The sequence below is a fragment of the Vibrio sp. RC586 genome (assembly GCF_000176715.1).
In the GTDB taxonomy this organism is placed as follows: Bacteria; Pseudomonadota; Gammaproteobacteria; order Enterobacterales; family Vibrionaceae; genus Vibrio.
Genome location: NZ_ADBD01000010.1, coordinates 115,344 through 173,014, shown reverse-complemented (window position 1 = coordinate 173,014; position 57,671 = coordinate 115,344). Strand labels below are relative to the sequence as shown.

Below are 57,671 nucleotides of genomic sequence, written 5' to 3'. Positions count from 1 at the left end.
GGCATTTAGTGGTGCCTTGTTACTGCTGCCAGTATTACTTAAATATCTGAATTGGCAAACGTTTATCTCCGATCTAAAGCATCCCATCTCTGGGAGTTTAATGGCTCCTATGAGTATGGCACTACTGATTTTGTGTGATTATCTTGCCATCCTTTCTCCTTTTATTGCCTACCCGATCTGGGCTGCCGCATTGTTACTGCATTTGACTATGATGATACTGTTCTTCTATTTTCAGCTTCGTCAGTTCAAACTTGCCAATATTGTCCCTAGCTGGTTTTTGTATCCGGTAGGGGTAATTAGTAGCTCATTGGCGGGAACCCAATTTGGTCACACACTCTTTTCTGAAACCCTAGTGAATGTTTGCATTGCGATCTACTTTGTGATGCTACCTGTCGTGCTCTATCGGTTGGTATTTGCAGGGACCCTGCCCAAACGAGCACGCCCAACTTTGGCTATCATGGCCGCACCAATCAACTTAACACTCGCGACTTATCTGGTTAACTTCCATCAGCCAGACCCCATTTTAACGGGAGCACTCGCCGGCATCGCCATCACCATGACGCTGCTGATCTATCTTTGTTATTTACGCCTGTTACGGTTGCAATTTCAGCCTTCAATTGCCGCTGTAACTTTTCCTTCTGTGATAAGCGCTGTAGCGATGCAACGTTTAACGGAATTTTTTTCAACTCAGCATCCCCAATGGTACTGGTTACACTATTTTGGTTTTTTAGAGATCACGATTGCGACTATTTTGGTCGCTTGGGTTTCTTGGGGTTACCTAAAAATGTATTGGCCTGAGCTATTTAAAAATAATTTAGCAAGCTCTTAATTTATTTTTAATGTCAGGATATTCTTCGGGGTAGAGCCCCTACCCCTAATGATTATTTCTAACCTCACCATGGTAGATTATCAATTATTCTACGTTGTTAACTAAATTGATTTTTACCAGATGACAGCCTTTTTTAAATAAGCAATATATCACTCGTCAGCTGGCATTAAATAATTTAGAACTAGGATATATTGTAATGAATAGACCACATCTTCCTGATTTTATTCAGGATAAGATTAATCACTATATTGAAAATTTTATTGCTATAAACAAAAATGGGAAACATTTAGTATTAGGCAAACATGCCAGCAAAGAGGATATTATTTTACAAAGTAATGATTACCTTGCTTTAGCTAACCATCCATTAATTAAAGCTCACTTAGCGAAATCACTACTTGAAAATCAGCAAAGCCTATTTATGTCTGCGATATTCTTACAAAATGATGATGATAAGCCCGCAATCGAAAATCGGTTGGCAAATTTTACGGGGTTTAAAGAATGTCTATTATCCCAATCAGGTTGGTGTGCTAACGTTGGTCTATTGCAGACAATTTGCCAACCGAATACAAATGTATATATCGATTTCTTTGCTCACATGTCCCTATGGGAAGGCGCACGCTACGCGAATGCCAAAATACACCCTTTTATGCATAACAACTGCGAACATCTACGTACTTTAATCCGGCGTCATGGGCCTGGTATCATTGCTGTCGACTCTATCTATAGCACAATAGGCACCTTGGCACCGTTAGCTGAGTTAGTCAAAATCAGCCAAGAATTTGGTTGTGCTTTGCTCGTTGATGAATCTCATTCGTTAGGCACGCATGGGCCGAAAGGTTCAGGGTTACTCGCAGAGTTGAATCTTACTCATGAAGTCCATTTTATGACCGCAAGTTTAGCCAAAACGTTTTCATATCGGGCAGGAGCGATTTGGTGTAACAATGAAGTGAATCGCTGCGTGCCTTTTATCAGTTACCCTGCAATTTTTAGTTCCACCTTGCTTCCTTATGAGGCTGTAGGGCTGGAAAGTACGTTAGATATTATTGAATATGCGGATGATAGAAGACTGCATTTAGAACGGATGGCAAGAAAATTACGAATTGGTCTAACCCAACTTGGTTTGACCATTCGTAGTGAAAGCCAAATTATTAGCCTAGAAACTGGAGATGAAAGAAATACCGAAAAAGTACGTGATTTTTTGGAGAATAATGGATTGTTCGGATCTGTATTTTGTCGCCCTGCCACCACAAAAAACAAGAATATCATTCGCTTTTCGGTTAATAGTGATATTACTGATGAAAAAATAAGGCGAATAATTCAAATATGCTCTGAGGCTGTGAAGTGTACAGAGTTTTACATTCGATAGCTAAAAAACATCTTTTCGATAAGATGATGATTTAAAACCATTTATAATAAGTTCAAAGTGGGAGAATTCTCCCACTTTATACCCACGCAGCCACTTTGTTTAGCAAAGCATCGCGATCGGCGGGTTTAACAATAAAATCATTCATCCCTGATGTTTGTATTAATGCCAATGTTTTCGGGCTGTTATCTCCGGTATAACCGATGATTGGAATGTATTTGTAGTCACGATCTGAACTGCGGATCAAGTGAGTAGCTTCCAATCCTCCCACCTTGGGCATTTCAATATCCATCAAGACTAAATCGATGACCTGATTATCCATGTGGTTTAACACTTCACAGCCATCATTAGCTTGCAATACTTCATAGCCTTGCTGTTCAAGCAAAATAGCGGTAAAGGTACGAATTGATTGATTATCATCAACCACTAAGATGCGTCGTTCATGACGGCACTTCTGGATCGGGATGATGTTTCGGTTCATCAAGACTGAATCTTGCTCAAACAGCAGTCGGTCAATAACTCGCTTCGTTTTTTTGAGTATGGAATGAATGCTAATAGGCTGAATGTGTAAATAGCGGTTTATATTAACTGCGTATTCTTTACTTGGGTCAAAGAGATAACCAATACACCCTTCTGAGAAACTCAACGTCCCTTCAATTTTAGGAAGCAGTTCACCTTGCGATGTCGCGTCATCCAAATCCAATAAAATCAGATCGAATTCAAACTCATAGTCTTGCCGTTTCACGGCTTGCTGAGCAGAAAGTGCGGTAAAAGCAAATCCGTCCTCTACCGCGAGACGATTCAGCTCACGGACTACCTCTTGATTTGAGCCAAGGTAGATCACCGATTTCGATTTCAGCAAATCCGCTTTAATCTCTTTGACCGTATCTGAATCATAGCGAGGAAATTTAAGTATGAATTCCGTCCATTCACCTTGCTTCGAATGGCAGCGAATCGTGCCACCAAAGGCGGTCATCACTTTACGGCAAAAAGGCAAACCCAAGCCATAACTGCCGTTTTTCCCAAAGGTATAAAAGTCACGGAAAATATCTTCAAGCATTTCAGGGGCAATCCCAACCCCATTGTCACGAACCTTGACAATATTATGCTCCGCAGATTGTTCTATTTGCACCTGTACAACAAACTGTTCTTTTTGATAATAAAAAGCGTTTTTCAGCAGATTGAACAGTGCATAAGTCAGTAAAGTATCGTTCCCAAAAAACTCAAACGGTTGCTTGACTTCAAGCTTAACCGCATGTCGGTCGGCTACATTTTTATAAGGAAAGGTTTTGAGTGCCTTCTCAATCACGTCTATAACGGAATATTTTTTAAAGCTTGTCGTAGAAACACGGTTCTCATCAATGGAAGTCAACAGCAGATCTATGGCGTTATTGCCAGAGTAAATAACCTCATCTGCTTCATTCAACATTTGATGCAAAAGATCCAATTCTTGTACATCTAGAGGAGGGACGGATTGAGTTCCTGTCTGTGACTTGGGGAGTATAGTGCGAATCACATCAATTGATGTTTTGAGCGCACTGAGTGGATTACGCATTTCATGTGCGATCCCAGCCCCGAACGTTTTGGCAATAGAAACTTTGCTTTCATGAGAAATCTGGTTTCGGAAAAAAAACAAATTTCCAAAGACATAGGTAAACAAAAATATCGGCATAAATGGCCATTCGAGCAATGTCGAAGGTTGAAAATCGGCGATGCAATACACCACGAAGTAGGACAAGGCAATAGAGGACAAGGCTTGTATAGCCATCACTCGTGTATCATGCACTAAGAGGATGTGCAGAAAAATAGACGCCATAAACGACATAGCCCAAATCGTCGACCAATCATTCATCAACATCATGAAAGAAAAGAAGAAAGGCAAGCAAAAACCTATCGTCAGCAAGTAATAGTACGGCATGTAACACTGCAATTTTTTTGGCAAGAAATCCCGAAATGCAAGCAGCGAAAACAAGGCAGAGCCAACAAGGCGTAACCCTAGGTTCTCATAGGGCTGTGGAAACCAATACTCCCAAATGATGTAATAAGCTGGGAAACCAAGCATTCCCATCCATCCCACCAAAGAAAGGTTGGGTTCGGCAAACTGGTATACTTTTTTTATTACATCTATGCTCACAGCCACTGACTCTTTATTCTTTTCATACTCATCAAAATGCGCATAGTCTATCGATGATTATCACTGAGGTCAGTGATAATCATCAAAGCCCATCGTTTTACTCTAGGAAACCAGACGCAATGTACTACCCATTCTTGTCGCCAACACATCCAATCTTTGCCCGATCTGCTCTTTTAGCTCGGAAACATGAGAAATAATACCTATTGTTCTACCTCCCTGCTGTAGATCTACTAGAGTTTGAATCGCGAGATCGAGCGATTCAGGATCTAAGCTGCCAAAGCCTTCATCAATAAATAGCGTATCAAGACGGATGCCTCCACTGTATGACTGCACAACATCGGACAACCCAAGTGCTAATGCGAGTGCCGCCATAAATGACTCACCGCCCGACAAGGTCGCCACATCACGCCATTTACCGCTATAGCTGTCTTCAACCATCAGATCTAAACCAGACCCTACATTACCTTTGGCTCTTTCTTCTTTGCGCTTGAGTAAATAGCGGCCTCGGCTCATTTTGAGTAGCCGTTGCGAGGCTTGCAGTAAAACGTCATCCAGCAACACCCCTAACACAAAACGGTGCAAGCTCACTTTAGCGTCCGTTTTACCGTTGGCAATATCACTGAGTGTGCCCACTACTTGATATTCAGCTTCAAGCACTTGGTTTTTTTGATAAAGCTCCGTGAGTTGTTTAGACACTCGCTGCAAACCATCCATGCGCGATTGATGCTGTGTAAACTGTTGTAACGCGCTGGAAACGCGCACTTCATACTCTTGCACCATGGCTAACATCGGTTCAAGTTCCGGTGGCGTTTTATCCACAAGCTTGCGTGTCAAAGCCTGTTGCTCACCATTGAGCATGGCTCCCCGCTCTTCATACTGAGCAATTTGTGTTTCGATTTGGAGCATGGCTTCATCTGTTAAGCGTGATTGCAAATAGTGCTGCTCATCATGCATGCCGTAATATTTCAATCCTTCTTGCCACGCTTGTGCAGCCTGTTGGGCTTGTTGCTGGCTTTCCTTATGTTGCTCAACGGTGGCTTGATATGCCGCCTGAACACTGGCCAGGTGCTTTTGCGCTTGAATCCATTGCTCTCGAGCCACTTGTTCGTTTTTTTGCAATGAGTCAATTTGAGTTTGCACTCGCTGAATTTCACTGCGTAGCTGAGTGAGATCAGAAAGTGCTTCTGGTATCTCTTGTTGCAAACTTGCAAGCTCGGCTTGTGCTTGAGTCAACACCTGCCATGCTTGCTGTTTATTATGATTTTGTTTTTCGAGTGCCGCTTTACTTTGTACTAAACGTTGCTCGCACTCTTCAATTTGTCGCTGCAAAAGAGCAGGATTGAGTTGTTGTAACGCATTGATTTCATTGCGTAGAGCTCGTTGCTGCTCGATTAGCTCTGCAAGAGATGCAATATTTTGCGTTTTTAATTCAACAACGAGCGTGTTCAATCCTTGCTCTAGCTGTTGCAACTGAAAGCACTGCTGCTGCCATGCACTGAGCGCGGCTTGTTCTTGTTCAAGCCATTGCTGTTGGTATTGTCGGGCCTGCTTAACCTGAACTTTGGTGACAACGTCACCATAAAACTGTGCTTTATGGGGGTGCTCAAAACTGCCGCACACAGGGCAAGGTTGATTGGGCATCAACTCCTGCGCCAACTCTGCGGCACGTTGAGTATGCCATGACAGTTCCAGTTCATCAGCCACTTGCTTCGCTTGTTGCGCTTGCGTCTGTATTTGTCGATATTGCTGTTCAAAACGCTGGGATTCTTGCAGAGCACGCTGTCGTTCATTGCTGAGCGTTTGTTCCCGTTCTCGATCTTGGATCTGTGGTGTAAGCAAGTTGAGCTGCGCTTTTTGAGCTTCCAGACGAGTCAGCTGGCGCTGTTGCTGCTCCCATTCCAAACGTTTATTTTGGATCTCTTGAACTAGCTGCTCACTGGCACTTTGTAAATTGAGCGTATTTTGAGTAGTGAGCTGTAAATCACGTTCAGCTTTGGCAACCCGTTGCTGCACACTCTCTTGCGCTAAAAGTTTTTGTTCAGCACGCTGCCACTGTATACGTTGCTCGTTTAACTCAGGTAATACTTCACAAGCTAAACTAGCCTGTTGGCTGGCCCACTGAGCTTGCTGCTGTTGCTGTTCGCTCTGTTGTAGCAGTAGATTTTGCTGTTCAACTCTCTGCGCAGCATGGATTTGCGTTTTATGGGTTTGATGCCACTGCTGATGCACCGCCGTTAGGTGTATCGCCTTTTGGGCTTGTTGACGCTGTTCACGTAACACATCAATTTGCATTTTCTGTTGCTGATGCAAGGCTATTTCTGTGAGTAATTGCTGCTGACGAGCAAACTGCTGATTGAGTTCAAGAGCCGATTGATACTGGGCTTTGCTTTGATCCAGAACCTGTTGCTCATTTTTTAATGCCTGCTGTGCTTGCACAACTAATGGTGCAATTTGCGCAAGCTCAAGGTGCAGCTGCTGTTCATTCTCCAAGCCCACTACATGCAAAGTACCTTTGATTTGCTGATCAAATTCTTCTTTCTCTTTGCGAATGCCTGCTGCGCGTTCAAATAGCGTACGCTCAATCTGGCTATAGAGTTGAGTTTGAAAAAGCTGACCAAAAATCTGCTCGCGCTCTTTAGAGTTGGCCGTCAGCAATTCACGAAACTTGCCCTGTGGCAACACCATCACTTGGCGGAATTGTTTTACATCCAGCCCAATTAATTCAATCACCGCTTTAGCCACCGGTGTTGGGCGATTGGCGATCAGTTCATCAGTGCCCTGCTTTAAAGCAAGCAAAGTGGCGGAATGGGCTTTCTTAGTCATACCTTCGCCACGTTTTTTCGGGATTTCCTGATCCGGCTGCCGAGTGATTTGGTAATGCGATCCACCCAGTTCAAACTCAAAGCAAACTTCGGTCAACGTGTCTGGATCGGCGAAATCACAGCGCATTTGGTCGCCAGTTCGCTCACTACCAGTAGTTTCACCGTACAAGGCATAACAAATTGCATCAAGAATCGAGCTTTTCCCCGCCCCAGTTGCACCATTAATCAAAAACAGTGGAGCATCACCAAGTTCTGTGAAATCAATGACTTCTCTGCCAGCGAAAGGACCAAAGGCTTGCAAGGTTAGCATTATCGGACGCATGTTATTGCCCCTCTGTTTTTAAACGTTGGATCACCTCGACCACCACTTGCTCTTGTTGCTCCGTTAGCGGTTCACGTTTAGCCTCTAAGAAGAAGTCACGAAACATATCAAGCTCTCCACGAGCTAATCGCGCCTTGCCCATCTCTTGATCGATTCCAATCAGCATGCCGGGCTTTTCGATATGCAGCACATTTGGATAGACCTGACGTAATTTTTCCATTGGGTCAAGAATGGCATGCTTATCTAAGAGTCGAACCAAGAGATAATCCTCAGCCTGCGGATCGGTTGCACCTGCCGCGAGAATCGCTTCCAGTTCTCCTTCAATGATTCGCATCTGATGTGGGGCTTGCAGAGGTATTGCTGTAGCTCGGACAAAACCTTGGCGATCTAACTCCACTAAGGTTGCTCCTTTACTTTGGTGCTGCTCCCCAAAACTGTATTTCATTAAAGAACCCGAATAACGGATGTATTCAACCCCTTTCATTTGTGGCTGATGCAGGTGCCCTAATGCGACATAATCAAACGGCAAAAAATGGCGATGATCAACGCGATCGGATCCCCCAATGGATAACGGACGCTCAGATTCTGACTCCATCGCTCCATCGACAAAACAGTGACTGATCAAAACATTGCGTTGTGAAGATGCCGCTTTAGCGAGGATTTTTTCACACAGCAGTTGATGTGCAACATCATGGCTGTTGATTTCATTTTGATAATAGTGGCGCACCAATTCGGGATCGTTGTATGGCATGCCCCAAAATGCCACTTCACCCGCTTGCTCAGAGTGGAGCACCAAAGGCTCCATCATCTGCTCAAAATCCGCGAAAATGTGTAAGCCGGATTTTTTCATCTGTTTGGCCGCAAAACCTAAACGCTTTGCACCATCATGGTTACCGGGGATCATCAGCAAAGGCGTGTTTAGTTCTCCGCATATCACACTCACGACTTCATCAAGCAGATCAATCGCCGCAGTAGGTGGCACTGAGCGATCATAAATATCACCGGCTACGATCACCGCATCAACAGGATTGTCGCGCAGAAAGTGGATCAACTGCTCGAGTACGGCGCGCTGATCGGCCAAGAGGGAAACTTGATGAAATTGGCGGCCAAGATGCCAGTCAGAGGTATGCAGAAATTTCATGCCTTTCCTGTCGAGGAAACAAAAACTGGCGCACATCATACCTTTATTTCACGCAATTTCGATGCGTGACTGCGATAAGTTGGGCTTAAGCCCATCCTTTTCGATGAAAACATAACCATGAATGCCATCGCTTGGCCACAAAGACGGCCAACAAGTGAACAGAACCATTCATCGGCATCACCTTGCTATCAGCGCAATTTTAGCTTCTTACCTTCAATTGACGTGGAATGAGCTCAACCCCAGTTTGATACCGTTTTGCCGAAGCATTTAGTGCTAAAGCCAATGCGCTATCCGCGATTAGCTCAAACTGTTGAGGCAGCGAATTCACACGCATCGGTAAAAAATCCAGTAGCCTGTTGTCACCAAACGTGGCTAAACGTACTTTTTGCATCAATTCTGGCTGCTCAAGCAAGACATCCAAAATACCCTCCAATAAAGTGTAGGAGGTAGCCACTACCGCATCCGGCAGTTGTTGTTTTTCCACCCATTTGGCAAATACTTTACGTCCTTCTTCACGGTTAAAGTGTTCGCCATATCCAATCCGCGTAGATAGCCCCCACTCTTTTGCTGCCATAACAAATCCTTGCTCACGCTCTCGAGACACGCTCAACTCAGGCAAGGCTCCTACTAAGCCGATGCTATGAACATGCTTGCTTAATACCGATCGAGTGAGCTCAAAAGCGGCGCCAAAATCTTCGCTGATCACGCAAGAAAAATACTCATCGTCCAACGCTCGGTCTATCGCAATCACAGGGGTTCCTGATTGCTGCAGCTTGAGATAGAAATCACTGGCATTAGGAATACTGCTGGCAACAAACAAAGCATCGATCCGCCGAGAGACCAGAGCCTCAGCCGCGGCCACTTCAATCTCAGGATCATCATCCGAACAAGCGATCAAGATTTGGTAACCGGCTTGTCGAGAATTTTGCTCCAGTAGTTTGGCTAATCGCGCATAGCTGGTGTTCTCTAAATCAGGAATGATCAAACCAAAGGAGCGGCTGTTACCCGCACGCAGCGCAGAGGCTGCATGATCCGGCCGGAAATTGTATTGATCAACCACCGCCATCACTTTTTGCTGAGTTTTCTCACTGATCCGGTATTTTTGTGCTTTGCCATTGATCACATAACTGGCGGTGGTTTTCGATACCCCAGCCAATTTCGCAATTTCATCCAGTGTCATAATCCCTACTCGTTTTATGTGCGTCTGATCATAGAACGCGATTTTTGATCTCTGCTCAGAGTTGAATTATATGCTGAATCGATTCAGTATTAAAGCTGAAAGGATTCAGCAAAAGCATAGAGACTTCACACTCTCACCAACAATCGGTGAATGAGTGAGAATAGGAACAAGCAGCATCATCGTGATTATTCGGGGTTTTGCTGAATTTTTTTGCCCTTAAAGCTGAACCGATTCAGCTTAAGAAAATAGAGAGCGGATCGCATCCGTTAAACATATCCAAAGCCACCTACACTTCATAGGTCAGTGGTATGGATGCATCCCGCCAAAATAGGCAGGCAACAAGGGGTTAAGTATGTTGGAACTCACCACACAAGATATTCAATTGCAGCAGCAGTTCGACAATAAGCAAGCTGCAATCCAAGGACTCGCGAACGCACTGATCACAAAAGGTTTCGTTGCTGAAGGTTACGCGCAAGGTATGCTCAATCGCGAAGCGCAGCACTCGACTTATTTGGGGAATGGTATTGCAATTCCTCATGGCACAACGGATACCCGAGAACTGGTACAGCAAACGGGTGTAACCGCCATGCACTTTCCACAAGGTTTAGATTGGGGAGATGGCAACCGTGTTTATGTTGCGATTGGGATTGCGGCAAAATCGGATGAACACTTAGGCATTCTCAAACAGCTCACGAAAGTGTTATCTGCAGAGGGCGTAGAGCAAGCCTTACATAAAGCGAAAACGGCGCAGCAGATCATCGCAATTATTAAGGGTGAAGCACAACTCAGCGCCGATTTTGATGCCTCATTGATCCAACTGCAATTTCCGGCAAGCGACATGGTGCAAATGAGTGCAGTCGCTGGTGGACTACTGAAAAATACAGGCTGCGCAGACAGCGAATTTGTTGCAGAGTTAGTGACCAAATCCCCTACCCACTTGGGCCGTGGTGTTTGGCTAATTGCCAGTGATCGCGCCGTAAAACGCACGGGAATGTCTATCGTAACCACCGCAAATCATTGTGAATACCAAGAGCAAACGGTTAAAGCGCTGATCGCATTTTCCGTGTGTAATGATGCCCATCAACCCCTGTTAAACAAACTTTCTCAACTTGTTTTTCAACAGCAGCAAGAACAGCTCTTACAAGCGGATGTTAACCAACTCCTTGCCATGTTTACGGAGGCAGAACCACAAGTCAGCACCGATACCGCCTCACAAGCAGAGCATAGTGCCGTGTTTCGCATCAAAAACACTCACGGCTTGCACGCCCGCCCAGGCGCGATGTTGGTCGCCGAAGCGAAGAAATTTGAATCTAGCATTCGGGTTTCCAATCTTGATGGTGATGGACAAATAGTCAACGCAAAAAGTTTGATGAAAGTGATCGCCTTAGGTGTGAAAAATAATCATCAGTTGCAATTCAGTGCAGAAGGCCCAGATGCCGAAGCGGCACTGCAAGCGATCGGTGCCGCGATTAATGCCGGTTTGGGTGAAGGTTGAGGGGGAGATGATGAACAATAAAGTCGTCACCATTACCTTAAATCCAGCATTGGATTTAACCGGCAGCATGGCGCAGCTAAATGTAGGGTCGGTCAGCCTTGTTGAGCAAAGCTCACTGCATGCAGCCGGAAAAGGCGTCAACGTGGCTAAGGTGCTGAGTGAACTGGGAGCGGATGTTACCGTCACAGGTTTTCTTGGTCGTGATAACCAAGAGCTATTTTGCCAACTGTTTACTGAACTTGGCGTACGTGACGAGTTCATCCGCATCGCGGGAGCCACACGGATCAATGTCAAACTGGTCGAGCAGGATGGTGAGGTCAGTGATATTAATTTCCCTGGTATTTCCGTCTCTCAAACTGATATCGAAGCCTTCGAACGCACCTTACTGCGTTTAGCGCAAGATCATGATTATTTTGTTCTCGCAGGCAGTTTACCCAAAGGGGTTTCGCCACAACGCTGTGCAGGTTGGATTGCTCAATTACACAGTATGAATAAAAAAGTGCTGTTTGATAGTAGCCGCGAGGCATTACTCGCAGGACTAGATGCTAAACCGTGGTTGATCAAACCCAACGATGAAGAACTCGCGCAGTGGTGTGGCCGAGAATTGGCAACCCTAACGGACTGCCAACAAGCCGCAGCGGAACTCGCTCAAAAAGAGATTGAAAACATTGTTATCTCTATGGGCGCTGCGGGGGTTATGTGGCTACATCACCATGAATGGCTGCATGCTAAACCACCCAAAATGCACGTTGTCAGCACAGTCGGTGCTGGCGATACGCTGGTTGCTGGTCTCTGCTGGGGACACATGCAACAGATGGAAAAAGAACATCTGCTTCGTTTCGCTACCGCTCTATCCGCACTTGCTGTAACGCAAGTGGGTGTGGGTATCAGTGATAAGGAACAACTCAATACTCTACAACAACAAGTGCAAGTATCCGCACTCCATCCCGTGATGAGTGCCTAAGGACAGAAGGTCGTGAATATGAAAATAGCCATTGTAACCGCATGCCCAAGTGGCGTTGCTAACAGCATTATCGCTGCAGGTTTATTGCAGCAAGCCTGTAAAACCTTAGGTTGGGAGGCAATCATTGAATGCCACTCTACAGTGATTGCTGGCCATACCCTAACAGAGGATGAAATCCGATCGGCAGATCTTATCGTGCTCGCCACCAACAGCACCACTGACACACAACGCTTCGTGGGTAAAAAAGTGTATCAAAGCTCAATTTCAGCTTGCACGACCGACCCTGTCGCGTATTTGAATCAAGCGGCTGCGCAAGCGAGCGAGCTGACTCAAACACAAGTCACTCAGGCTGAGTCAGAAAAACCTATTGCGGCTGCAAGTAATCAGATTGCAGCGAAAAGAATCGTTGCCATCACCGCCTGCCCAACGGGTGTGGCTCATACCTTCATGGCAGCCGAAGCTCTAGAGGCAGAAGCGGTACGTCAAGGTCATCAAATCAAAGTCGAAACACGAGGCTCTGTCGGTGCGAAAAACCAACTCACGGATCAAGAGATCGCTCAAGCTGACTTAGTGATCATCGCTGCTGATATTGATGTCCCATTAGAACGCTTCCACGGCAAAAAACTGTACAAAACCAGCACAGGTTTGGCTTTAAAGAAAACCGCTCAAGAACTGAATAACGCATTTGCACTTGCCAAAACTTTCACAAGCTCAGTAAACAGCGGTGCGAGCGAAAAATCGGAAGAGAAGAAAGGTGTATATAAACATCTAATGACGGGTGTTTCTCACATGCTTCCCGTGGTGGTTGCCGGTGGCCTTATCATCGCGCTCTCTTTCGTCTTCGGTATCGAAGCCTTTAAGCAAGAGGGGACTTTAGCAGCCGCTTTGATGCAGATCGGGGGAGGCTCCGCCTTTGCACTGATGATCCCCGTTTTAGCCGGTTACATTGCTTTTTCGATTGCTGACCGCCCAGGATTAGCACCCGGCTTAATTGGCGGTATGCTCGCAAGCTCAACTGGCGCAGGTTTCCTTGGCGGTATCGTGGCGGGTTTCCTAGCCGGCTATAGTGCAAAATTTATTGCCGATAAAGTACAACTGCCTCAATCAATGGCGGCGCTTAAACCTATCCTGATCATCCCTTTCATCGCGAGCTTATTCACGGGTCTTGTGATGATTTATGTGGTGGGCGGCCCAATGTCGAGCATCATGTCTGGCATGACAAGCTTCCTCAATAATATGGGATCAGCGAATGCGGTTCTGTTGGGCATTGTACTCGGTGCGATGATGTGTTTCGACTTAGGTGGCCCAGTCAACAAAGCGGCATACACTTTCGGTGTTGGTCTACTCGCCTCGCAAACTTATGCGCCAATGGCGGCGATCATGGCAGCAGGTATGGTTCCAGCCTTAGGGATGGGTCTGGCTACTTTCATCGCGAAAGATAAATTTGAAGCGGGTGAGCGTGAAGCCGGTAAAGCATCCTTTGTCTTAGGTTTGTGTTTCATCTCCGAAGGTGCGATTCCATTTGCGGCCAAAGATCCAATGCGTGTCATCCCCGCTTGTATGGCTGGTGGAGCAGTAACAGGTGCACTTTCCATGTTGTTTGGTGCAAAACTGATGGCACCACACGGTGGTCTCTTCGTACTCTTGATCCCAAATGCAATTAGCCCTGTATTGCTCTACCTCGTTGCGATTGCTGTAGGTACTGCGATTACTGGTTTTGGCTATGCCATGGTGAAAAAAGCTGCACCCGCGAAAGTCGCAACAGCTTAGTGACTGCCGACTAATACTCTACCCACAAAAAAGCCAGTGGACTCCCACTGGCTTTTCTATTTGACTCTATTTTTTGTCCGTTCGTTTGTCTTGAATAAACTGGCGTGAAACATCCACGACAGCGACATCTTTAAAGAAACTGCGGCCAAGTAATAATGGGTAAGTCAAATGGGTGCGATCTGCTAGAGTAAACTCCGTTTGCTCTTTCAAATCCCCAATCTGAATCCATGCGACAACAACAGCACGGCGCTGAGTCTTATCGGTGCTCGATTGACGAATTTTCACCCAGCGTTCAACGGGCAAACTCAACTCTTCACTGCGAATATTGTCGTGCTCAATGCGAAACTTCACCCAATCTTTACCATCTCGCTCAAAAGGAACCACATCTACCGCACTGATTGAAGAGGTGGTCGCCCCAGTATCAATCCGTGCTTTAAAGCTCTCTTTCAAACCTGGGATATAAGCCCACTCTTTCTCACCTAAAATGATTTTGCCATCAGAGGTACGTTTTGCCGTGGAAAAGTCATCCTTGGGTTTAACTTCAGTTTCCAACGTGTGTGCAGGCTCAAGCACAGGCAAGGTTTCCACTAGAGGAGCGTTATCCTCAGTTGGCGTTTCCACCACAGGCTTCTCTACTGGTTGCACCGGCACTGTAGCTTCCGGTTTTTTCTCAGGTTCCTTGGGCACGGGAGTCGTAGCGCAAGCCACTAACCCACTACTTAACATTAACGACACTAACAATTTCAGTGGTTGATTCATCTCTTCACCTAATCAAATACCACCCTTCCTGATTGGGTATGTGTTTGCCATCTTCATTTACGACACTTGAATAATTGCATTCGCGACATAAGGAATGTCTTTTTCGGTCAGACCGGCGATATTGATCCGCCCATCTGCAACGCCATAAATCGCGAACTCTTCACGTAAGCGACCCATTTGTTCAGCCGAAAACCCGAGTACAGTAAACATCCCTCTATGGCTTTCAATAAAATCGAATTGTCGCGTATTGTGTTGATTTCTCAACTCATTACACAAATCTTTGCGCAGAGTTAACAAACGTTGCTGCATTTCGCTCAGTTCTTGCTTCCAAATAGTGGTGAGCTGTTCATCTCTAAGCACGGTTTTCACCAAAGCAGCGCCATGATCAGGTGGCATGGTGTATGTGGAGCGCGCGAGTGTCAGCATTTTTCCACGAGCATTGGTCACATCCTGCTGGCTTTTACCAATAACGATGGCCGCTCCTGTACGTTCACGGTACAAGCCAAAGTTCTTTGAACAAGAGGTGGTGATCAACATCTCTTCCATGCGTTCAGCCATATAACGTAAACCTTGCGCATCTTGCTCCAAACCATCACCAAAACCTTGGTAAGCAATATCCACAAATGGAATGAAGCCGTTTTTCTGTGCAAGATCGGTGATTGCTTGCCATGCTGAAAAGTCGATGTCAGCCCCCGTAGGGTTATGGCAGCAACCATGCAGTAGAACCACATCTTTCGGGCCGGCTTGTGCCAAATCCGCCAACATCAGCTCGGTATCGACCATTTTGGTCTCACGGCTGAAATAGCGGTAGTAACGCACTTTTAGCCCTGCTGCTTCCATCACGGGTTTGTGGTTCACATAGCTAGGATCGGTGATCCAAACTGTTGTTTCAGGCTGCGCGACACGCATCAAATCCCCAAGCATTCTTAGTGCACCACTGGCACCAGGAGTCTGGATCGCGATCGTGCGTTCAGTATCGAGTGTGGAACCTAAAACTAATTGCATCATGCTCTGGTTGAATTCTTCACAACCGGCAAGACCAACGTACGATTTGGTTTTTTGAGTCGCAACCACTTTATCTTGCGCCATAGCTACGGCGCGCATGATAGGAGTTTCGCCAAGACTGTTTTTATAAACGCCTATGCCTAGATCCACTTTTTGCGGACGAGGATCATTACGAAAGGCGACAGAGAGAGAAAGTATCGGATCTAGAACTGGAGCTGCTAAATGAGTAAACATGAAAGTCACAACCCTTTGAAATTCAGGTAACAACCCACAAAGTAAACCAGATAGATAAAAACCGAAAGGGATTTTTTGCTCTCAGCACCACAGCCTTAATCTCGGCGCTGAGAACAACAAAATTAGAGAGTAAAACGGTGGATCACTTGATTTTCGCTCCCCCGCCACTCCAGCATAGGATCCGCCAGTGCTTGCTCAAACTTACCATCCACTAGCACATCGAGATAAGGCAAAATGTGTTGCTGCTGTTCACTAAGTTCGTCTAGACGATAACCTGTCCATAGCCAGATGTCTTTACCCAGACATTCCTCTCTTACTCTGCGTACCAAACGTAAAACCGCTTCGAGATTTGCAGGATGAAGAGGATCACCGCCAGAGAGCGACAAACCGCGGCGTTTAATGCGTGTATCGTTTAAGTCCGCGATGATCTGATCTTCCAACTCTTGAGTATAAAGATGGCCAGATGAAACGGACCAAGTGCTTTGGTTGTAGCACCCTTTGCATTGATGCACGCAACCGGAGACAAACAGCGTGCAGCGTGTCCCCGGCCCGTTGACCACATCAATTGGATAGTATTGATGATAATTCATAGTGTTACAGGTGTTTTACCCGACGTTTTACTTCTTCTTGCTTACCAACGTTAAATGGACGTGCATCTGGGCTGCCCAAATAACCACACACACGGCGTGTAACAGAAACTTTAGTTGGTTCATGGTTGCCACAGCGTGGGCAAACAAACCCTTTGCTCGTGCAATCAAACTCCCCAGTAAAGCCACACTCGTAACACTCATCAATTGGCGTGTTAGTACCGTAATACGGCACTCGCTGATAGCTGTAATCCCACACGTTTTCCAGCGCTTCAACATTGCGTTGCATGTTAGGGAATTCACCGTAACAGATGAAACCACCGCTGGAAATTTCTGGGTACGGCATTTCAAAATCGATCTTGTCGTAAGGGTTAACCTTCTTCTGTACATCTAAGTGGAAACTGTTGGTGTAGTAACCTTTATCGGTCACCCCTTCTACCACGCCAAATTGTTTGGCATCAATACGGCAGAATCGGCTGCACAAGTTTTCACTTGGCGTACCATACAGGCTAAACGCGTAGCCCGTTTCTTTCTTCCATTGCTCAACGGTGTTACGCATGTGCAGGATGATTTTCACCGCCTCTTCACGCAGTTGTTCATCATCGTAAACGTGTTTTTGAGCACCAAACAATGCCGTGATGGTTTCGTGCACACCAATATAGCCTAGTGAAATAGAGGCGCGGCCATGTTTGAAAATATCGGCAATCGAATCATCAGCTTTCAAACGCACACCACATGCACCTTCCATATACAGAATAGGGGCTACACGGGCTTTCACATTTTCTAAACGATTAATTCGAGTATCCAACGCACGACGTGCCAGTTTTAGCTTTTCATCGAGTAGTGCGTAAAACTGCTTCACATCACCTTTGGCTTTAAGCGCGATGCGTGGCAAGTTTAAGCTTACCACCCCAAGGTTGTTACGCCCTTCATGGATCAGCTCACCATTTTCTTCATAGGTGTTCAGGAATGAACGGCAACCCATTGGGGTTTTGAATGACCCCGTCACCTCAACCACTTTGTCGTAGTTCAGAATGTCTGGGTACATGCGCTTAGAAGCACATTCCAGCGCCAACTGCTTAATGTCGTAGTTAGGATCTTCGGTTTTGTGGTTAAGACCATCTTTAATCGCAAATACCAGTTTCGGGAATACTGCCGTTTTACGGTTTTTGCCCAAACCTGCGATGCGATTTTTCAAAATCGATTGCTGGATCAAACGCGATTCCCAGCTAGTGCCTAAACCAAAACCGAAAGTCACAAACGGGGTTTGCCCATTTGCTGTATGTAGGGTGTTCACTTCATATTCCAAAGATTGGAATGCATCGTAACACTCTTTCTCAGTGCGGGATTTAGCAAACGCTTCTGGGCTATGAATATCCCACTCACGAGCAATCTCTAAATGCTTTTCGTAACTAGCCGTCACATAAGGTGCGAGCACTTCATCAATCCGGTTGATGGTGGTACCGCCATAAATATGGCTAGCGACTTGAGCGATAATTTGCGCAGTCACCGCCGTTGCGGTTGAAATTGACTTAGGCGTATCAATTTCCGCATTACCCATTTTGAAACCGTGGGTTAACATGCCTTTGAGATCAATCAGCATGCAGTTAAACATTGGGAAGAATGGTGCGTAATCCAGATCGTGATAGTGAATATCACCCTTCTCATGTGCCTGCACTACATCACGCGGCAAAATACGCGTTTTAGCATAATGTTTAGCCACAATACCTGCTAACAAATCACGCTGAGTTGGGATCACTTTGCCATCTTTATTCGCATTTTCGTTCAGCAAATCGGCATTGCTCTCTTCGATCAGTCCTTCAATCTCTTTGGTCAGTTTGCTCTGCTTCTCACGCGCAACATCTCGGTCATGGCGATATTCAATGTATGAACGAGCTAATGCTTTGTACGGGCCTTGCATTAGCTCGTTCTCTACGAGGGTTTGAATCTCGGCGATATGCACCTCTTCGTAACCTTTTAGCTTGAGCTCAACCGCTAACGCGACATTCAACGCATAGATGGCGATTTCTTGATCTGCATGTTCAGCTGCGCTTTCCACAGCAGCTTGGATACGATCCCTGTTAAACGGGGCTTTTGAGCCATCACGCTTGATTACGATAGGTTTCACCTTTTCTCCTTACCCAGCATACCCACAGAGTTATCCACAAATACACTATATAGGGCTAATTTTTCTGCGACTGACACTATATGTTGTGGCGTATTTAACGAAATGCATCAAGTGAGAGTATTGATTTAGATCAACGAAAATAGACCAATGAGTAAGATCAATGCGATCTTATTGGGGAAGATCCCAAACCAGAAAGAAACCTTGAAAATAACTATTTTTGTGATTTGAGTAACTGAACTGAGGAAAGTTTGACCCTGCTTATTGTGGTGACTGAGTTACCGCAAGCAATCGATGTTTAAGCGATGAAAGTGTGCAGAAATTTAACGTCTTAGATACGGATTAACTTCTCATTTTTGTAGCGAAGCTATCACCTTATCTATTGCGAGTCGTTGTCATTGACAACAATCACCACCGCTAAAAGCGGTGGTTTAGGGATGACAAAAAAAGCGCCATCACGGCGCTCTTGAAAAACTTCCGGCCATGCCGAAAGAGAGTTTGAACTGTTGTTACAGTTGCACGTTTACTTTAGGAAAATCTATATCAGTGCCAGCTACGTGGTTTGCATAGTTTGTAAAAGTATTCGCACTCACTTGAGCTAATACTTCAAAAACCAATCCTTCATCGACACCCTGTGCTCGTGCTGCTTCCAATTGTTCATCCGCAATCACGCCACGCTGTTTTACCAGAGAGACAGCCAGTTGCACTAAGGCGTTATCCAAGGCATTAAGTGCTGTACCTTGACGCGCGACAAGGATCTGTTCATCAGATAAACCCGTACTACGGCTAATCATGGTGTGGGCAGACAAACAGTATTGGCACGCATTAGCTTGACCAACGGCAAGCGCAATGAGTTCACGCTGCTTAGCCGTTAAGCGGCCTTGGCTAAGCGCTTCGCTAAATGCCAAATAAGCATTCAATACGGTCGATGAGTGTGCCACCGTTGCATACAGATTCGGAACCATGCCGATTTTCTGTTTGATCGCATTTAGGGTTACAGCAGCTTCGCCTTGTGGGTTGGATACAGGGGTAATACGGCTCATGATAAGCTCCTTATTGATTTTGTGATTTGTGTTTCAGTGAATTAACGTTGTGTATATTGACACAATGAAAAATACGAATTATCACTAAAAATCCATAAAATCATACAATACGTCTTATCTCATGGATGCGCTCTCAACCCTAATTCAACATGCCGCCCCCAAAGCCAGCTTGTTTTTCTCTGGCAATCTTTGTCAAAGTTCGGAAAGTGTCGAATACGGCAATACAGGGCAACTCCATTTATTACGCAGTGGCGAGTTGGCTCTACACCAAGCGGGCAGTTCCGCCCTTACACTCCGTGAACCGACACTGATCGTATATCCTCGTGGTCGACATCATCGCTTGCAGCCTATGCATTTCAGTGGGTGTGATTTGGTTTGTGCTCGCTTAACCTTTAGAGACTCCCCCTTATTTCGTGCCTTGCCGGACACATTGATCATTCCCCTTGCACAACTCGATGGGCTAGCACCTACCATTAATTTGCTGTTTGAAGAAGCGTTTTCTCAGCGCTATGCCCATACCGCGGTAGTGGCTAGCTTATTGGATCTTCTGCTACTGCTGCTATTGCGCCATCTGGTTGAACACCATTTATGTGAATCTGGTTTATTGGCCGCAATGACGGATCCTAAACTCGCCAAAGCCATCGAAGCCATTCATGCTAACCTCGATACTCCGTGGACCATTGCAGAATTAGCCAATTTGGCCGGTATGTCTCGGGCTCAATTCGCAGCACGTTTTCATCAAGTGATCGGTCAGCCTCCGCTAAGTTACGTGACAGAGTCACGCTTACTGCTGGCGAAGCAATTGCTGCTTTCAGGGCAACCTATCAAGTTTATTGCTTTAGAAGTGGGATACAGTGGTGGGGTGGCTTTTTCTCGCGCCTTCGAACGACAATTTGGTTTAACACCAACGCGTTGGTTGCAACAACATAAACGAAATAGTGGAGAGGTTATTGACCCTACAGAATGAACCACAGGTGACATAACCCCTCACTGTGATGATGAGATCTACTGAATATCTAACTGATTAAGCAATGAGGGGTATCCCCATCCGTTCTCACCCACGACCACACTTTCACCCGTGAGGTATTCATACAACGTTGGAGCGAGTGAGCCATTTTGCTCCGATTGCAAGGCGTTGACATTACGCCCTATCGGTATTCCCCAGAAACCTAAAAAGGCATCTTTTTCTAGGTAACTTTCCCCCGCATGCCGGCCAGGAACTTTGGTGTTATAACCTAAGCCTTCACGCGGAAAGAGATTAATAGTACCTGCGCGTTCTTCTTCATAAATTGCCGCTAATTGATTCACGGAATCAGGGCGAGGTGTAAAACGTGTAAGCCTTCTCCATTCCATTTCATCACACCAACTGGATACATTACTTTCCTGTGCACGATACAGGCACTTATCCACCAACTGAGCGAATTCATTAAGTATGTCAGTGTTTGGAGTGGGTAAATATGGGTTAAGTTGCTGCAGTTGCAAAAGCTGCGGCTTACCTTGTACAGCCGAATAGAAACGTTTGTTGCCAGATTGTCGGATGATTTCATCTCTCCGTTTTCCATCACGCATACCGATCACCCGTACCGCGCAGTCTCCCAGTTGACAGGAAGATTCTCTCACCACAAGGTAATCTAGTGTATCGCCTAACCGCTTTAAGCTTTCATGAATAATGTCAATGGATTTACGGCTGCCTCTCGGCTGCCATTGAGTTAATTCTTGAAAAACAGGTTGGGTTGCCCACCCCGTCGCAGAGTTAAAAAAGTCCAACATGAAATTGCCACCCGCCGTGGAAGCCACCACCACATCCACCGTTTGGTAGCTCGGCGCATTTAATGCATTTGTTAATTTGGGCCCTTCCCCTTCATCAGAAGAGATTTTATCCACCGTGATTGAGATGCCCAATTCTCGTTGCAGTGGCATGAAAATTTGCTTTTCAGGGTTCAGTGAATAATAAACTGGCGATAAACCGTGATCGCCCGCCATTCCCCATAGGGTGCGATCGTAAACCCCCGCCGTTTGGTATGCGGCTTCCGTTTCCCTCAACCAGTAATCCAGGCGATTTAGCTCTCCAGTTGGCATGATCACTTCATCGCTAAATGGGCCTGTGAAATGGGCGAAATGATCTGGCCAAGGGTTATAAATCAATGTGTAGTCAGGCATACCATGCATATCAAGCTCTGCATATTTGTTTAACTGTTGCTCAAGGCGTTGCTTCAATGTAACGCGTGTCAGTAGTGCCCATGTCGCAGTGTTCTGATACGCAGTGATCTGCTCAACGAGCTTGGTTCTTAATTCCGTCAGTTGCCGTTCCACCACGGCTCTCTCATTGAGTTCTCGTATACAACGCTTCTCCCCAAAGTCTCGCAGCGCTTCTCCTGCGCCTAAGTTAACCAATCCATCATAGGTCACATGAGCATTCCAATCATATTGGCCGTTACAGTTCAACGTTTTCAGATAATCGAGGCGATCAAACATCGTCTTCACCCCGCGCTCATTCATGAGGCGATCGAGCTGCAAAGCATCGTTACCAAAAAAGTAATAAGCACGATCGTCTTGACGATCCACAAAATGAAAATTGGGAATACCTGTACCGTCAGGCCCTGAAACTTTAGCCCCTGTTTTTATGATAGGAAGATTACGCACGCTGATAGTCGGGGTTGAGGAGATCCCGACTTGCACAATACTTGAACGATAGTTCTGATAAAGCTGTTTGAAGAATGGCAAGTAATATGGATCATGATAAGGCTGCTCAGAAAGTACCTGCATAAAACGAACTTGCTGCTCATGCTCTGGCGTTTCAAGCGCGAACACATTTTTAAACTGTTCAGCATACAAATGCTGTTGGTAAGCCTTCTGAATAAAAGGTTTTTGCGGATCAACCAAGCCTTCTAACAATCCTTGCTGTAAACCATCCACTGTAACTTGAACCGCGAAGCGACGTTGTTGTTGGGACTGTAAAAATGCAATCAGCTGTTTGGGGTCGCTATCTAATTTATCGGCAAGCCAATCTTGTAAGCGTTCCGTGCGTTCTTGCTGATATAGGAATTGACGATAACCTTTTAAGACGTTCAAGCGGACAAAATCAATCAAACTGACAGTGACCGCTTGCGCTTTGTTATTCACTTTATCAACATTTTCTGGTTTAGCGTCTTCCAATACACTCAATAGGGCGTTTTTCATTTCTCCCTCATCCATACCACTGGCAGCTTGTCGCAAGATATCTACCACGAGAGGCTGAATTTTAGCCACCAAAGCACGATCGGCAGGCGCATCAGATAAATATTGGTACTGTGCTGGCAACTGTTTGAGATCGCGCCATTCGCCAATTTGCACCAGAGCATCATACAAAGCCACCATGGTGGCAATAAACTGACTATCAACCTTAATCCCCTCTTGGTGCGCTTGATCTTTAGTATGTTGACTTTGCTCCGTGATAACTGGTTTCCCAAGCGAAAATAAGCTGTGTTCAAAACCTTTTAACGCTTGGTCGTCATACACGCTTGATAAGTATTTTTTAAATTGATCCTCCGTCGACATTCCGCTGTAACGGTCGTAATACTGATAAAGAAAGTAGCCTAGTGGAATAGCGTAAGTAGGATCAGAAATTTGCTTGATCACTCTAGCCTTGGTTTTAACGTCTAGTGGAAGAGTTAAGATATAACTGTCTAGAGTGACACCAGCGATGGTAAACAGCGCGGCATCACGAGTCAAAGCCGTTGAATAACTCAGCGAATGCGTGATTTGATGCTTAAAGACCTGCGCAGAGTTATAAACACTTCCTACCATAGGAATCGATTCAACAGTCGCATTCACCACAAAAGGGAAACATCCTAAAAGCGCTACTAAGGATAATTTTTTACATTGATAGGGGGAGTTCATGTTTATTCCTATTGCAGATTGATGCGGAGTGAGTCTTAGAGACTGAACACTCTGCCTTTGATAACACAATGAATCAACAGATGTTTTTAGAATTCGGACTCTATATCTCCTTCTTATTGAAACTGATTTGTAGCACTTTAAACCCCACATGTTTAACCAATCTAGGTCCGAATTGCTCATTCTCTTTTACCCAGTCAAGCTCTCGGTCAAAGCAAGGAAAAAACCAAGAAAACCAAGAAAATAAAGTGGGTAGTGCATCATTAAAAATAAGTTGAACGCAAATCAGCAACCTTAGCTTACGTAATTTAACATTTACGCAACCAACTAAACTTTCCTATTTTTAATTCACTCACCTTGTTTTATTAGGAAGTCGTTATGAAAGTTCTGATTCAGTTTGATCAAGCGGGTAGCTATAAAGACAGTTTCTGGGATGAGCCTGTTTTTCATGCTAAAGGAGAGCTCTTTTCTGTCACCCCGATTTGTGCGGTAGAATTGATTGAAAACAGTCAAGCACATTTATACATTGATGAAAACGGTGAACTTGTGCTCAGTTAATAAATAGCTTTATATTGCCGCAACGCAGCCTTACTTAATCACAAAACCAAACCGATTAAGTGAAAAGCAAACTATTTGATCAACTTCAAAATGGTGCGGAATTCACGAGTTCGACAATCTTGCACCAATTCATAAAGGCACATCTCAACCCCAGTTATGGCTACGTGTTGCTGAGTCAGTTTATCAATCGCTAAGTTTTTATTAGCTTGGGTTCGCGAGGATATACAGTCTATGACCAAATGCACATCGTAGCCTATCTGTTTTAAATGACTGGCGGTTTGATAAACGCAAATATGAGCTTCAATCCCCGCCACTAACCATGATTTGCAACCAGACTCCTGAATCGCACGCATGAAATCGGCTTCTAGACAGGCATCAAACATGTATTTTTTAATCCGTTTGATATTGGGCAGGAGCTCATGCAACTCTTCAACCGTCTCGCCTAATTTTTCAGGGTTTTGTTCTAACCAGAGTATTGGCATGTCTAAAGACTGTACACCTTGAATCAACGCCTGACACTGTTTTATCAGCACATCACTCTCATCCACTATACGAGCCAGCTTACCCTGAATATCAATCAGAATAAGCCCTGTATCATTTTTGTTGAGCATATCGAATCCCTATTTAACAAGAAAAACCTCAAGCAACCGTGTAAACAGTAAAACTCCGACACTCATATCAAATATAACCTGATGAATAATCTAGAATAAGGCTGTTTTAAGGCTTTATGACCATCAAAATTCTATTCCTTTATGTTCACTACCATCATGGGGGTAACCTGATGAAGTTTATACCATTTGCCGTAGCCTGCTTGAGCGTAAGTTCACTCGTTCAAGCCTCAAGCCCAACAAAACCTTTTGCACAAACCATTTATATTGGCGGAGACATCATCACCGTCAATGATGCAGCACCAACCGTTGAAGCTCTAGCCGAAAAGAATGGCCGCATCTTAGCACTTGGCAGTGAATCAGAAATTATGAAACTCCGCGATGCGAATACCAAAATCGTGAACTTAAATGGTAAAACCATGATACCGGGCTTTATCGATGGGCATGGACATGTTTTCAATACTGGAATTCAAGCTCTGTCTGCCAATTTGTTAGCAGCACCAGATGGAAACGTAAAAGATATTCCATCGTTACAGCAAGAGCTAAAAGCGTGGATGGGCAAAACCAATAACGCTAAACACGGTATTGTTATCGGTTTTGGCTATGACGACTCTCAATTGGCAGAACAAAGGCACCCCACCCGCCAAGAGTTAGATGAAGTATCCCAAACTCTTCCTATCCTGATCATTCATCAATCTGGACATTTGGCAGCTTTAAACTCGAGAGCATTACAACTCGCAGGAATAGAAGCCGATAGTGAAGATCCTGAAGGGGGAAAGATCCGCCGAGAAGCTGATGGTAAAACGCCTAACGGCGTATTAGAAGAGACCGCATTTTTTGGTATGTTGCTCCCTCTATTTTCTAAACTCAATGATCAGGAAAACGAGGTCATCTTCAAAGCAGGTATGAAGCTCTATTCTAGTTTTGGGTACACCACAGCCCAAGAAGGTCGCGCTTCCAGTTCTGCTGTAAAAACCATGTATAACCTGGCTCAGAAGATCAAACTCCCGATTGATGTCGCTGCTTATCCAGATATTCAAATTGCACAGGAGGTGCTCACTCCCCCTTACTATGCGAGCCAATATACCAATGGTTTTCGGGTTGCAGGAGCCAAACTTAACCTAGATGGTTCACCGCAGGGCAAAACCGCTTGGTTAACTCAACCTTACTTAATTCCACCAGCCGGACAGCCTGCAAGTTACAAAGGCTATCCGAGCATGAGTGATGAAAAAGCTGCGGAATACATTGAGTTAGCCCAAAAAAATGGATGGCAGTTATTAACTCACGTCAATGGCGATGCGGCGATTGATCAGTTACTCAAAGGGATTGAAGCGAGCGAGAAAAAACACGGAAAGCCAGACAGAGGCTTTGTAGCCGTACACGCTCAAACAGCCCGCAAAGATCAAGTTGAAAGCTTTAAACGTTTGGGGATATTTCCGTCATTTTTCCCCATGCATACCTTCTATTGGGGTGACTGGCATATGGACTCAGTGCTCGGACCCAAACGAGCACAAAACATTTCACCTACAGGTTGGGCTCGTGAACTAGGTATGATCTACACCTCTCATCATGATGCACCTGTTGCCCTCCCCAACTCAATGCGCGTTTATTCTGCAACCGTAAATCGTATAAGCCGTACAGGAAGAGTGCTAGGGCCAAAACAGAAAGCCTCCGCACTTGATGGCCTCAAAGCACAAACACTCTGGGCTGCAACACAATATAAAGAAGAGAATAACAAAGGCTCTCTCGAAGTAGGCAAGTTGGCTGATCTGGTTATCTTGTCAGGGAATCCACTGAAAGTTGCCTCAGAAACACTGGTCGATATTCAAATACTGGAAACGATAAAAGAAGGCAAGACTGTATATAAAAGCAATGAGCAGACCAATGCTAGCGTTGGCAGCTGCGTGGAATCACCACGTTGTCAAGCCATAGCAACTACGGCCATGATATCAACCGGCATGCTGCATCACGCACATTAACTTTTAACTTCAATTAGACTCGATGTTACTTGATTCACAAGCCAACATCGAGCCTATGTGTATTAGGCAAATCTATAGAATTAACGGCCTATTTGCGCTTTAAGTTTTTCTGATTCCATAAGTCTTTGAGCAAAGAAATGGCAATCAAAAAAGCAGTAACAGGAAACACAACACTCCATGTTATTGTCGTCAGTGTAGGTAACCAAACTGCGTTTGCAACGTTGCCAAGCAGAAAAGCACTGTATAGAAGATATAAGCCAAAAAATAGCGCACCTTCGAGACGACTCAGAATAGCTCCAGTAAACATGAGGGGTAAACACAATAAGGCAACACCGAGCATGATAGGAAAATCCTGCTCAACTAATTGGGCATTCCCAGCTAACCCTTCACCGCTGAACAAGCCCGAAATACCAAGTACAGCTAATAAGTTAAATGTGTTACTGCCGACCACGTTTCCAACAGCAATATCTCTTTGCCCTTTAAAACTTGCCACAATCGAAGTCACAACCTCTGGCAGCGATGTACCTATTGCAAGAATCGTTAATCCGATAATAGCTTCACTCACACCGAAGGTTCGCGCAATATTAACCGCACTGCTCACCAGCAAATTGGCACCGATAATAAGAAGAATAAGGCCTGAAACTAACCACAATGCGCTTTGCCAAGTGGGATAATTCCCCGTAGTCAATACGGATACTTCATCATTGCTATCGGAAGATTGCACATCACTTCTTTTGCCTTGTATAAAAAGGAAACTGGTGTAACCGACTAAGAGTAGAACAAGAATCCCACACTCCCACAAACTCAGTAGTCCATCGGTAGCCATGTAGAACACAACAGCACTGACTAACACCATGATAGGGACATCCTGCCGTATCAGCTGTTTTGAAATGGACAATGGTGTAATAACTGCTGCCAAACCCAATATAAACAACACATTGAATATATTACTACCTACAACGTTAGCCATTGCTAGCTCAGTTTTATTAGACAACGCCGAATTAATACTGACTGCCAGTTCAGGAGCACTAGTACCAAACGCAACCACAGTTAAACCAATGACTAAACTGGGGATGCCAATACTTGCCGCAAGTCGCGCAGCACCTTTAACAAGCCCATCAGCCCCTGAAATCAATAAAATCAGACCTAACACTAAAAAGAGATAGTCCATTTTTTCCTCAACAACTTGCTAAATAAAGAAAGAAACGCTCAGAAACGATTTAAGATATCTAAAAGAAGCTAGCACAACAAGTTACAACATTAAATACGCTTAAAATGTACTAATTCAGACCTGATCTGACAGTTACCCATTTTTCGACTTGATGCCTGTCAGATTATATCTGGGCTAGATTCTTTTCAGCCCAGATTGAATTCCCATCTTCTAATGTTTCTATCAGCGTTCTGCCACAGCACATTTTTCTTTGATGAGTACGGTGATTGTTGTAGTCCATCCATTCGTCCAGATCTTTCTGCAACTCTTCGATAGAACTATACAGTTTTTTCTGAATGTCACTTGGTAGAACTCATTCAATATGGTTTTGTGGAAGCGTTCGCAGATACCATTTGTTTGTGGTGACATCGCTTTAGTTTTCGTGTGGTCGATATCATTAATGGCTAGGTAGAGCTGGTTACAGTATTCAGTACCTCGAGTCAGTCAAGATTCGCAGCATTGGCAGTTCATGCGCCTCAAAGAACGGTAGAACCTTATCATTCAACATATCCGCTACGGTGATTGGTGTTTTCGTTGTGTAGATCTTGGCAAAGGCGACGTTACTGTAGGTATCAATGAAGGTTTGTTGATAGATGTGCCCAGCACCTTTCAAGTTGCCAACATAGAACGTGTCTTGAGAGCCGAGATAACCTGGATGCGCTGTTTCTATCTCACCACAAGCCTCATCATCGTGCTTCTTACGCTCAAGAGCCGCGACTTGCTCATCCGTTAGGATAATACCGTTCTCTGCGACCTGTTTCTCAAGTGCGATAAGATGTTTCTTGAAGTTCTCAGGTCATTGCGAAGCCAGATTGATCGTACGCCACTTGGAGAGATAAACACCCCAGTTTACGTAATTCATTACTCGTTCTAACTTGCCCATGAGCTAGGAAGTCGATGGCGTATTTGATAACGGCTTGCTCAGTTTCACTATCAACACGGTTCTTTAAATTCGGTGATCTTCGGCTCTGGTTAATCAGAGCATCAATCCCCCCGTCTCAACCAATTCTTGATAACGGTAGAAATGTAGTGGTCTAATGAACTCGGACACCATTTTAGGTGGTAAAGTTGCCACCTGATTAAGAGGTGTTTCATGACCAGAAAAAGACGTTCCTTTACTCCAGAGTTCAAACTTGGAGCGGCCAGTTTGGTACTGAACCAAGGTTATTCCATCCCAGAGGCAAGTCGCTCACTGGATATCGGTGAGACTGCACTCAGACGATGGGTCAATAAGTTGGAAGCCGAACGTGGCGGTGCAACTCCACTGAGTAAAGCATTGACGCCTGAGCAGCAAAAGATTCAGGAGCTTGAAGCCAGAATTAATCGGCTGGAGAGAGAGAAAGCTATCTTAAAAAAGGCAACCGCTCTCTTGATGCAGGACGAACTCGAACGTACGCGCTGATAGACCAATTGAGAGGGCAGGAAGCGGTGGAATTGGTCTGTTCAGTATTTGATATCGCACTATCCAGCTTTTATGACTATTTGAGCCGCAAACGCTTGGTGAAAGCACAGCGACTGTTGAACGGCCTGTTGAGGCGTTTGTTAGTTGCCCTACCCCAATACCAGTGCTAACATTCGTACACACAACAAAGGAGCTCACCATGGATACTAGAATTCAATTTCGTGTAGACGAAGAAACAAAACGTTTAGCTCAACAAATGGCTGAAAGCCAAGGTCGAACCCTTAGCGATGCTTGCCGTGAACTCACTGAACAATTAGCTGAGCAGCAACGCAAGGCATTATCTCACGATGCATGGCTAACTGAACAAGTGAATCAAGCATTTGAGAAGTTCGACTCAGGAAAAGCAGTATTCATTGAACATGACATCGCCAAAGCACGAATGGCTGAACGCAAAGCTAAAATCCGAAATCGAGGCCACGCATGATTTTCTGGGAAGAAGCATCTCTCAATGATCGTGAGAAAATTTTCGAATTTCTTTACGACTTTAACCCAGCAGCCGCTGAAAAAACGGACGAGCTCATAGAAGCCAAAGTCGAAAATTTGCTTGAGCAACCACTAATGGGTGTTCAGCGTGATGGCATTAGAGGCCGATTGCTTATTATCCCTGAGATATCAATGATTGTTTCGTATTGGGTTGATGGTTCTAAAATTCGAATAATGCGTGTACTACATCAGAAACAAAAATTTCCAAACGACTGATTTGTTGCTGATTGGCAACTAACGCCCGCCTAAGGGGCTGGCAACGCATTAACACTAAACTCAAATACAACAACCGTAACCACTTCGGCTCATTGGGACTGGAAACGCCGCGCGTTGACAGTCCCTCTTGAGGCGTTTGTTAGTTTCGTAGCCCATTGTTTAACAATGATTTTTTAACTCGTTTGTTTAAAAAACATTTTACGCAAATGCATCAAACAAACACACGTCCAACACCAAAAGCTGTGAAGTTGACCGCCAAAACTCAAAACGATCAAGGTTAAGTTGACCACGGTTAAGAGTCCGCGACAAAGAAAGCATAATTTCAGCGATGATGAAGCCATTTGCGAAACCAAACTTTGAGTGTTGAACATCCAACAGAGTTGAAGCATCGAGATTTGATGGCTTAAAACGACTTTGAAACTGTTGAACTTTCAACGCTTTCTACCAAATCAGTATCAAGAAAAACTCAAAAGCCCAATTGTGCAATTTGAACGCTAAAAGCTGAATTTTCAGAACCTTGTGCGTAAATTTTTGATGATTTTTCTTGAGAGAAACTAACGCCCACCTAAGGGGCTGGCAACGCATACCACCAAACTCAAACACAACAACCGGAACAACTTCGGCTCATTGGGACTGGAAACGCCACGCGTTGACAGTCCCGCTTGAGGCGTTTGTTAACTGTCTTTTATTGGCTTACCTTGGATTTTCACAGCCTTATCGATAGTGCTCCATAATAGATTACTGCCCCAAAGGATAAGCAGCAAATATACAGACCATGCACCTAATGCGATGTAGACTACTGTAGCGGGGCTTTGTTGCGTAATTCGAGGGAACTAAATCAGAAGGTTGCGATCTGATCGGCTAAGTAAGTTAATTATCCTAGTCTCATGCCTAAACCTCGCTACAAAACAACGAACTGGAAACAGTACAACAAAGCCTTAATCAACCGTGGTTCACTCACTTTCTGGATTGATGAAGAAGCCATTCGCCAGTGGAAGCAGAGCAAACAAGATAAACGAGGTAGACCTCCTCAGTTCAGCGACTTAGCCATTACTACTGCGCTTATGGTGAAACGAGTTTTCTCAATGCCGTTGAGAGCATTGCAAGGGTTTATCGATTCTGTTTTTTCATTGGCTAACGTCCCTATAGTCTGCCCACATTACAGTTGTATCAGTCGAAGAGCTAAGCAAGTCGAGGTTTCATTTAAACCAAATAGTAGAGGTGCAATACAGCATCTAGCTATTGATGCAACAGGTCTCAAGGTTTATGGCGAAGGTGAGTGGAAGGTCAAGAAGCATGGTACTGACGGGAAGCGAAGAGTCTGGAGAAAGTTGCATTTAGCGGTAGACACCAGCACTCACGAAATCGTCGCGGCAGAACTGAGTGTATCTAATGTTACCGATGCAGAAGTCCTTCCTAACTTGCTCAAGCAAACACGCCGAAGAGTAATCGAGATATCTGGTGATGGCGCTTATGACACAAGGGATTGCCACGATGCCATACGGTTCAAGCGAGCTATACCACTCATCCCTCCTAGAGAAGGGGCAGCCTTCTGGGAGAATGGTCATCCAAGGAATTTAGCGGTAGGTTGCCAGAAGCTCTACGGCTCCAACAATAAGTGGAAAAAGCGGTACGGTTATCATAAACGCTCACTATCAGAAACAACAATGTATCGAGTGAAGCAGTTGTTAGGTGGACGATTAAGTCTGAGAAACTACAATGCTCAGGTTGGTGAAACTTACGCCATGATTAAAGCGCTGAACAAACTTACAGGGCTAGGTATGCCTGAAACTCAGTGTGTTGCATAATAATTAACCAATTACAGGCAGTTTGGTTCTCTGACCGAATTACGCAACAAAGCCTTCTGTTGTTACTGTCATTAAACCAGTCATCTGATAAGCACATAACTTTCCCTCCATAAAACACATAACGCCCGCCTAAGGGGCTGGCAACGCAAAACCACTAAACTCAAACACAACTGCCATAACCACTTCAGCTCATTGGGACCGGAAACGCCACGCGTTGACAGTCCCTCTTGAGGCGTTTGTTAGCCGTTTTTTTCAAACCTACTGTTTCGTAAGCATTAACCGACGCAAATCTCGCTCCGCACGCATAACAAAAAGAATACGAACCTTTGCATCATCATACTTGTAGAAAACACGACACGGATTTACAACGACTTCACGATAATTGAGGTGTTCTAGTTCTGGAGGGACGCGCCCAGACTCTGGAAAATCGGCCAAACGTTCAACTTTTGTAAAAACGGTTTGCACCAGTTGTTTAGCAGCCACGACATTTTCAAGCGCGATGTATTCAGCAATATCATTCAAGTCGGATAGAGCCGGCTCCGTCCAAATTATTTCAACCATTTTGACATTCTGTCCTTAGCATCTTGATGGCTGACCACTTTACCATCCGCTAAAGCTCGCTCTCCGCGAGCAATACCTTCCAGGATCGCTAAACGATTTTGCATAAATTCATAGTCGTCTACATCAATAAGGTAAGCTGACGGTTTTCCGTGCTCAGTTATCAAAACTGGCTCTTTCGTATCATGAAGATCGGCAAGGATCTTAGTGGCCTGACGTTTTAGTGACGTCACAAGTTCTACTTTCATTTAAGCTGCTCCAAAGAAATACTAAAGTGATACTATTCTATCACTCTAAGCATAGCAAGCTTTCAAACGGCTAACGCCCGCCTAAGGGGCTGGCAACGCATAACACTAAACTCAAACACAACAACCATAACCACCGCGGCTCATTGGGACTGGAAACGCCACGCGTTGACAGTCCCTCTTGAGGCGTTTGTTAGTTTCGTAGCTCATTGTTTAACAATGACTTTTTAAGCACATTTACTTAAGAGTCATTTTACGCAAATGCATCGAACAAGCACACGTCCAACGCCAAAAGCTGTGAAGTGACGGCTAAAACTCAAAACGATCAAAGTTAAGTTGACCGCGGTTAAGAGTCCGCGACAAAGAAAGCAAGATCAAAGCGATAATGCAGCCTTTTGTGAAACTAAGTTGACCGTGTTGAACATCCGACAACATTGGACCATCAAGGCTTGTTGGTTTTCAGCGATTTTTAACCCGCTGAACCTCCAACATTTCCTACCAAAGTAGCATCAGCCTGAAACTCAAAAACCAAATTGTGCAACTGAAAGCTAAAAGCTGATTTTTCAGAACGTTGAACCTGAGTTTTTGATGATTTTTTCTAGATAGAAACTAACGCCCAATTAAGGTGTGAGGCACGCAATACCAATTCTTCCGCATACCACCTTAATCACTAAAGCCAATGCATAGCAAAAATGCCACGCGTGCCGAATCACTCTTAAATTGCTTGTTATGTTCGGAGTTTAACTGCCGTACCAAACACTAAGATTTCTGATGCACCATCAGTAACTGAGCTAGTTGTAAAACGAATTCCCACTATTGCATCGGCATTTAACTTTACTGCATCTTCGATTAATCGTTCTACCGCTATGTTTCTGGCTTCCATCAACATCTCGGTATAACCTTTAAGCTCGCCACCCACAATACCTTTTAAGCCAGCCATGATATCGCGACCTATATGTTTAGACTGGACCACATTCCCATTAACAATACCCAGAACTGCTTCTATTTCCTTGCCAGGAATAGTTTCCGTTGTCGTGTAAATCATAATTTCTCCCTAGAACATAACGCCCGCCTAAGGGGCTGGCAACGCATTAACACTAAACTCAATCACAACAACTGAAACCACCGCAGCTCATTAGGACTGGAAATGCTACGCGTTGACAGTCCCTTTGAGGCGTTTGTTAGCTGAATTGCTCAAGGTTTGCTTCGAGTTGATTAAGTAAACCCTGATTCTCCTGCTGAATCCAGTATTCGACAATTTTGTTTCCACTGACTCTATAAACTGCGCTTCCTACTGTCGAAAGCTTCAAACCTGTTGGCTCATAACCCAAGATGTTTCCTACATGTCGGCCTTCTTGACGCCAACGCACATACACTTTTTCGTCTTGGACTAAAAACTCTTCAATAAGAAGCTCATAACTGCCATAAGCCTCGAGAAATTCTTCTACGTGCAAACGATAATTTTCCGGTGTTCTTTCTATTGCTTCCGACACTCCGGACACAATTTGATGAGCTATGACAACTGGTGCTAAATATTGAGCAGACAATTCAGGGCTTTTCCCAGAACGAACTTGCTCGATAAAACCTCTTACAACTTGTTCAACTGACATTAAAGATTCCTTACATTCAGCTAACGCCCAATTAAGGGGTGAGCAACGCTACCACCCAACTTAAAGCATTGTGCCATAAACACTAAATTTGAAGTAGAAACAAAAATGCCAAGCGTTGGGAATCCCTCTTAAATTGTTTGTTATAACGCAGATTTCCACTAAACGTAAACCTGCCCTTTAAGATACAAAACACCTTTTCCAGAGATGACTATTGATTTACCTGACACGCTGCACTTTAAGACACCACCTCTTCTTGAAGCTTGGTAAGCAACTAAATCTGATTTACCCAATTTATCAGCCCAGTAAGGAGCCAACCCAGAATGAATAGAGCCTGTCACGGGATCTTCGTCACCACCGTTCGCAGGCCAAAAGTAACGAGATATGAAGTCATAGTCTTCGGATTTAGAAGTGACGACCACATCCAATGGCGCGAGCTGTTTCAGTTGTTCAGAAACGTAAGTCACTTCAAGAACGTCATGCTCATTTTCATAGACGGCAAAATATGCTTGTCTATTTCTTAGAACCTCTACCGGCTGTTTCGATAAGCCAGCCAATAACTGTGCAGGAACAAGTGATACAGCTTCTGGTTTTTGGTTAGGAAAGGTCATTTCGATTTCGTTGTTTACATTAAGAATGACCGTTAAGTTACCGACTTCACGAGTTATGAACTCGATTTGGTGTGTTACACCAAGCTCTTTAAACAATACGAAAGCAGATGCCAACGTAGCATGACCACAAAAGTCAATTTCAGTCATTGGTGAGAACCAACGAATTTCGTATTGGTTAGAGCCTATAGCTTTTACATAAGCTGTTTCTGAGAGGTTATTTTCAGCTGCAATATTCTGCATTAGGTCATCTGAAGGCCATTGTTCAACGGGAATGACCGCAGCTGAGTTCCCTTTAAATTGTTGATCTGTAAATGCATCAACTATAAATATATCCATTTTCAACGTACGAACTCCATTTGCGTTATAACGCCCGCCTAAGGGGCTGGCAACGCATAACACTAAACTCAAACACAACAACCATAACCACCGCGGCTCAATGGGACTGGAAACGCCACGCGTTGACAGTCCCTCTTGAGGCGTTTGTTAACTGGCCAGCGCTTATGATTTTCACTGCACTTTTAACCAACAAAAAGAAGATTACTCTACTCTTCGTTTGGTGTTTTCACATCTCGGGCTGGTTTTCTGAGCATAAAAAATCCGCAAGCTTCACGCGTTGCAGTCGTAGGTTGTTCCCAAGCACCACAAAGATCCTTGAGATTATTTTTAGCTCTTTCGAAATGACGGCATTGCCCACAACGAAACATTTGCAAACTCCTTTTGCTCAGATGCTTTTGGCATTTCCATTTTGCCAGTTAACGCCCGCTTAAGGGGCAGCCAACGCTACTATTAAACTTTTGCATAACAACGTAATCACAAAAACCAATGCATAATAAAAATGCTACGCGTTGGTTGTCCCTCTTGAAGCGTTTGTTATGCATTTTTTCCTTCATATTCTGGCATTAACCTAAATTGAATGAGTGATTCTAAAAAATTCAACGCGTAATCAGACTCAGAGCTAGAGATTTTAAACTCTATTCGAGAGATATTGTTCTTAATCCAGTCTTTGACGTTGTCGGGATTTAAACTATCTATTTCATCATGTTTCTCCACTGGGAAAAACCGCTTAAAACGTTCCACATCTTTCTGAATTGATTTTGGAAATGTGCTCGGTGTCGTTTTATCTAAATTATAGTGATGAGAGTTCCAACGGGCTTGGCTCTTAGCTCCAGCTTTACCTACTTTAAAACAGTAGTTTCCATAGAGAAAGACATAAACACCCTTCTCATCATTTTTTAAAGCTGTGGGTATATGATCTTCTCCCATTTCCATATAGACAGCTTTACAATCCACACCTGTGAGATTGATAAATTCCGCTTTTAGTCTATTTGTTAAATTTTGACTCATAATCGTCCTCTAATGCATAACGCCCGCCTAAGGGGCTGGCAACGCATAACAACCAAACTTAAACACAACAACCGAAACCACCGCGGCTCAATGGGACTGGAAACGCCGCGCGTTGACAGTCCCTCTTGAGGCGTTTGTTATGCTTAAGCTTCAACACTTTACATTTGAACCCAGTCAACAATAACCCACTGAAATCATTGACCAAACTTTAAACTCCCTTGAATTAGAACTGGCGCAACTTTTACCTATGAACAGACCAATGCAGGCTTTCATTTAGCAACTAGGCCAATGTGGAAACCCTCTCCGACAAACCAACTCACCACGCATAGGAAAAATAATTCAATGAGGCAATAACGCTGAAACTTAAAGCGACAGACACATTGCTGTTTCATTAGGCAGCGAAAAACAATGCTCAATTGCCGACTAACTTTCAGCCTATAAGTAAAGGCACCAAACTGCCCAAAGCGACTTGAGAGAGCAAAACTCACCTCACGTGGACTCAAAAGCCCAATGAGGCAATCACTCAGAATTTACAGCGCCAGATACATTGCCGCTTCATTAGGCAGCGAAAAACAATATTGAATTGCCGAAAAAACATGAACGAAATACCAAAGGAGTCGACAACCACAACCTACTGATCTTTATGGATTAAGCATAACGCCTGCCTAAGGGGCTGACAACGCATACAACTAAACTCAAACACAACAACCGAAACCACCGCAGCTCAATGGGACTAGAAACGCCGCGCGTTGGTAGTCCCTTTGAGGCGTTTGTTATGCTTAAGCTTCAACACTTTACATCTGAACCAAGCCAAGAGTAACCCTCTGAAATCATTGACCAAACTTCGAATTTCCTTGAATTAGAACAGGCTCAACTTTTACTTTGATTTTACCTATGAACTGACCAATGCAGGCTTTCATTTAACAACTAGGCCAATGTGAAAACCCTCTCCGACAAACTCACTCACCACGCATGTGCACAATAACTCAATGAGGCAATCACGCTGAAACTTGAAGCGATAGACACATTGCTGTTTCATTAGGCAGCGAAAAACAATATTGAATTGCCGACAAAACCTGAACAACATGCCTAAGGGATCGACAATCACAACCTGCTGATTTTTATGGATTATGCATAACGCCCGCCTAAGGGGCTGACAACGCATACCACTAAACTCAAACACAACAACTGTAACCACTGCGGCTCAATGGGACTGGAAACGCCACGCGTTGACAGTCCCTCTTGAGGCGTTTGTTATGCCACTAGCGCTCACTGATGGCCACTTTGCCTGCCAACCCAATAAGTAGAACTCCCGATACCCCCTCAAGCACTCGAGAATATCGCTGGGAATTAGGTCGATTAAACACCCAACTACCCACTGAAGCATATAAAACGTTACACACTGTAGCTAAAGTGCTGAACACTAAACCAAGCATGAATAATTGCATCGATGCGGAACCAGCCGAAGTATCAATAAACTGAGGCAAAAATGAAAGAAAGAATAGGGCTACTTTCGGATTCAAAACGCTGACGACGATACCTTGTACAAATACGTTTTTATTACTATCCGAGCTTTCGCAAACAACAATTTTGCTGCCTCCACGCCACATGGAAAGTAAAGACTGGATACCTAGATAGACTAAGTAAGCCGCTCCCAACCATTTCACTACACTAAAAGCTAATGCAGAACTTAAGATTATTGCGGATAAACCTAAACAAGCCGCTAACGTATGCACAAAATAACCAATACCTAGCCCAACAGCTGCTTTCATTCCGCTTGCCATTTTGCCTTTCATTGTATTTGAAACAATGTAGATGACATCTGGCCCTGGGATCATATTGATTGTTAGACAAGCAACAACAAATAACAGTAGTGAATTTAAATCCATTTATTTTCCTCTATGTTAAACACCTTGTGGCATAACGCCCGCCTAAGGGGCTGACAACGCATTACACCAAACTCAAACACAACAACTGCAACCACCGCGGCTCAATGGGACTGGAAACGCCACGCGTTGACAGTCCCTCTTGAGGCGTTTGTTAGCTTCGTAGCCTATTGTTTAACAATGACTTTCTAAACACATTTGCTTGAAAGCGATTTTACGCAGAAGCATCACGCAAACACATGTCCAACGCCAAAAGCTGTGACGTTGGCTGCCAAAACTTAAAACGATCTAGGCTAAGTTGACCACGGTTAAGAGTCCGCGACAAAGAAAACCAGATCACAGCGATGATGCTGCCTTTTGTGAAGCCAAACTTGCCGTGTGGAACATCCAACAACCTTGAAGCATCGAGGCTTGTGGGTTTTCAGCGGCTTTGAACCTGCTGAACTTTCAACAATTTCTACCAAATCGGCATCAGAGAAACTTGAAAGCCAAGTTGTGAAATTAGAATGCTAAAAGCAGAGTTTTCAAAGCAATTAACTTCAGATTTTGATGATTTTCGCTTTAAGAAGCTAACGCCCGCCTAAGGGGCTGGCAACGCATTAACACTGAACTCAAACACAACAACCGTAACCACCGCAGCTCAGTGGGACTGGAAACGCCGCGCGTTGACAGTCCCACTTGAGGCGTTTGTTAGCTGTTTTTGTTTTCCACATACTGTTTAAAATTGTTGAGAATTGCTTGCCAACCATCTCGCTGTAGTTCAACGGAATTTTCCTGTTCAGGGTCAAATTCAATGTCAATCTGAGTACCGCTTTCCACTTCGGAAAACGCGACTTTCGCTGTTCGTCCGCCAAACTCATACTCCAGAAGATGACCAATCACCACATTGGTGTAAGTGCCCGAAAAATCAAACCCAAAACTTCCATCTTTAGCTTCCATACGAGAAGTAAAGTCACCTCCAGTGCGAAGATCTACGGTTGCTTTAGTTGTATGCCAGTCGTCTGAAGCTGCATTCCATTTGATAATGTCATCTGGTGTGGTGTACGCAGCCCAAACCCGATCTCTCGGCGCAATAACACAAACCTTAATGCTGATTTTCATCATGTTTCCTTCCATTGACGCTGAATGACAGCTAACGCCCGCCTAAGGGGTTGGCAACGCATAACACTAAACTCAAACACAACAACCATAACCACTACGGCCTATTGGGATTGGAAACGCCACGCGTTGACAATCCCTCTTGAGGCGTTTGTTATGTACGATGCTCCAGCAATTGGAGCCAATCTTCATGACTTAGCGCATTTTTCGAAATGTAAATACTACGTTTCTGCATAGTATCTTCAAAATATGAGACTTTTATGGTCGAACCTATTCCTAAGGGCAGAAAGTTATTCAACAAAGTTACATCACAGGCCAACCCTTTAAAAAATAGCTGCCCACCTGATATTTCTAGAGAACCTTGCCGAAACTTATTCCATAAAATAAAGATTCTAGCGGCTGCACCACAACACATTAATAATATAAATGTTTGTATCCACTGATGAAAACCACTTGAAAGCCAATATAAAACAAACCACATAAGCACAATATAAGCGAGCTCTGTGGACACATATTTGTACATATTCAATCTAATGTTATTGTTCATTTTTTCTACCTAGTACATAACGCTCGCCTAAGGGGCTGGCAACGCATAACACTAAACTTAACCACAACAACCGTAATCACCGCGGCTCAATGGGACTGGAAACGCCGCGCGTTGACAGTCCCTCTTGAGGCGTTTGTTATGCTTAAGCTTCAACACTTTACATTTAAACCCATTCAAGAATAACTCACTGAAATTATTGACCAAACTTCGAGTTTTCTTGAATTAAAACTGACCAATGCAGGCTTTCATTTAGCAACTCGGCCAATGTGGAAACCCTCTCCGACAAACCAACTCACCACATGTTGGTGCTACAACTCAATGAGGCAATGACGCTGAAACTTAAAGCGACAGACACATTGCTGTTTCATTAGGCCGCGCAAAACAATGCTCAATTGCCGACAAACTTTTAGCCTGTAAGTAAAGGCACCAGACTGCTCAAAGCGACTTGAGAAAGCCAAACTCACCTCGCGCAGACTTAAAAACCCAATGAGGCAATCACTCAGAATTTACAGCGCCAGATACATTGCCGCTTCGTTAGGCAGCGAAAAACAATATTGAATTGCCGACAAAACCTGAACAAAATGCCAAAGAAATCGACAAACACAACCTACTGATTTTAATGGATTAAGCATAACGCCCGCCTAAGGGGCTGGCAACGCATAACACTAAACCTAAACACAATAACTGCAACCACCGCGGCTCATTGGGACTGGAAACGCCACGCGTTGACAGTCCCTCTTGAGGCGTTTGTTATGTTCGTGCCGAAACTAGTTCTATTTAATTTGCTCGAACATACATTAGATGAATCCCTGTTGGAGTTATCTTAGTTAAATCTCTACTGTAGACATAACCATATTGTTCCAGAAGATCCAACGTGTGATATGTCCAACCAGCAGCAAATGCAACACCAACTAGAGCAAATGAAATACATATCTTGTTGGCTAATTTCATTGCATTAGGAGAATAAACTTTTCCAATCCCTTTCCCATAGTAGAGTGCTTTGGGCGACATCCACAGTAAACAAAAAACAGCACCTAGACATCCCATTGGAACCCAAAGAGTTAGAACAGATAGCCTTACAACAGACTCCTTGTTCAATAAAGCTAAGTAATCACGAAATACTCCATAAGAAGGATATATCCAACAGAGTAACATCAATGCAATTAGGGCAATGCCCGCTAGACGGACTTTATTCTGTTGCGACATTTTCTAAAGCCTCGACAAGGTGATTGGAAATCTTAAAGTCGTCCCAAGCCAGCTCGATCAGCGCATAAACAGCAACACATGCTATCGCACCAATAACAATAGGAGCACTATAAGTAGCGGCTATCCACAACGCCGCTTCTCCAGCACCAAACTGTACTAGAGCTTTAAACATGTCTGAGCCAACATTCCCAAACCAATTAACCAGATGATAATCATCTTTAAACACCAGATCAGTTGTCGCTATACTTGCCGACACCACAAATGTTAATGCGGCTGCACCTTTAAAATTGGCCGATTTTGATTTGGGACTGAATCCTGCTTGCATGGATTTGAACGAGTTCAATGGGTACTTTTTGCCGTTCATATTGATACGAGTACCGTTTACGAAGGCATGATTTAAGACTTTGCCATTTTTATCCGTACCAGAAAATGCCACAAAGGTTTTTCCTTTGCTCTCCACCAAGTCGGCTTTAATACCCATGTCACCAAATTGCTTTGCGATTGAATGGGCATTAAACATTGGCTCTGTATGGTTAAACCAGGATTTAGACGTGTTGATACTCGCAGCAATGGCAGCAGCATCACGACCAGACTCCAACCAAATGTTGTGCAAGATTTTATGGGCATCTTCTAAGTCTGCAATAAGAACATGTTGATGATTCTTTGCCATTTCTTCTTCAAGTGAACACTGCGAACTTAGTGAGTCTCGAAGAGAATCATCAAGCATTTGTGAGGCATTTCGGCGAGTAAGGACATCCGCTCTTTGTAATGCATAACGGTCTTCGTTTGCTTGGACATAAGACCACGTTTCTTCAGATTGTCGATGATTCTCTTGGAGTTGCTTTAAATACCGTTCTTTCGGAGAAAGTTTAGGCTTTGGAGCTTCAGGTAAAGTGTCCCCCTCAACCCAACGCATATTGTACCGACTAATATCTTTTGTCATGGCTTTGACATCCTCGCTTATTCTGCTTTAAGCGCATGATAACGCGAAAATTGGCGAGGCAAAAACTTGCTCACGGGCAACAAATTGCCTGCAATAATTTGACGATTTACAGATAGAGAACATAACGCCTGCCTAAGGGGCTGGCAACGCATTACCACCAAACTTAAACACAACAACCGAAACCACCTCGGCTCATTGGGACTGGAAACGCCACGCGTTGACAGTCCCTCTTGAGGCGTTTGTTAGTTTCGTAGCTCCTTGTTTAAAAATGACTTTTTTAACACATTTGCTTGAAAGTAATTTTACGCAAAAGCATCAAGCAAACACACGTCCAACGCCAAAAGCTGTGAAGTTGGCTGCCAAGATTTAAAACGATCAAGGTTAAGTTGGCCACGGTTAAGAGTCCGCGACAAAGAAAGCAAGATCACAGCGATGATGCAGCCCTTTGTGCAACTAAGCTGACCGTGCTAAACATCCAACAACGTTGAAGCTTCGAGGCTTGTTGGTTTTCAGCGACTTTGAACCAGCTGAACTTTCAACACTTTCTACCAAATCAGCATCAGTCAAAACTCAAAAGCTAAATTGTGCAACTTGTACGCTTAAAGCTGATTTTTCAGAACGTTGAACCTGAGCGTTTGATGATTTTTCTAGATAGAAACTAACGCCCGCCTAAGGGGCTGACAACGCATAACACTAAACTCAATCACAACAACCGTAACCACCGCGGCTCAATGGGACTGGAAACGCCGCGCGTTGACAGTCCCTCTTGAGGCGTTTGTTAGTTTCGTAGCCCATTGTTTAACAACACCTTTACTTGAAAAGCATTTTACGCAAATGCATCGAACATGCACACGTCCAACGCCAAAAGCTGTGAAGTTAGCTGCCAAAACTCAAAACGATCAAGGTTAAGTTGGCCACGCTTAAGAGTCCGCGACAAAGAAAACCAGATCACAGCGATGATGCTGCCTTTTGTGAAACCAAACTGGCCGTGTTGAACATCCGACAACATTGAAGCTTCAAGGCTTGTTGGTTTTCAGTGACTTTGAAATCGCTGAACTTTCAACACTTTCTACCAAATCAACATCAGGAAAAACTCAAAAGCCAAATAGTGAGACTTGAACGCTAAGGGCTGAATTTTCAGAACCTTGTGCATGAATTTTTGATGATTTTTCCTGAGAGAAACTAACGCCCGCCTAAGGGGCTGGCAACGCATAACACTAAACTCAAACACAACAACCGAAACCACCGGGGCTCATTGGGACTGGAAACGCCACGCGTTGACAGTCCCTCTTGAGGCGTTTGTTAGCTTCGTAGCCTATTGTTTCCCAATAACTTTTAAACACCTTTGCTTGAAAAGCGATTTTACGTAAAAGCATCAAGCAAACACACGTCCAACGCCAAAAGCTGTGAAGTGGGCGACCAAAACCTAAAACGATCAAAGTTAAGTTGGCCACGGTTAAGAGTCCGCGACAAAGAAAGCCAGATCACAGCGATTATGCAGCCCTTTGTGAAACCAAACTTTCAGTGTGGAACATCCAACAACATTGAAGCATCGAGATTTGTTAGCTTACGGCGACTTTGAAACTGCTGAAATTTCAACACTTTCTACCAAATCAGCATCAACAAAAACTCGCAAGCCAAGTTGTACAATTTGAATGTTAAAAGCAGAGTTTTCAGAACAATTTAGCTTAGATTTTGATGATTTTTGCTTTAAGAAGCTAACGCCCGCCTAAGGGGCTGACAACGCATAACAACCAAACCCAAACACAACCACCGAAACCACCGCGGCTCAATGGGACTGGAAACGCCACGCGTTGACAGTCCCTCTTGAGGCGTTTGTTATGCATGTGCCACAACGCGAGCCATATGATAAACGTCAACGTAGCTGCCATTTCTGAATGCATAAGCTTTCGACTCACCTTCAATTACAAAGCCGAATTTCTTGTACAAATTAATCGCTCGTTCGTTATCCACATAGACCGTCAATTCGATTCGTTTCACATTCAGCCAGTTATCCGCTAAATCGATAACCGTTTTCAGTAAAGCACTACCTACACCTAAACCTTGAACATCGTCTTTTACGCCCATACCGAATGTACCGACGTGACGACGTCGCGGATTGGTACATAGCTCAAACCCCAAATTACCTACTACTTCACCGTCCACTACTGCCACATACGCATAAACATGCTCTGGAATATTCTGGAAACGTTTTTCCCACATATCTGAGGATGGAAGCGGAAGTTGTAATGTGCCGGTGTAGGCATTTGGACACTCATAAATTCCTTTTATCGCTTTAGCATCTGATGGCTCTGCTCGCCTGACTTCAACAACCATAGTTCCTCTTTCCTAAAAAATGCATAACGCCGCATTAAGGTGTGAGCAACGCTTGGCTATATTTGAGCGAAGCGAAAACGCCAAGCGTTGCGAATCACTCTTAAATGCTTTGTTATGTGTGTACTTCTTTGTAGGCGAAAGAACTAGCAAATACTTGGATATCGTCTCCTGATTGCATCTCTATAATGTACGCTCCTTTCTCTGACACTCTTACTTCGTTGACTGAAACCGATGGTCCCCACGGCTCTGATTGGGTTATATTCACGGCTGATACCTCTGAGAAACCAATTTCGAACTGCACGCTCTCTTTCGAGCATAGTAATCCAGTTATTCGAACTGATTTTTGCTCCCACAAATACTCGATAGATTGAACGACCGAATCATGCAAACGTAAATCTGGAAATCTCATATAATCCTCAAAACACATAACGCCCGCCTAAGGGGCTGACAACGCATTACCACCAAACTCAAACACAACAGCCGTAACCACCGCGGCTCAATGGGACTGGAAACGCCACGCGTTGACAGTCCCTCTTGAGGCGTTTGTTAGTTTCGTAGCCTATTGTTTAGCAATGACTTTTAACACATTTGCTTGAAAGTCATTTTACGCAAATGCATCGAACAAGCACACGTCCAACGCCAAAAGCTGTGAAGTTGGCAGCCAAAACTTAAACCGAACAAGGTTAATTTGGCCACGGTTAAGAATCCGCGATAAAGAAAGCCAGATCACAGCGATGATTCAGCCTTTTATGAAACCAAACTGATCAAGTTGAACGTCCGACAACATTGAAACATCAAAGCTTGTTGGTTATCAGCGATTTTGAAACCGCTGAACTTTCAACGCTTTCTACCAGAACAGCATCAGTAAAAACCCAAAAGCCAAAATGTGCAGCTTGAACGATAAAGACTGAATTTTCAGAACCTTGTGCGTGAATTTTTGATGATTTTTCCTGAGAGAAACTAACGCCCGCCTAAGGGGCTGGCAACGCATAACACTAAACTCAATCACAACAGCCGTAACCACCGCGGCTCATTGGGACTGGAAACGCCACGCGTTGACAGTCCCTCTTGAGGCGTTTGTTAGCTTCGTAGCCTATTGTTTAACAATGATTTTTAAACACATTTACTTGAAAGTCATTTTACGCAAAAGCATCAAGCAAGCACACGTCCAACGCCAAAAGCTGTGAAGTGGGCTGCCAAAACTCAAAACGATCAGGTTAAGTTGACCACGGTTAAGAATCCACGACAAAGAAAGCAAGATCAAAGCAATGATGTAGCCTTTTGTGAAAGCAAACTTTCCGTGTGAAAAATCCAACAACATTGAAGCATCGAGGCTTGATGGTTTTCAGCGACTTTGAAACTGCTGAACATTCAACACTTTCTACCAAGTCAGCATCCGAAAGACTCGAAAACCAAGTTGTGGAATTTGAACGTTAAAAGCTGAATTTTCACAGCAAATGAGCTTAGATTTTGATAATTCTAGCCTTTAAGAAGCTAACGCCCGCCTAAGGGGCTGACAACGCATTACCACTAAACTCAAACACAACAACCGAAACCACCGCGGCTAATTGGGACTGGAAACGCCACGCGTTGACAGTCCCTCTTGAGGCGCTTGTTATAGCGATTTTTCTTTCAGAATAATCGACCGAGCAAAAGAAGCAATTGAAATGCCGACAACTAGTCCTGCACCATTTGCGCCTAAATCGAGCCACTCACCATAACGATTTACATATGGCTGAACTAATTCAATAAAGCCACTATAAACTAAGAAGCCAACGATAAATAACAACCACTTTTCGGGTCTCGCTAACGCTACTGGAAATGCCAAAGCCCCATAAGCAATAAAATGGTGAGTTTTATCTGTCCCTGGAACGGAAGGAAGATTATCCAACGGATATAGAGACAAAACCGTAATTGCCAGAGCTATTAAAAATGTGAGTAACAGCCAGTGACGTTGAGCTAAATTTAACAAAGATTTCAAGATATTCTCCGAATCGCTATAACGCCCGCCTAAGGGGCTGGCAACGCATTACCACTAAACTCAAACACAACAACCGTAACCACCGCGACTCATTGGCTCAATGGGACTGGAAACGCTACGCGTTGACAGTCCCTCTTGAGGCGTTTGTTATGTTGCCGAACCCAAAAGCTTATTCAATGCATCTATTGGATAATCCCAACCTAGATTGCGTTGTGGAGTTCGGTTAACACGTAAAGTCACGTCACTTAAGTCACAATTCTGCAAACCACCATCACAATAGATGTAGTGCTCATAGCCATTAAGAACATCCGTCATGTTGCCTAACAGTTTTCTACTTTCTGTTTTTGTGAACAAAACCTTTTCAGGAGCTCGCTCAAAGGCAGCTATGATGTCATCTGGAAACCCTTCAAGCTCAAGCAGTTGTAGCACACCTTTCTTAAAGATTACGCCGATGTCTTTGATATGTTCTTTTCGTAAACCGATAAGAACAAATGACATCAAGGTTTGCTCTTCCATAAAAACGAGGCATTTACGACGTTCAACAGTAAAAAGGTTTACATACCAATTACCTATTACAAAATTTTCATCTTGCGCTTCAGCCAAATCAGATGGCTTAAGCCCAAATGCATCTTGGACTTTTTTGGTACACCGTAATTGATACATCTACTTTATCGCCTGCTTAGTCGTTTAGAAGCGATACTTTAGAGCATTCCTAAAGCCAATTGCAACATAACGCCCGCCTAAGGGGCTGGCAACGCATAACACCAAACTCAACCACAACAACCGTAACCACCGCGACTCATTGGGACTGGAAACGCCACGCGTTGACAGTCCCTCTTGAGGCGTTTGTTATGCTTAAGCTTCAACACTTTACATTTGAACCAACTCAAGAATAACCCACTGAAATCATTGACCAAACTTCGAGTTTCCTTGAATTAGAACTGGCTCAACTTTTACCTATGAACTGACCAATGCAGGCTTTCATTTAGCAACTCGGCCAATGTGGAAACCCTCTCCGACAAATCAACTCATCACATGTTGGCGCTACAACTCAATGAGGCAATCACGCTGAAACTTAAAGCGACAGACACATTGCTGTTTCATTAGGCCGCGCAAAACAATGCTCAATTGCCGACAAACTTTTAGCCTGTAAGTAAAGGCACCAAACTGCTCAAAGCGACTTGAGCCAACAATACTAACCTCGCGCAGACTCAAAAACCCAATGAGGCAATCACTCAGAATTTACAGCGCCAGATACATTGCCGCTTCATTAGGCAGCGAAAAACAATATTGAATTGCCGACAAAACCTGAATGAAATGCCAAAGAAATCGACAAACACAACCTACTGATTTTTATGGATTAAGCATAACGCCCGCCTAAGGGGCTGGCAACGCATAACACTAAACTCAAACACAACAGCCGAAACCACCGCGGCTCAATGGGACTGGAAACGCCACGCGTTGACAGTCCCTCTTGAGGCGTTTGTTATGCTTAAGCTTCAACACTTTACATTTGAACCAAACCAATAATAACCCACTGAAATCATTGGCCAAACTTCGATTTTCTTGAATTTGAACTGGCTCATTTTTTACCTATGAACTGACCAATGCAGGCTTTCATTTAGCAACTAGGCCAATGTGGAAACCCTCTCCGACAAACCAATTCACCACGCATGAGCACAACAACTCAATGAGGCAATGACACTGAAATTTACAGCGACAGACACATTGCCGTTTCATTAGGCAGCGCAAAACAATGCTCAATTGCCGACTGACTTTCGGCCTGTAAATAAAGGCACCAAACCGCTCAAAGCGACTTGAAAGAGCAAAACTCAACTCGCGCAGACTCAAAAACCCAATGAGGCAATCACTCAGAATTTACAGCGCCAGATACATTGCCGCTTCGTTAGGCAGCGAAAAACAATATTGAATTGCCGACAAAACCTGAATGAAATGCCAAAGAAATCGACAAACACAACCTACTGATTTTTATGGATTAAGCATAACGCCCGCCTAAGGGGCTGGCAACGCATTACCACTAAATTTAAACACAACAACCGTAACCACTGCGGCTCAATGGGACTGGAAACGCCGCGCGTTGACAGTCCCTCTTGAGGCGTTTGTTAGCAATTATTCACCCGCCAATTGATGCTCTTTTATTGCTTCATAAATCAATTGCTTTTGACTAGACCGCCTAGAGGTTAGAAGCTGCCAAATTGAGATCAATACAGAAAAAACAAACGCTGCAATAGAAATATATAAACTGGTATTGCTACTGCTTAGATATTGATGTATTAAATTATTTTTCACTTTCATAGATGACGTTAGACTTGATACTTCAACTTCAATCAGACTGTATGTCGAGGCGTCTAATTTGTCAGCGATACCGCGAAAGTCTCTGATATCTTGTTCGTCTAATCCGTCAAATGGATTAACTTTATTATAATCACTTATTAAAGTGTCAATTTTATTAACGAGATTTAAGCTTTCCTGACTCATCTCTCCATCTTTTACATAAATTTCAGTTTTCAAATCATTTAAAACATCAATTAATGTCAGACTCGGTTTCTCATAATACAGGTGTGGCTTAATAATCGGCCAAAAGCTATCTGTTATTGGTGTTGCTTTTTTTAAAAACACAACCTTCAAATCATCTAAAGGTACAGTTTTAATAACAGTATTTTTTATTGCAAGTTAAAGCTCGCTTTTACCAACATACTTACCATTAACATCAGAAAGTAAAAGCAAGAAGGCGATCACAAAGGTAACTAATGACACTAGCAATGAGAATCGAAGAGCAGAAAATAGTCGTTGTCGCCTCTTTCGTTTAACTACATTTTGTGTAATGTCGTCGACTATACGTTCAACAACATCATCTGATACATCATCATGCCCCTGCTCGATAAACTGCTTTCTAACTTCATCTTTTAACTGACGATATGACTTATCTTTCCAGTCTTTAGGCCTTCGGATATGAAAGGGTTGTTTCGTTACGTTTTCTTTTAAATCATCGATAGACTCAACATTATTACTATGAGTCTCCTGAAAACCTTCATTTTTTTCTTCCATTTTACCTCTAATTTATAATGAAAATTGCTAACGCCCGCCTAAGGGGCTGACAACGCATAACAACCAAACTCAAACACAACAACTGCAACCACCGCGGCTCAATGGGACTGGAAACGCCACGCGTTGGCAGTCCCTCTTGAGGCGTTTGTTAGCTGTTTTTGTTTTCCACATACTGTTTAAAATTGTTGAGAATTGCTTGCCAACCATCTCGCTGTAGTTCAACGGGATTTTCCTGTTCAGGGTCAAATTCAATGTCAATTTGAGTACCGCTTTCTACTTCGGTAAATGCGACTTTCGCTGTTCGTCCACCAAACTCATACTCCAGAAGATGGCCAATAACCACATTGGTGTAAATACCCGCAAAATCAAACCCAAAACTTCCGTCTTTAGCTTCCATACGAGAGGTAAAGTCACCTCCAGTGCGAAGATCTACGGTTGCTTTAGTTGTATGCCAGTCGTCTGAAGCTGCATTCCATTTGATAATGTCATCTGGTGTGGTGTACGCAGTCCAAACCCGAACTCTCGGCGCAATAACACAAACCTTAATGCTGATTTTCATCATGTTTCCTTCAATTGACACTGAATGACAGCTAACGCCCGCCTAAGGGGCTGACAACGCATTACCACTAAACCCAAACACAACAACTGCAACCACCGCGGCTCAATGGGACTGGAAACGCCGCGCGTTGACAGTCCCTCTTGAGGCGTTTGTTATAAGCAAGATACCAACGTTACAGAAGCTCTTCTAAATCCGACATTAGCCATGCGCTGTTATGCTGCTTAAAACCAATTTTTGGATAGTATTCAGTTGCTTGTGGTGCTGATAACAAAATCAACTTACAACCTTTTTTAAGACTAGCGAAAGTCTGTCGGATCAATTCTTTACCAATACCTTTCGATTGGACCTTCTCCGAGACAGCCAAATCCGATAAGTAGCAGCAGTAATGAAAATCTGTCACCGAGCGAGCAATACCGATAAGCCGCTCACCAATCCAAGCTGAAACAAGCAAATCCGTATTTGCCAACATCCCACTGATACATTCGTAATTATGGGTTGGACGTCTAGCTCCAAGCGTTGTCTGATTGAGGAGTTCCACAAACTGCTCTGGCGTAATTAGGCGATTTACAAAATATTCAACTTCCATTTTTCACTTTCCTTTAAAGCCCAAACTTCAACTTGCTTATAACGCCCGCCTAAGGGGCTGGCAACGCATTACCACCAAACTCAAACACAACAACTGTAACCACCGCGGCTCATTGGGACTGGAAACGCCACGCGTTGACAGTCCCTCTTGAGGCGTTTGTTAGTTTCGTAGCCCATTGTTTAACAATGATTTTTAAACACATTTTCTTGAAAGTCATTTTACGCAAAAGCATCAAGCAAACACACGTCCAACGCCAAAAGCTGTGAAGTTGGCTGCCAAAACTCAAAGCATTCAAGGTTAAGTTGGCCACGGTTAAGTGTCCGCGACAAAGAAAGCACACTTTCAGCGATGATGAAGCCATTTGTGAAACCAAACCTTCCGTGTGGAACATCCAACAATATTGAAGCATCGAGGCTTGTTGGCTTTCAGCAACTTTGAAATAGCTGAACTTTCAACGCATTCTACCAAATCAGCATCAGGCAAAACTCAAAAGCCAAATAGTGCGACTTGAACGCTTAAAGCTGATTTTTCAGGGCGTAAATCTGAGCTTTTGATGATTTCTCTAGATAGAAACTAACGCCCGCCTAAGGGGCTGGCAACGCATTACCACTAAACTCAAACACAACAACCGAAACCACCGCGGCTCAATGGGACTGGAAACGCTACGCGTTGACAGTCCCTCTTGAGGCGTTTGTTAGTTTCGTAGTCCATTGTTTAACAATGATTTTTTAACTCGTTTGTTTGAAAATCATTTTACGCAAATGCATCAAACAAACACACGTCCAACACCAAAAGCTGTGAAGTTGACCGCCAAAACTCAAAACGATCAAGGTTAAGTTGACCACGGTTAAGAGTCCGCGACAAAGAAAGCATAATTTCAGCGATGATGAAGCCATTTGCGAAACCAAACTTTGAGTGTTGAACATCCAACAGAGTTGAAGCATCGAGATTTGATGGCTTAAAACGACTTTGAAACTGTTGAACTTTCAACGCTTTCTACCAAATCAGTATCAAGAAAAACTCAAAAGCCCAATTGTGCAATTTGAACGCTAAAAGCTGAATTTTCAGAACCTTGTGCGTGAATTTTTGATGATTTTTCTTGAGAGAAACTAACGCCCGCCTAAGGGGCTGACAACGCATACCACCAAACTCAAACACAACAAATGCAACCACCGCGGCTCATTGGGACTGGAAACGCTACGCGTTGACAGTCCCTCTTGAGGCGTTTGTTAGTTGCATTTGCGCGGACAAGAAATCAAAAGCACCAAAACCAATCTGTTACCACACTCAACGTGTTTTCTTGTGCCATACAAAATGCTCGTGTTTATGAATAACCACCTATTAATATTGTTTCACACGAGCCATTTGCTCTAACCAACCATATTCTACGGACGTTATTAGGGACATAAATGAGTCCAACATTACCACTGATTGATTAAAGCAATAGCGCTCAAACACAACCCCATACTAAAAATCCCAATATAGATAACTTTGATGCGTTCCGAATCTGAAACTTGCACTGAAGGATAACGCCCCAAAGTACAGAGTTTTGAAAAAAGCCAACCAACCGAATAGCAGGCAAGATTAATAACCTTTATCTGAACGATAAACTGAACCAAAGAAACAAGAGACCTAAAAATTACCGATGTGACTTCTTCCATTTTTATATTACCTTTTGAGAAATTTAAACTTTGCAAGCAACTAACGCCCAATTAAGGGGTGAACAACGCTCTCAAAACCTAAAGCATTGTGCCATAGACACTAAATTTGAAGTAGAAGCGAAAATGCCGAGCGTTGTGAATCCCTCTTAAATTGCTTGTTAGCCAACTTCTACCGCAGAAGTGATTAACCCGTAGTCCTCTATATCCTCGTTATTTCCCATTACATACCAAAGCTCATCGAGAACTGAGTTTGCATGCTTAAGAAATTCAATCGTCAAGAGTTCATCATAAGGTCGCTTAAACACTGCAAATTCATCATCACTGTCACCCAGATCGTATTCATATCTATCGGGCTTTGCATGTGCCAAACTATTTCTTGCAACTTGAAGTGCATCAAGGACTTCATTTAATCCTTCGATATGCTCGACATTTAAAATCGAGAAAACTTTTTTTCGTTTCCAATGATACGGTTTCTTTTCCTTGAAACTTTCTCGGAGTAAGCCAAAACCCGCCATATTTATTAACGCCTCAGCCAGAAAGGCATGTGAGATTAAACATGCTTGCATATCCATACTGATACCATTGGAATGACCAGAACTACTTTTTGTCTCAATGCAATCAAGTTGATATTGAGCTAGATTCGCCAAGTCTGAATGTGGGTTGTATCTAACTTGAAACTTCAAATTACCTCCAGTTGGCTAACGCCCAATTAACGTGTGAGCAACGCTACATAGGAACATCAGTAAACACCCTTAAACACTGAAAGCAACGCATAGCAAAAATGCCATGCGTTGCGAATCACTGTTTAATTGTTTGTTAGGGCATTGTACTCACGAGCAAGTGACACTAGATCAAGTCTTGAATAACGATTTCTTGATTCAACTGGATATGTTGAATATACATAATCAATAAAGTCGTTAAAGTATAAATTCTTAGTTTTATCAATCACAAAATCTAATATTTGACGTTCTCTATATGGTAGAGACTCTTCATCAAAGTAACCATTAAAACTAATAAGATATTTGTCAGAACCGTACATAGTTTGCTCTGAAACTATGGAAAAATCAGGGCTGCGGCTAGCTACTTCAACCACATCATCTACATAAGGTCCGTAATGGTTAAACAACCAGTCTATATCTGTAAGCTGACGATCATCGATTAAAGCACTAAACCAATCAGCAAGGTAAACTAGCTTTGTTAGTCTTGCCTTTGATAGCTCGCCTTTGTGAGGATACTTAACGCAAAAATATGCAATAATCTTTTGAAGTTTGTTCATTTCAACATCTCCTTTAAGGAGGCTATATCTTCTATATTAACTTGAGATTTATGATGATTTCTCGATGAAGCCTTATCGTAGTTCCGACCATTTCTTACAAACGCGCATAAATGGCTTTGATATTTTTCGCAGTAATTAATAATACTTTCTCGCGCTTCTTCATTAAAGTGTTCTTCTTTTGTACTTTCAAAAAGAATTACACCAATATGATCATCAACATCTACTATTGCCAAACCAAAATATCGGCAACTTTTCATCTTTATGGCATCCAGCTCTTCTTGCGTATATTTGTAGCGAGCCATCATATACTTGTCATATTCATCTTTATTGGTGGTATATGATGGTGCTTCACATTCATACCAGTGCCCATGTTGCCAACTCTGACTTATTACACCTTGATTAAGCGCAAACCGTTGCTTATGCATCTTTGATAGTGCAGGGTTTTGAGAATACCTAGCTAATATTGAAAAGCTTTCGTCATCTTCATAGTAAATTGAAACTCTGGAGTGCGTATCTAAATCTATAGATTTGGCAATACCTTTAAGCCAAGACTCCACTAAACTACTATGAATTTCACTAACTTTAGATCTGTGTAATTGTGCTTCTTCTTGCGACCTGTCAACCTTTATTTTTAACTCTTGTATTTCGTCTAATTTTGAAAGTTCAAAGCTAGTTTTATTTGTTTTTAATTCTGAGTTTTCGGCATTTAACCTTTTATTATCCGAAGACATTTCACTTTGATCTTTATAAATACCAAGTGCGCCAACACAAAATAAAACCACACCAAATAAAATATAAACCCATGGGTTGTGTAGAAAAAACTTAATAAAACCGAAAAAACCTTGATATTTATCCCATTCAGTCTTGACAAGATAAGAACCTACAAATGCACACCCCAACGATAAAGATATTGTTCCAATTGCTGATGACACGATATAAACACCTTTCCCCAAAGATACACCTACGTCTTTGAAAAAATTAGACTTTCCTGTAAATCCAAATCTATTTGACACTCGTATCAACCCTTAACACAAAACCACTGTTCAAATATACAATAAATAGAGGCGATTTTCGAACACTTTCCGATACAGTGCCCTAACGCCCGCTTAAGGGGCAGCCAACGCTACTACCAAGCTTCCGCATAACACCGTAACCACTGAAAACCAACGCATTATAAAAATGCCACGCGTTGGCTGTCCCTCTTGAAGCGTTTGTTAGGCACTTATTGTACGTAGCTTGTTGGTCAATTCTGTTTCTAATTTTCTTAACCCTTCACCATTTTTGAGATATATCAAAGCTCGATGATGCACCATGTCGGAAGGGATATCTTGAACAATCTGAGCAAGAGGAACTACGGTCTTTCCAAGCGTATGTGCAATACCAGTCTCATACATCACATTCGGGTTTTTACCTGAAAAATCAACTACAACAACTTTTGCACGATAAATAAGGCTAAAAATATCTTGAATGATAGATGAGTTTTCCCAGATATCATCTGCACGTAAGCATCTAAAGCCAGATGCAGTACATGCGCTCTTGATTGCTTCATGGACTCCATCAAATCCTGCAAATGGCATCATGACCGCAACTAAATCATCTTCGACATCGCCATCAGGTATGGTGAAGACATTAGGAGCAAACGTTATTTTCTTTTCAGACGGTTTCGCCGAAATATATGTTGCATTTTGGTCTGGATACCATTCATCAAGATAGTCTTTTACCTTGTCTAGCGCTGAAGGGTTATGGTCAGCCATAGCTCGCAACACGCTAATAATATTGCCACTATAATCTTCATCACCGAAATGTAGGCTTCTTAATAACCTTGGGTGGTGCTCGATCAAATGCGAGCAATCTGTCAACAAACCAATCTCTTCCCAATTGCCAGAAGTGAAGTCCTCTTCAATTCTCCGCTTTAAGTCAATGATTATTGGTGCATTTCTATCTTTCATTCATACCTCTACGCATAATGTAACGGAATAAGTGCCTAACGCCCGCCTAAGGGGCTGACAACGCATTACCACTAAACTCAAACACAACAACCGAAACCACCGCGGCTCATTGGGACTGGAAACGCTACGCGTTGACAGTCCCTCTTGAGGCGTTTGTTATAAAAATTTATCACAGAACTCTTGCACTTGCTTCTTCAATTACTGTCGCATAAAAACGTGTATTTAGCCTTTCACCTGATGGACATTTAATTGTTCTTACACCACTCGTTATTGATATATGCTCACACCAACTAACAATAGCAAACTCTATTTCACCAGTTAAACTAGGATAATGCTCCTTACACCATTCAGAAACCGTCATAATATGTTTACTATTTATATTCCCCATCTCTAATTCTTGAATTCTACTCTTTACATCAGATACATCATCCTTAACTTCAGACACATCATTCTTCACATTAAGCATTTCTACCTTTAATTTCTCCTGCTCAATAATAGTATCGGCTAGAGCCCTTGCATTCTGCGCAACAACCTCTGCTAATTGTGCTCGTGGAGAAATATTTGTTGATAATGGTGGAGGGTAAATACCAAATTTTTGAAGTGACGGTACAACCTCGTGATATAGCCAACGTTGGAATTTCTTGCCTGCTTTCGACTTGTCTGAACCCATAAGACGGTTCAACCCTGGCTGAGTAATAAAGATCTCATCTTCACCATCAAATACTGCACTTCCGATTGCAACGGGGATCCTTATAAATTCATCGTCATCAAGATCTTTAACTTGAGCTTTGATCAGATTAGGGATGTGCTTTGATGGAAATCGTTCATCTAATTCCCGATTTTCTCTCGTCAAAGTTACAAGAACATCGCGTAATGAAATATACAAAATTTCATTTATATAACATGTTCTTATATCACTAAGGCCAGCATCACCTTCATAACAAAGGCTCATTAATTGACTGTCCATCAGAACTCCTTTTAATTTTTATAACGCCCGCCTAAGGGGCTGGCAACGCATACCACTAAACTCAAACACAACAACTGAAACCACCGCGGCTCAATGGGACTAGAAACGCCGCGCGTTGACAGTCCCTCTTGAGGCGTTTGTTATGTGCGTTTTACCGTTTTCACAGGAACCCAACCCACTTCACCCGTTGAACGCGACACTCTGTACCAAGAATTAAGTTCAAACAAGACTGCCAGCTTTTCTCCAAATTGAGTATTGAGCTCTACAGCATCGTAATCATGTAGCAGTATGCCTTTCTTAGTGCCTGAGATCGGCTCGATATATTGAGCTGGAGTCCAACCTTGTACACCTGAATCTGTAGTAACGAATATCCAATTAGGAAACTCATCATCCATTTCTCCAAGTTGAACCTCATCGCCTTGCTTCAAATAAATAGGATTTGGATATTCAGATGTATGTTCTTCAACAACAATAACTTCCATGATTTTCTCCAAAGCACATAACGCCCGCCTAAGGGGCTGGCAACGCATCACCACTAAACTCAAACACAACAACTGCAACCACCGCGGCTCATTGGGACTGGAAACGCCACGCGTTGACAGTCCCTCTTGAGGCGTTTGTTAGTTTCGTAGCCTATTGTTTGCCAATGACTTTTTACCACATTGGTTTAAAAGTCATTTTACGCAAAAGCATCACACAAACACACGTCCAGAGCCAAAAGCTGTGAAGTTGGCTGCCAAACCTCAAAACGATCAAGGTTAAGTTGGCCACGGTTAAGAGTCCGAGACAAAGAAAGCAAGCTCACAGCGATGATGCTGCCTTTTGTGAAACCAAACCTTCCGTGTGGAATATCCAACAATATTGAAGCATCGAGGCTTGTTGGCTTTCAGCGACTTTGAAATAGCTAAGCTTTCAACGCTTTCTACCAAATATCAGCATCAGGCAAAACTCAAAAGCCAAATTGTGCAACTTGAAAGCTTAAGGCTGATTTTGCAGGGTATTGAATCTGAGCTTTTGATGCTTTTTTCTAGATAGAAACTAACGCCCGCCTAAGGGGCTGGCAACGCATAACACCAAACTCAAACACAACAGCCGTAACCACCGTGGCTCATTGGGACTGGAAACGCCGCGCGTTGACAGTCCCTCTTGAGGCGTTTGTTAGGCACAGGATGCCCTCTTTAGTACCCATTTTTCCAATTTTTCATTGTCGCTATCAACCACAAAACCAATGAAAACAAAGTTGTTGGCTCGTACGACATTCAACGAAG

General features: G+C 43.6%; 61 protein-coding genes and 6 pseudogenes (2 of these 67 cut by a window edge). 12 read left to right on the top strand and 55 right to left on the bottom strand.

What is annotated here, in order from left to right; translation table 11 throughout:
• Window positions 1-829, top strand: partial view of a TDT family transporter gene (locus VOA_RS07235; protein WP_032468311.1) — the 3' portion only. The gene continues 134 nt to the left of window position 1, outside the view; the window shows 829 of its 963 coding nt (coding positions 135-963); its start codon lies beyond the left edge, outside the window; its stop codon occupies window positions 827-829.
• Window positions 830-1,025: 196 nt separating this feature from the next.
• Window positions 1,026-2,195: an alpha-hydroxyketone-type quorum-sensing autoinducer synthase gene (gene cqsA / locus VOA_RS07240; protein WP_001081497.1), complete on the top strand. Its 1,170-nt coding sequence runs from the start codon at window positions 1,026-1,028 to the stop codon at window positions 2,193-2,195.
• A 76-nt stretch (window positions 2,196-2,271) separates the two neighbouring features.
• Here cqsA and VOA_RS0118350 read toward each other — a convergent pair whose 3' ends face one another.
• The 4 genes from VOA_RS0118350 to cra all read right to left on the bottom strand — a co-directional run bounded on the left by VOA_RS0118350 (window position 2,272) and on the right by cra (window position 9,791).
• Window positions 2,272-4,260 carry a hybrid sensor histidine kinase/response regulator gene (locus VOA_RS0118350; RefSeq protein WP_198006599.1) on the bottom strand — a complete coding sequence of 663 codons (1,989 nt, stop codon included), beginning with the start codon at window positions 4,258-4,260 and terminating at the stop codon, window positions 2,272-2,274.
• A 168-nt stretch (window positions 4,261-4,428) separates the two neighbouring features.
• On the bottom strand, window positions 4,429-7,470 hold the full coding sequence (locus VOA_RS07245; RefSeq protein WP_032468310.1) for an AAA family ATPase: 3,042 nt from the start codon (window positions 7,468-7,470) through the stop codon (window positions 4,429-4,431).
• A 1-nt stretch (window position 7,471) separates the two neighbouring features.
• A complete protein-coding gene (locus tag VOA_RS07250) occupies window positions 7,472-8,611 on the bottom strand; it encodes an exonuclease SbcCD subunit D (protein WP_000670231.1) in 1,140 nt (379 codons plus the stop codon).
• Window positions 8,612-8,810: 199 nt separating this feature from the next.
• Window positions 8,811-9,791: a catabolite repressor/activator gene (cra, locus tag VOA_RS07255; RefSeq protein WP_000171127.1), complete on the bottom strand. Its 981-nt coding sequence runs from the start codon at window positions 9,789-9,791 to the stop codon at window positions 8,811-8,813.
• Between the two features lie 352 nt (window positions 9,792-10,143).
• On the opposite strand from cra, the gene fruB reads away from it, so the two are divergent.
• Genes fruB through fruA form a run of 3 tightly spaced genes read left to right on the top strand, consistent with a single transcriptional unit; the run spans window position 10,144 to window position 14,020 of the window.
• On the top strand, window positions 10,144-11,286 hold the full coding sequence (fruB, locus tag VOA_RS07260) for a fused PTS fructose transporter subunit IIA/HPr protein (protein ID WP_000891953.1): 1,143 nt from the start codon (window positions 10,144-10,146) through the stop codon (window positions 11,284-11,286).
• Between the two features lie 10 nt (window positions 11,287-11,296).
• Window positions 11,297-12,250, top strand: a complete 954-nt coding sequence (gene pfkB, locus VOA_RS07265) for a 1-phosphofructokinase (RefSeq protein ID WP_009356022.1) — start codon at window positions 11,297-11,299, stop codon at window positions 12,248-12,250.
• An 18-nt stretch (window positions 12,251-12,268) separates the two neighbouring features.
• The gene (gene fruA / locus VOA_RS07270; protein ID WP_000684708.1) at window positions 12,269-14,020 is read left to right on the top strand and encodes a PTS fructose transporter subunit IIBC; all 1,752 of its coding nucleotides are present in this window, start codon (window positions 12,269-12,271) and stop codon (window positions 14,018-14,020) included.
• A 66-nt stretch (window positions 14,021-14,086) separates the two neighbouring features.
• Here the strand turns inward: fruA and VOA_RS07275 are convergent, their stop codons facing one another.
• The 5 genes from VOA_RS07275 to VOA_RS07295 all read right to left on the bottom strand — a co-directional run bounded on the left by VOA_RS07275 (window position 14,087) and on the right by VOA_RS07295 (window position 19,773).
• The gene (locus VOA_RS07275) at window positions 14,087-14,779 is read right to left on the bottom strand and encodes an ATP-dependent zinc protease family protein (RefSeq protein WP_001075505.1); all 693 of its coding nucleotides are present in this window, start codon (window positions 14,777-14,779) and stop codon (window positions 14,087-14,089) included.
• A 57-nt stretch (window positions 14,780-14,836) separates the two neighbouring features.
• Window positions 14,837-16,018 carry an amino acid aminotransferase gene (locus VOA_RS07280; protein ID WP_000494046.1) on the bottom strand — a complete coding sequence of 394 codons (1,182 nt, stop codon included), beginning with the start codon at window positions 16,016-16,018 and terminating at the stop codon, window positions 14,837-14,839.
• A 122-nt stretch (window positions 16,019-16,140) separates the two neighbouring features.
• Complete coding sequence (gene nrdG / locus VOA_RS07285; RefSeq protein WP_001106213.1) at window positions 16,141-16,608, bottom strand: anaerobic ribonucleoside-triphosphate reductase-activating protein; 468 nt, start codon at window positions 16,606-16,608, stop codon at window positions 16,141-16,143.
• Window positions 16,609-16,612: 4 nt separating this feature from the next.
• Window positions 16,613-18,733, bottom strand: coding sequence for an anaerobic ribonucleoside-triphosphate reductase (gene nrdD, locus VOA_RS07290; RefSeq protein ID WP_000802765.1), 2,121 nt, complete (start codon window positions 18,731-18,733; stop codon window positions 16,613-16,615).
• Between the two features lie 506 nt (window positions 18,734-19,239).
• The gene (locus VOA_RS07295) at window positions 19,240-19,773 is read right to left on the bottom strand and encodes a carboxymuconolactone decarboxylase family protein (protein ID WP_000087096.1); all 534 of its coding nucleotides are present in this window, start codon (window positions 19,771-19,773) and stop codon (window positions 19,240-19,242) included.
• A gap of 121 nt (window positions 19,774-19,894) precedes the next feature.
• On the opposite strand from VOA_RS07295, the gene VOA_RS0118345 reads away from it, so the two are divergent.
• Window positions 19,895-20,740, top strand: a complete 846-nt coding sequence (locus VOA_RS0118345; protein WP_000339642.1) for an AraC family transcriptional regulator — start codon at window positions 19,895-19,897, stop codon at window positions 20,738-20,740.
• 38 nt (window positions 20,741-20,778) lie between these two features.
• Here the strand turns inward: VOA_RS0118345 and VOA_RS07300 are convergent, their stop codons facing one another.
• On the bottom strand, window positions 20,779-23,559 hold the full coding sequence (locus VOA_RS07300; protein ID WP_032468337.1) for an alkaline phosphatase family protein: 2,781 nt from the start codon (window positions 23,557-23,559) through the stop codon (window positions 20,779-20,781).
• A 468-nt stretch (window positions 23,560-24,027) separates the two neighbouring features.
• On the opposite strand from VOA_RS07300, the gene VOA_RS07305 reads away from it, so the two are divergent.
• Window positions 24,028-24,207, top strand: a complete 180-nt coding sequence (locus VOA_RS07305) for a hypothetical protein (protein ID WP_000866094.1) — start codon at window positions 24,028-24,030, stop codon at window positions 24,205-24,207.
• Between the two features lie 71 nt (window positions 24,208-24,278).
• On the opposite strand, the gene VOA_RS07310 is transcribed toward VOA_RS07305, so the two are convergent.
• On the bottom strand, window positions 24,279-24,818 hold the full coding sequence (locus tag VOA_RS07310; RefSeq protein WP_000932876.1) for a hydrolase: 540 nt from the start codon (window positions 24,816-24,818) through the stop codon (window positions 24,279-24,281).
• Window positions 24,819-24,988: 170 nt separating this feature from the next.
• Between VOA_RS07310 and VOA_RS07315 the strand changes: the two genes are divergently transcribed.
• On the top strand, window positions 24,989-26,794 hold the full coding sequence (locus VOA_RS07315) for an amidohydrolase (RefSeq protein WP_032468336.1): 1,806 nt from the start codon (window positions 24,989-24,991) through the stop codon (window positions 26,792-26,794).
• Between the two features lie 88 nt (window positions 26,795-26,882).
• On the opposite strand, the gene VOA_RS07320 is transcribed toward VOA_RS07315, so the two are convergent.
• Together VOA_RS07320 and VOA_RS19595 are read right to left on the bottom strand one after the other, a co-directional pair.
• Window positions 26,883-27,965: a calcium/sodium antiporter gene (locus tag VOA_RS07320; RefSeq protein WP_000385046.1), complete on the bottom strand. Its 1,083-nt coding sequence runs from the start codon at window positions 27,963-27,965 to the stop codon at window positions 26,883-26,885.
• A gap of 163 nt (window positions 27,966-28,128) precedes the next feature.
• A pseudogene (locus VOA_RS19595) lies at window positions 28,129-29,028 on the bottom strand (integrase core domain-containing protein); the annotation flags it as partial.
• Between the two features lie 69 nt (window positions 29,029-29,097).
• On the opposite strand from VOA_RS19595, the pseudogene VOA_RS07325 reads away from it, so the two are divergent.
• From VOA_RS07325 to VOA_RS07335, 3 genes and pseudogenes are all read left to right on the top strand, one after another.
• Window positions 29,098-29,546, top strand: a pseudogene (locus VOA_RS07325) (transposase); the annotation flags it as partial.
• Window positions 29,547-29,605: 59 nt separating this feature from the next.
• Window positions 29,606-29,890 (top strand): type II toxin-antitoxin system RelB/DinJ family antitoxin, encoded by a 285-nt coding sequence (locus tag VOA_RS07330; RefSeq protein WP_000381183.1) that lies wholly within the window; start codon window positions 29,606-29,608, stop codon window positions 29,888-29,890.
• On the top strand, window positions 29,887-30,165 hold the full coding sequence (locus VOA_RS07335; protein ID WP_000578471.1) for a type II toxin-antitoxin system RelE/ParE family toxin: 279 nt from the start codon (window positions 29,887-29,889) through the stop codon (window positions 30,163-30,165). Before VOA_RS07330 ends, VOA_RS07335 begins: the two co-directional genes overlap by 4 nt.
• 198 nt (window positions 30,166-30,363) lie before the next feature.
• Here VOA_RS07335 and VOA_RS20425 read toward each other — a convergent pair whose 3' ends face one another.
• Complete coding sequence (locus tag VOA_RS20425) at window positions 30,364-30,540, bottom strand: DUF645 family protein (RefSeq protein WP_043881278.1); 177 nt, start codon at window positions 30,538-30,540, stop codon at window positions 30,364-30,366.
• 512 nt (window positions 30,541-31,052) lie between these two features.
• On the opposite strand from VOA_RS20425, the gene VOA_RS07340 reads away from it, so the two are divergent.
• Entirely contained in the window at window positions 31,053-31,973 is a 921-nt protein-coding gene (locus tag VOA_RS07340; RefSeq protein ID WP_001125874.1) for an IS5 family transposase, read from the top strand.
• 258 nt (window positions 31,974-32,231) lie between these two features.
• On the opposite strand, the gene VOA_RS07345 is transcribed toward VOA_RS07340, so the two are convergent.
• The 41 genes and pseudogenes from VOA_RS07345 to VOA_RS0118225 form a co-directional block, all read right to left on the bottom strand.
• Entirely contained in the window at window positions 32,232-32,534 is a 303-nt protein-coding gene (locus tag VOA_RS07345) for a type II toxin-antitoxin system RelE/ParE family toxin (protein ID WP_000229322.1), read from the bottom strand.
• A complete protein-coding gene (locus tag VOA_RS07350) occupies window positions 32,522-32,779 on the bottom strand; it encodes a type II toxin-antitoxin system Phd/YefM family antitoxin (protein WP_000861987.1) in 258 nt (85 codons plus the stop codon). Before VOA_RS07350 ends, VOA_RS07345 begins: the two co-directional genes overlap by 13 nt.
• Window positions 32,780-33,029: 250 nt before the next feature.
• Window positions 33,030-33,211 (bottom strand): annotated as a pseudogene (locus tag VOA_RS19580) (DUF645 family protein).
• Between the two features lie 292 nt (window positions 33,212-33,503).
• Window positions 33,504-33,821: a heavy metal-binding domain-containing protein gene (locus VOA_RS0118330; protein WP_000640723.1), complete on the bottom strand. Its 318-nt coding sequence runs from the start codon at window positions 33,819-33,821 to the stop codon at window positions 33,504-33,506.
• Between the two features lie 136 nt (window positions 33,822-33,957).
• Entirely contained in the window at window positions 33,958-34,386 is a 429-nt protein-coding gene (locus tag VOA_RS07355) for an ester cyclase (RefSeq protein ID WP_000110179.1), read from the bottom strand.
• Between the two features lie 158 nt (window positions 34,387-34,544).
• Window positions 34,545-35,336: a PhzF family phenazine biosynthesis protein gene (locus tag VOA_RS07360; RefSeq protein WP_198006598.1), complete on the bottom strand. Its 792-nt coding sequence runs from the start codon at window positions 35,334-35,336 to the stop codon at window positions 34,545-34,547.
• 528 nt (window positions 35,337-35,864) lie between these two features.
• Window positions 35,865-36,338 carry a hypothetical protein gene (locus VOA_RS0118320; RefSeq protein ID WP_000081331.1) on the bottom strand — a complete coding sequence of 158 codons (474 nt, stop codon included), beginning with the start codon at window positions 36,336-36,338 and terminating at the stop codon, window positions 35,865-35,867.
• Window positions 36,339-36,607: 269 nt separating this feature from the next.
• A complete protein-coding gene (locus VOA_RS0118315) occupies window positions 36,608-36,826 on the bottom strand; it encodes a DUF3709 domain-containing protein (RefSeq protein WP_032468309.1) in 219 nt (72 codons plus the stop codon).
• A 428-nt stretch (window positions 36,827-37,254) separates the two neighbouring features.
• Entirely contained in the window at window positions 37,255-37,425 is a 171-nt protein-coding gene (locus tag VOA_RS19550; RefSeq protein ID WP_232202804.1) for a DUF3709 domain-containing protein, read from the bottom strand.
• Between the two features lie 175 nt (window positions 37,426-37,600).
• Complete coding sequence (locus VOA_RS0118310; RefSeq protein WP_000365425.1) at window positions 37,601-38,227, bottom strand: LysE family translocator; 627 nt, start codon at window positions 38,225-38,227, stop codon at window positions 37,601-37,603.
• Between the two features lie 211 nt (window positions 38,228-38,438).
• Complete coding sequence (locus VOA_RS07365) at window positions 38,439-38,618, bottom strand: DUF645 family protein (RefSeq protein WP_032468308.1); 180 nt, start codon at window positions 38,616-38,618, stop codon at window positions 38,439-38,441.
• A 296-nt stretch (window positions 38,619-38,914) separates the two neighbouring features.
• The gene (locus VOA_RS07370; protein WP_232202796.1) at window positions 38,915-39,328 is read right to left on the bottom strand and encodes an SRPBCC domain-containing protein; all 414 of its coding nucleotides are present in this window, start codon (window positions 39,326-39,328) and stop codon (window positions 38,915-38,917) included.
• A gap of 148 nt (window positions 39,329-39,476) precedes the next feature.
• On the bottom strand, window positions 39,477-39,869 hold the full coding sequence (locus VOA_RS20285; protein WP_001063542.1) for a hypothetical protein: 393 nt from the start codon (window positions 39,867-39,869) through the stop codon (window positions 39,477-39,479).
• A gap of 245 nt (window positions 39,870-40,114) precedes the next feature.
• Window positions 40,115-40,333 (bottom strand): annotated as a pseudogene (locus tag VOA_RS19535) (DUF3709 domain-containing protein).
• 313 nt (window positions 40,334-40,646) lie between these two features.
• Window positions 40,647-41,075, bottom strand: a complete 429-nt coding sequence (locus tag VOA_RS0118295) for a hypothetical protein (protein ID WP_000082747.1) — start codon at window positions 41,073-41,075, stop codon at window positions 40,647-40,649.
• Window positions 41,059-42,018: a hypothetical protein gene (locus tag VOA_RS07375; RefSeq protein WP_009356013.1), complete on the bottom strand. Its 960-nt coding sequence runs from the start codon at window positions 42,016-42,018 to the stop codon at window positions 41,059-41,061. The genes VOA_RS0118295 and VOA_RS07375 overlap by 17 nt, the downstream gene beginning before the upstream one ends.
• A 302-nt stretch (window positions 42,019-42,320) precedes the next feature.
• Complete coding sequence (locus VOA_RS19525) at window positions 42,321-42,455, bottom strand: DUF645 family protein (protein ID WP_086026413.1); 135 nt, start codon at window positions 42,453-42,455, stop codon at window positions 42,321-42,323.
• Between the two features lie 389 nt (window positions 42,456-42,844).
• Window positions 42,845-43,027 carry a DUF645 family protein gene (locus tag VOA_RS07380; RefSeq protein ID WP_000947615.1) on the bottom strand — a complete coding sequence of 61 codons (183 nt, stop codon included), beginning with the start codon at window positions 43,025-43,027 and terminating at the stop codon, window positions 42,845-42,847.
• Between the two features lie 353 nt (window positions 43,028-43,380).
• Window positions 43,381-43,515 carry a DUF645 family protein gene (locus VOA_RS0118280; RefSeq protein WP_232202807.1) on the bottom strand — a complete coding sequence of 45 codons (135 nt, stop codon included), beginning with the start codon at window positions 43,513-43,515 and terminating at the stop codon, window positions 43,381-43,383.
• Window positions 43,516-43,857: 342 nt separating this feature from the next.
• Window positions 43,858-44,355 (bottom strand): GNAT family N-acetyltransferase, encoded by a 498-nt coding sequence (locus VOA_RS0118275; protein ID WP_000259915.1) that lies wholly within the window; start codon window positions 44,353-44,355, stop codon window positions 43,858-43,860.
• Between the two features lie 604 nt (window positions 44,356-44,959).
• Complete coding sequence (locus VOA_RS19515) at window positions 44,960-45,094, bottom strand: DUF645 family protein (protein WP_232202806.1); 135 nt, start codon at window positions 45,092-45,094, stop codon at window positions 44,960-44,962.
• Window positions 45,095-45,494: 400 nt separating this feature from the next.
• Window positions 45,495-45,676 (bottom strand): annotated as a pseudogene (locus VOA_RS18930) (DUF645 family protein).
• A gap of 294 nt (window positions 45,677-45,970) precedes the next feature.
• Window positions 45,971-46,336 (bottom strand): VanZ family protein, encoded by a 366-nt coding sequence (locus VOA_RS0118255; RefSeq protein ID WP_000838679.1) that lies wholly within the window; start codon window positions 46,334-46,336, stop codon window positions 45,971-45,973.
• A 147-nt stretch (window positions 46,337-46,483) separates the two neighbouring features.
• Entirely contained in the window at window positions 46,484-46,999 is a 516-nt protein-coding gene (locus tag VOA_RS07385) for a DUF6933 domain-containing protein (RefSeq protein WP_000284462.1), read from the bottom strand.
• A 360-nt stretch (window positions 47,000-47,359) separates the two neighbouring features.
• A pseudogene (locus tag VOA_RS19505) lies at window positions 47,360-47,578 on the bottom strand (DUF3709 domain-containing protein).
• A 375-nt stretch (window positions 47,579-47,953) separates the two neighbouring features.
• Window positions 47,954-48,187 (bottom strand): DUF3709 domain-containing protein, encoded by a 234-nt coding sequence (locus VOA_RS19495; RefSeq protein WP_083806548.1) that lies wholly within the window; start codon window positions 48,185-48,187, stop codon window positions 47,954-47,956.
• 279 nt (window positions 48,188-48,466) lie between these two features.
• A complete protein-coding gene (locus VOA_RS0118250) occupies window positions 48,467-48,976 on the bottom strand; it encodes a hypothetical protein (RefSeq protein WP_000478851.1) in 510 nt (169 codons plus the stop codon).
• Window positions 48,977-49,030: 54 nt separating this feature from the next.
• Window positions 49,031-49,405 carry a hypothetical protein gene (locus tag VOA_RS0118245; protein ID WP_000391570.1) on the bottom strand — a complete coding sequence of 125 codons (375 nt, stop codon included), beginning with the start codon at window positions 49,403-49,405 and terminating at the stop codon, window positions 49,031-49,033.
• Window positions 49,406-49,553: 148 nt separating this feature from the next.
• A complete protein-coding gene (locus VOA_RS07390) occupies window positions 49,554-49,967 on the bottom strand; it encodes an SRPBCC domain-containing protein (RefSeq protein ID WP_232202795.1) in 414 nt (137 codons plus the stop codon).
• 169 nt (window positions 49,968-50,136) lie between these two features.
• Window positions 50,137-50,550 (bottom strand): GNAT family N-acetyltransferase, encoded by a 414-nt coding sequence (locus tag VOA_RS07395; protein WP_000451537.1) that lies wholly within the window; start codon window positions 50,548-50,550, stop codon window positions 50,137-50,139.
• 218 nt (window positions 50,551-50,768) lie between these two features.
• Window positions 50,769-50,951, bottom strand: coding sequence for a DUF645 family protein (locus tag VOA_RS18925; protein ID WP_046126209.1), 183 nt, complete (start codon window positions 50,949-50,951; stop codon window positions 50,769-50,771).
• 352 nt (window positions 50,952-51,303) lie between these two features.
• The gene (locus VOA_RS20420) at window positions 51,304-51,480 is read right to left on the bottom strand and encodes a DUF645 family protein (RefSeq protein ID WP_043881278.1); all 177 of its coding nucleotides are present in this window, start codon (window positions 51,478-51,480) and stop codon (window positions 51,304-51,306) included.
• Window positions 51,481-51,971: 491 nt separating this feature from the next.
• A complete protein-coding gene (locus VOA_RS0118235; RefSeq protein ID WP_000393315.1) occupies window positions 51,972-52,211 on the bottom strand; it encodes a hypothetical protein in 240 nt (79 codons plus the stop codon).
• A 158-nt stretch (window positions 52,212-52,369) separates the two neighbouring features.
• On the bottom strand, window positions 52,370-52,894 hold the full coding sequence (locus VOA_RS07405; protein ID WP_232202794.1) for a hypothetical protein: 525 nt from the start codon (window positions 52,892-52,894) through the stop codon (window positions 52,370-52,372).
• Window positions 52,895-53,016: 122 nt separating this feature from the next.
• A complete protein-coding gene (locus tag VOA_RS0118230) occupies window positions 53,017-53,487 on the bottom strand; it encodes a Panacea domain-containing protein (protein WP_001038035.1) in 471 nt (156 codons plus the stop codon).
• Entirely contained in the window at window positions 53,484-54,500 is a 1,017-nt protein-coding gene (locus tag VOA_RS07410) for a hypothetical protein (protein WP_000071048.1), read from the bottom strand. The genes VOA_RS0118230 and VOA_RS07410 overlap by 4 nt, the downstream gene beginning before the upstream one ends.
• A 201-nt stretch (window positions 54,501-54,701) precedes the next feature.
• The gene (locus VOA_RS07415) at window positions 54,702-55,436 is read right to left on the bottom strand and encodes a hypothetical protein (protein WP_000654963.1); all 735 of its coding nucleotides are present in this window, start codon (window positions 55,434-55,436) and stop codon (window positions 54,702-54,704) included.
• Between the two features lie 169 nt (window positions 55,437-55,605).
• Entirely contained in the window at window positions 55,606-56,403 is a 798-nt protein-coding gene (locus tag VOA_RS07420; RefSeq protein ID WP_000378202.1) for a hypothetical protein, read from the bottom strand.
• A gap of 140 nt (window positions 56,404-56,543) precedes the next feature.
• A complete protein-coding gene (locus tag VOA_RS07425; protein WP_000452088.1) occupies window positions 56,544-56,885 on the bottom strand; it encodes an SH3 domain-containing protein in 342 nt (113 codons plus the stop codon).
• Window positions 56,886-57,082: 197 nt separating this feature from the next.
• Window positions 57,083-57,265, bottom strand: coding sequence for a DUF645 family protein (locus VOA_RS19465; protein WP_083806530.1), 183 nt, complete (start codon window positions 57,263-57,265; stop codon window positions 57,083-57,085).
• 296 nt (window positions 57,266-57,561) lie between these two features.
• On the bottom strand, window positions 57,562-57,671 hold the 3' end of the coding sequence (locus VOA_RS0118225; protein WP_000422935.1) for a GNAT family N-acetyltransferase. 373 nt of this gene lie beyond the right edge of the window; the window shows 110 of its 483 coding nt (coding positions 374-483); the start codon falls outside the window, past its right edge; the stop codon is at window positions 57,562-57,564.

Coding starts and splice junctions, on each gene's coding strand:
- cqsA (WP_001081497.1), top strand. CDS start 1,026: ATGAATAGACCACATCTTCCTGATTTTATTCAGGATAAGATTAATCAC.
- VOA_RS0118350 (WP_198006599.1), bottom strand. CDS start 4,260: ATGGGAATGCTTGGTTTCCCAGCTTATTACATCATTTGGGAGTATTGG.
- VOA_RS07245 (WP_032468310.1), bottom strand. CDS start 7,470: ATGCGTCCGATAATGCTAACCTTGCAAGCCTTTGGTCCTTTCGCTGGC.
- VOA_RS07250 (WP_000670231.1), bottom strand. CDS start 8,611: ATGAAATTTCTGCATACCTCTGACTGGCATCTTGGCCGCCAATTTCAT.
- cra (WP_000171127.1), bottom strand. CDS start 9,791: ATGACACTGGATGAAATTGCGAAATTGGCTGGGGTATCGAAAACCACC.
- fruB (WP_000891953.1), top strand. CDS start 10,144: ATGTTGGAACTCACCACACAAGATATTCAATTGCAGCAGCAGTTCGAC.
- pfkB (WP_009356022.1), top strand. CDS start 11,297: ATGAACAATAAAGTCGTCACCATTACCTTAAATCCAGCATTGGATTTA.
- fruA (WP_000684708.1), top strand. CDS start 12,269: ATGAAAATAGCCATTGTAACCGCATGCCCAAGTGGCGTTGCTAACAGC.
- VOA_RS07275 (WP_001075505.1), bottom strand. CDS start 14,779: ATGAATCAACCACTGAAATTGTTAGTGTCGTTAATGTTAAGTAGTGGG.
- VOA_RS07280 (WP_000494046.1), bottom strand. CDS start 16,018: ATGTTTACTCATTTAGCAGCTCCAGTTCTAGATCCGATACTTTCTCTC.
- nrdG (WP_001106213.1), bottom strand. CDS start 16,608: ATGAATTATCATCAATACTATCCAATTGATGTGGTCAACGGGCCGGGG.
- VOA_RS07295 (WP_000087096.1), bottom strand. CDS start 19,773: ATGAGCCGTATTACCCCTGTATCCAACCCACAAGGCGAAGCTGCTGTA.
- VOA_RS0118345 (WP_000339642.1), top strand. CDS start 19,895: ATGGATGCGCTCTCAACCCTAATTCAACATGCCGCCCCCAAAGCCAGC.
- VOA_RS07300 (WP_032468337.1), bottom strand. CDS start 23,559: ATGGTAGGAAGTGTTTATAACTCTGCGCAGGTCTTTAAGCATCAAATC.
- VOA_RS07305 (WP_000866094.1), top strand. CDS start 24,028: ATGAAAGTTCTGATTCAGTTTGATCAAGCGGGTAGCTATAAAGACAGT.
- VOA_RS07310 (WP_000932876.1), bottom strand. CDS start 24,818: ATGCTCAACAAAAATGATACAGGGCTTATTCTGATTGATATTCAGGGT.
- VOA_RS07315 (WP_032468336.1), top strand. CDS start 24,989: ATGAAGTTTATACCATTTGCCGTAGCCTGCTTGAGCGTAAGTTCACTC.
- VOA_RS07320 (WP_000385046.1), bottom strand. CDS start 27,965: ATGGACTATCTCTTTTTAGTGTTAGGTCTGATTTTATTGATTTCAGGG.
- VOA_RS07330 (WP_000381183.1), top strand. CDS start 29,606: ATGGATACTAGAATTCAATTTCGTGTAGACGAAGAAACAAAACGTTTA.
- VOA_RS07335 (WP_000578471.1), top strand. CDS start 29,887: ATGATTTTCTGGGAAGAAGCATCTCTCAATGATCGTGAGAAAATTTTC.
- VOA_RS07340 (WP_001125874.1), top strand. CDS start 31,053: ATGCCTAAACCTCGCTACAAAACAACGAACTGGAAACAGTACAACAAA.
- VOA_RS07345 (WP_000229322.1), bottom strand. CDS start 32,534: ATGGTTGAAATAATTTGGACGGAGCCGGCTCTATCCGACTTGAATGAT.
- VOA_RS07350 (WP_000861987.1), bottom strand. CDS start 32,779: ATGAAAGTAGAACTTGTGACGTCACTAAAACGTCAGGCCACTAAGATC.
- VOA_RS0118330 (WP_000640723.1), bottom strand. CDS start 33,821: ATGATTTACACGACAACGGAAACTATTCCTGGCAAGGAAATAGAAGCA.
- VOA_RS07355 (WP_000110179.1), bottom strand. CDS start 34,386: ATGTCAGTTGAACAAGTTGTAAGAGGTTTTATCGAGCAAGTTCGTTCT.
- VOA_RS0118320 (WP_000081331.1), bottom strand. CDS start 36,338: ATGAGTCAAAATTTAACAAATAGACTAAAAGCGGAATTTATCAATCTC.
- VOA_RS19550 (WP_232202804.1), bottom strand. CDS start 37,425: ATGTTGTTCAGGTTTTGTCGGCAATTCAATATTGTTTTTCGCTGCCTA.
- VOA_RS0118310 (WP_000365425.1), bottom strand. CDS start 38,227: ATGGATTTAAATTCACTACTGTTATTTGTTGTTGCTTGTCTAACAATC.
- VOA_RS07370 (WP_232202796.1), bottom strand. CDS start 39,328: ATGATGAAAATCAGCATTAAGGTTTGTGTTATTGCGCCGAGAGATCGG.
- VOA_RS20285 (WP_001063542.1), bottom strand. CDS start 39,869: ATGAACAATAACATTAGATTGAATATGTACAAATATGTGTCCACAGAG.
- VOA_RS0118295 (WP_000082747.1), bottom strand. CDS start 41,075: ATGTCGCAACAGAATAAAGTCCGTCTAGCGGGCATTGCCCTAATTGCA.
- VOA_RS07375 (WP_009356013.1), bottom strand. CDS start 42,018: ATGACAAAAGATATTAGTCGGTACAATATGCGTTGGGTTGAGGGGGAC.
- VOA_RS07380 (WP_000947615.1), bottom strand. CDS start 43,027: ATGTTGTCGGATGTTCAACACGGCCAGTTTGGTTTCACAAAAGGCAGC.
- VOA_RS0118275 (WP_000259915.1), bottom strand. CDS start 44,355: ATGGTTGTTGAAGTCAGGCGAGCAGAGCCATCAGATGCTAAAGCGATA.
- VOA_RS07385 (WP_000284462.1), bottom strand. CDS start 46,999: ATGTATCAATTACGGTGTACCAAAAAAGTCCAAGATGCATTTGGGCTT.
- VOA_RS0118245 (WP_000391570.1), bottom strand. CDS start 49,405: ATGGAAGAAAAAAATGAAGGTTTTCAGGAGACTCATAGTAATAATGTT.
- VOA_RS07390 (WP_232202795.1), bottom strand. CDS start 49,967: ATGATGAAAATCAGCATTAAGGTTTGTGTTATTGCGCCGAGAGTTCGG.
- VOA_RS07395 (WP_000451537.1), bottom strand. CDS start 50,550: ATGGAAGTTGAATATTTTGTAAATCGCCTAATTACGCCAGAGCAGTTT.
- VOA_RS0118235 (WP_000393315.1), bottom strand. CDS start 52,211: ATGGAAGAAGTCACATCGGTAATTTTTAGGTCTCTTGTTTCTTTGGTT.
- VOA_RS0118230 (WP_001038035.1), bottom strand. CDS start 53,487: ATGAACAAACTTCAAAAGATTATTGCATATTTTTGCGTTAAGTATCCT.
- VOA_RS07415 (WP_000654963.1), bottom strand. CDS start 55,436: ATGAAAGATAGAAATGCACCAATAATCATTGACTTAAAGCGGAGAATT.
- VOA_RS07420 (WP_000378202.1), bottom strand. CDS start 56,403: ATGGACAGTCAATTAATGAGCCTTTGTTATGAAGGTGATGCTGGCCTT.
- VOA_RS07425 (WP_000452088.1), bottom strand. CDS start 56,885: ATGGAAGTTATTGTTGTTGAAGAACATACATCTGAATATCCAAATCCT.